The organism is Paenibacillus sinopodophylli (assembly GCF_005930355.1).
Lineage (GTDB): Bacteria > Bacillota > Bacilli > Paenibacillales > Paenibacillaceae > Pristimantibacillus > Pristimantibacillus sinopodophylli.
The window spans coordinates 2,304,311-2,361,981 of record NZ_VDBO01000001.1 but is presented as its reverse complement, the minus strand read 5'-3'; the positions used below and the strand labels follow the sequence as shown (position 1 = coordinate 2,361,981).

39 protein-coding genes (1 of these 39 cut by a window edge) are annotated in these 57,671 nt (G+C 47.7%); 30 read left to right on the top strand and 9 right to left on the bottom strand.

The features are described 5' to 3' along the window. The 6 genes from FGT79_RS10405 to FGT79_RS10380 all read left to right on the top strand — a co-directional run. A protein-coding gene (locus FGT79_RS10405) for a baseplate J/gp47 family protein (RefSeq protein WP_138752590.1) crosses the window boundary here: on the top strand, positions 1 to 2,230 show its 3' portion. 869 nt of this gene lie to the left of the window's left edge; only the last 2,230 of its 3,099 coding nucleotides appear in the window; its start codon lies off the left edge, out of view; the stop codon is at positions 2,228 to 2,230. 60 nt (positions 2,231 to 2,290) lie between these two features. Further along, positions 2,291 to 4,555 carry a putative baseplate assembly protein gene (locus tag FGT79_RS10400; protein WP_138752589.1) on the top strand — a complete coding sequence of 755 codons (2,265 nt, stop codon included), beginning with the start codon at positions 2,291 to 2,293 and terminating at the stop codon, positions 4,553 to 4,555. A gap of 33 nt (positions 4,556 to 4,588) precedes the next feature. Beyond that, a complete protein-coding gene (locus tag FGT79_RS10395) occupies positions 4,589 to 6,694 on the top strand; it encodes a phage tail protein (protein ID WP_138752588.1) in 2,106 nt (701 codons plus the stop codon). Between the two features lie 26 nt (positions 6,695 to 6,720). Further along, positions 6,721 to 8,388 (top strand): hypothetical protein, encoded by a 1,668-nt coding sequence (locus FGT79_RS10390; RefSeq protein WP_138752587.1) that lies wholly within the window; start codon positions 6,721 to 6,723, stop codon positions 8,386 to 8,388. A 96-nt stretch (positions 8,389 to 8,484) separates the two neighbouring features. Then, positions 8,485 to 9,417 carry an SGNH/GDSL hydrolase family protein gene (locus FGT79_RS10385; RefSeq protein WP_138752586.1) on the top strand — a complete coding sequence of 311 codons (933 nt, stop codon included), beginning with the start codon at positions 8,485 to 8,487 and terminating at the stop codon, positions 9,415 to 9,417. Between the two features lie 61 nt (positions 9,418 to 9,478). Continuing rightward, entirely contained in the window at positions 9,479 to 10,036 is a 558-nt protein-coding gene (locus FGT79_RS10380; RefSeq protein WP_138752585.1) for a DEAD/DEAH box helicase family protein, read from the top strand. A 58-nt stretch (positions 10,037 to 10,094) separates the two neighbouring features. Here FGT79_RS10380 and FGT79_RS10375 read toward each other — a convergent pair whose 3' ends face one another. Then, on the bottom strand, positions 10,095 to 11,924 hold the full coding sequence (locus FGT79_RS10375; RefSeq protein ID WP_138752584.1) for an MORN repeat-containing protein: 1,830 nt from the start codon (positions 11,922 to 11,924) through the stop codon (positions 10,095 to 10,097). A gap of 1 nt (position 11,925) precedes the next feature. Then, the gene (locus FGT79_RS10370; protein WP_138752583.1) at positions 11,926 to 12,312 is read right to left on the bottom strand and encodes a DUF4280 domain-containing protein; all 387 of its coding nucleotides are present in this window, start codon (positions 12,310 to 12,312) and stop codon (positions 11,926 to 11,928) included. Between the two features lie 210 nt (positions 12,313 to 12,522). Here FGT79_RS10370 and FGT79_RS10365 point away from each other — a divergent pair, with 210 nt between their 5' ends. The 6 genes from FGT79_RS10365 to FGT79_RS10340 all read left to right on the top strand — a co-directional run bounded on the left by FGT79_RS10365 (position 12,523) and on the right by FGT79_RS10340 (position 26,620). Beyond that, positions 12,523 to 15,270, top strand: coding sequence for an adenylate/guanylate cyclase domain-containing protein (locus tag FGT79_RS10365; protein ID WP_171056161.1), 2,748 nt, complete (start codon positions 12,523 to 12,525; stop codon positions 15,268 to 15,270). A gap of 27 nt (positions 15,271 to 15,297) precedes the next feature. Next, positions 15,298 to 15,795 (top strand): GNAT family N-acetyltransferase, encoded by a 498-nt coding sequence (locus tag FGT79_RS10360; RefSeq protein ID WP_138752581.1) that lies wholly within the window; start codon positions 15,298 to 15,300, stop codon positions 15,793 to 15,795. 6 nt (positions 15,796 to 15,801) lie between these two features. Further along, positions 15,802 to 18,834 (top strand): cyclic nucleotide-binding domain-containing protein, encoded by a 3,033-nt coding sequence (locus FGT79_RS10355; RefSeq protein WP_138752580.1) that lies wholly within the window; start codon positions 15,802 to 15,804, stop codon positions 18,832 to 18,834. 425 nt (positions 18,835 to 19,259) lie between these two features. After that, positions 19,260 to 20,294, top strand: coding sequence for a phenylalanine--tRNA ligase subunit alpha (gene pheS / locus FGT79_RS10350; protein WP_138752579.1), 1,035 nt, complete (start codon positions 19,260 to 19,262; stop codon positions 20,292 to 20,294). 24 nt (positions 20,295 to 20,318) lie between these two features. Continuing rightward, on the top strand, positions 20,319 to 22,760 hold the full coding sequence (gene pheT / locus FGT79_RS10345) for a phenylalanine--tRNA ligase subunit beta (RefSeq protein WP_138752578.1): 2,442 nt from the start codon (positions 20,319 to 20,321) through the stop codon (positions 22,758 to 22,760). Between the two features lie 296 nt (positions 22,761 to 23,056). Beyond that, positions 23,057 to 26,620 (top strand): cell division protein ZapA, encoded by a 3,564-nt coding sequence (locus FGT79_RS10340; protein WP_138752577.1) that lies wholly within the window; start codon positions 23,057 to 23,059, stop codon positions 26,618 to 26,620. A gap of 145 nt (positions 26,621 to 26,765) precedes the next feature. On the opposite strand, the gene FGT79_RS10335 is transcribed toward FGT79_RS10340, so the two are convergent. Continuing rightward, on the bottom strand, positions 26,766 to 27,446 hold the full coding sequence (locus tag FGT79_RS10335) for an SDR family NAD(P)-dependent oxidoreductase (protein WP_138752576.1): 681 nt from the start codon (positions 27,444 to 27,446) through the stop codon (positions 26,766 to 26,768). A gap of 213 nt (positions 27,447 to 27,659) precedes the next feature. Here FGT79_RS10335 and FGT79_RS10330 point away from each other — a divergent pair, with 213 nt between their 5' ends. Beyond that, entirely contained in the window at positions 27,660 to 32,297 is a 4,638-nt protein-coding gene (locus FGT79_RS10330; RefSeq protein WP_138752575.1) for a glycoside hydrolase family 3 C-terminal domain-containing protein, read from the top strand. An 87-nt stretch (positions 32,298 to 32,384) separates the two neighbouring features. Here FGT79_RS10330 and FGT79_RS10325 read toward each other — a convergent pair whose 3' ends face one another. Next, positions 32,385 to 33,932, bottom strand: coding sequence for a response regulator (locus FGT79_RS10325; RefSeq protein WP_138752574.1), 1,548 nt, complete (start codon positions 33,930 to 33,932; stop codon positions 32,385 to 32,387). Positions 33,933 to 33,939: 7 nt separating this feature from the next. Beyond that, complete coding sequence (locus tag FGT79_RS10320) at positions 33,940 to 35,739, bottom strand: sensor histidine kinase (protein ID WP_138752573.1); 1,800 nt, start codon at positions 35,737 to 35,739, stop codon at positions 33,940 to 33,942. A gap of 170 nt (positions 35,740 to 35,909) precedes the next feature. On the opposite strand from FGT79_RS10320, the gene FGT79_RS10315 reads away from it, so the two are divergent. The 3 genes from FGT79_RS10315 (at position 35,910) to FGT79_RS10305 (ending at position 39,075) form a co-directional block, all read left to right on the top strand. After that, positions 35,910 to 37,274, top strand: a complete 1,365-nt coding sequence (locus FGT79_RS10315) for an ABC transporter substrate-binding protein (RefSeq protein WP_138752572.1) — start codon at positions 35,910 to 35,912, stop codon at positions 37,272 to 37,274. A gap of 86 nt (positions 37,275 to 37,360) precedes the next feature. Beyond that, on the top strand, positions 37,361 to 38,242 hold the full coding sequence (locus tag FGT79_RS10310) for a carbohydrate ABC transporter permease (protein ID WP_138752571.1): 882 nt from the start codon (positions 37,361 to 37,363) through the stop codon (positions 38,240 to 38,242). Beyond that, positions 38,239 to 39,075 carry a carbohydrate ABC transporter permease gene (locus tag FGT79_RS10305; RefSeq protein ID WP_138752570.1) on the top strand — a complete coding sequence of 279 codons (837 nt, stop codon included), beginning with the start codon at positions 38,239 to 38,241 and terminating at the stop codon, positions 39,073 to 39,075. The genes FGT79_RS10310 and FGT79_RS10305 overlap by 4 nt, the downstream gene beginning before the upstream one ends. A gap of 185 nt (positions 39,076 to 39,260) precedes the next feature. Here FGT79_RS10305 and FGT79_RS10300 read toward each other — a convergent pair whose 3' ends face one another. After that, positions 39,261 to 39,644, bottom strand: coding sequence for a plastocyanin/azurin family copper-binding protein (locus FGT79_RS10300; protein ID WP_138752569.1), 384 nt, complete (start codon positions 39,642 to 39,644; stop codon positions 39,261 to 39,263). 213 nt (positions 39,645 to 39,857) lie between these two features. After that, a complete protein-coding gene (locus FGT79_RS10295) occupies positions 39,858 to 40,217 on the bottom strand; it encodes a phage holin family protein (RefSeq protein ID WP_138752568.1) in 360 nt (119 codons plus the stop codon). Positions 40,218 to 40,419: 202 nt separating this feature from the next. Here FGT79_RS10295 and FGT79_RS10290 point away from each other — a divergent pair, with 202 nt between their 5' ends. The 5 genes from FGT79_RS10290 (at position 40,420) to cysK (ending at position 46,256) form a co-directional block, all read left to right on the top strand. Then, positions 40,420 to 42,786, top strand: a complete 2,367-nt coding sequence (locus FGT79_RS10290; protein ID WP_138752567.1) for an endonuclease MutS2 — start codon at positions 40,420 to 40,422, stop codon at positions 42,784 to 42,786. 47 nt (positions 42,787 to 42,833) lie between these two features. Then, complete coding sequence (locus tag FGT79_RS10285; RefSeq protein ID WP_138752566.1) at positions 42,834 to 43,256, top strand: DUF350 domain-containing protein; 423 nt, start codon at positions 42,834 to 42,836, stop codon at positions 43,254 to 43,256. A 112-nt stretch (positions 43,257 to 43,368) separates the two neighbouring features. Then, positions 43,369 to 43,989 carry a hypothetical protein gene (locus FGT79_RS10280; RefSeq protein ID WP_138752565.1) on the top strand — a complete coding sequence of 207 codons (621 nt, stop codon included), beginning with the start codon at positions 43,369 to 43,371 and terminating at the stop codon, positions 43,987 to 43,989. 125 nt (positions 43,990 to 44,114) lie between these two features. Further along, positions 44,115 to 45,314 (top strand): MFS transporter, encoded by a 1,200-nt coding sequence (locus FGT79_RS10275; RefSeq protein ID WP_246096256.1) that lies wholly within the window; start codon positions 44,115 to 44,117, stop codon positions 45,312 to 45,314. Positions 45,315 to 45,338: 24 nt separating this feature from the next. Then, positions 45,339 to 46,256, top strand: a complete 918-nt coding sequence (gene cysK / locus FGT79_RS10270) for a cysteine synthase A (RefSeq protein ID WP_138752563.1) — start codon at positions 45,339 to 45,341, stop codon at positions 46,254 to 46,256. Between the two features lie 19 nt (positions 46,257 to 46,275). Here cysK and FGT79_RS10265 read toward each other — a convergent pair whose 3' ends face one another. Next, positions 46,276 to 47,343, bottom strand: a complete 1,068-nt coding sequence (locus FGT79_RS10265) for a CotH kinase family protein (protein WP_138752562.1) — start codon at positions 47,341 to 47,343, stop codon at positions 46,276 to 46,278. 365 nt (positions 47,344 to 47,708) lie between these two features. On the opposite strand from FGT79_RS10265, the gene FGT79_RS10260 reads away from it, so the two are divergent. The 4 genes from FGT79_RS10260 (at position 47,709) to FGT79_RS10245 (ending at position 50,084) form a co-directional block, all read left to right on the top strand. Next, positions 47,709 to 48,449: a hypothetical protein gene (locus FGT79_RS10260; protein WP_138752561.1), complete on the top strand. Its 741-nt coding sequence runs from the start codon at positions 47,709 to 47,711 to the stop codon at positions 48,447 to 48,449. Between the two features lie 82 nt (positions 48,450 to 48,531). Further along, on the top strand, positions 48,532 to 49,200 hold the full coding sequence (locus FGT79_RS10255; protein WP_138752560.1) for a DUF2642 domain-containing protein: 669 nt from the start codon (positions 48,532 to 48,534) through the stop codon (positions 49,198 to 49,200). A 228-nt stretch (positions 49,201 to 49,428) separates the two neighbouring features. After that, positions 49,429 to 49,653, top strand: a complete 225-nt coding sequence (locus tag FGT79_RS10250) for a hypothetical protein (protein WP_138752559.1) — start codon at positions 49,429 to 49,431, stop codon at positions 49,651 to 49,653. A gap of 35 nt (positions 49,654 to 49,688) precedes the next feature. After that, positions 49,689 to 50,084 carry a spore coat protein gene (locus tag FGT79_RS10245; RefSeq protein ID WP_138752558.1) on the top strand — a complete coding sequence of 132 codons (396 nt, stop codon included), beginning with the start codon at positions 49,689 to 49,691 and terminating at the stop codon, positions 50,082 to 50,084. 97 nt (positions 50,085 to 50,181) lie between these two features. Here FGT79_RS10245 and FGT79_RS10240 read toward each other — a convergent pair whose 3' ends face one another. Further along, complete coding sequence (locus tag FGT79_RS10240) at positions 50,182 to 52,869, bottom strand: S-layer homology domain-containing protein (protein ID WP_138752557.1); 2,688 nt, start codon at positions 52,867 to 52,869, stop codon at positions 50,182 to 50,184. Between the two features lie 253 nt (positions 52,870 to 53,122). Here FGT79_RS10240 and pyrF point away from each other — a divergent pair, with 253 nt between their 5' ends. From pyrF to FGT79_RS10215, 5 genes are all read left to right on the top strand, one after another. Continuing rightward, positions 53,123 to 54,043: an orotidine-5'-phosphate decarboxylase gene (pyrF, locus tag FGT79_RS10235; protein WP_171056160.1), complete on the top strand. Its 921-nt coding sequence runs from the start codon at positions 53,123 to 53,125 to the stop codon at positions 54,041 to 54,043. A gap of 135 nt (positions 54,044 to 54,178) precedes the next feature. Continuing rightward, positions 54,179 to 54,874: a VOC family protein gene (locus FGT79_RS10230; protein WP_138752555.1), complete on the top strand. Its 696-nt coding sequence runs from the start codon at positions 54,179 to 54,181 to the stop codon at positions 54,872 to 54,874. A 97-nt stretch (positions 54,875 to 54,971) separates the two neighbouring features. Continuing rightward, on the top strand, positions 54,972 to 55,304 hold the full coding sequence (locus FGT79_RS10225) for a hypothetical protein (RefSeq protein ID WP_138752554.1): 333 nt from the start codon (positions 54,972 to 54,974) through the stop codon (positions 55,302 to 55,304). Next, a complete protein-coding gene (locus FGT79_RS10220; RefSeq protein WP_171056159.1) occupies positions 55,291 to 55,887 on the top strand; it encodes a TetR/AcrR family transcriptional regulator in 597 nt (198 codons plus the stop codon). The genes FGT79_RS10225 and FGT79_RS10220 overlap by 14 nt, the downstream gene beginning before the upstream one ends. A gap of 203 nt (positions 55,888 to 56,090) precedes the next feature. Then, on the top strand, positions 56,091 to 57,671 hold a 1,581-nt coding region (locus FGT79_RS10215; protein ID WP_171056158.1), incomplete at its 3' end, for a cadherin-like beta sandwich domain-containing protein.

Here is a 57,671-nt window from a genome sequence, read left to right as displayed (position 1 = left end):
ACCTATTCTAAATAAACATTTGGAAATGGACAAAATCAGAATCCGCGCTGCTCATGATGCTTCAGGAGATGACGAAGGCATAGCGCCAGGCGCTTTGTATTTCAATGATACGGAGTTAATGAATGACGGTTTCTATCCTTTCGGTGAACATTTCGTACCCTACTCTGTCTTTTATTTATCTTGTGAGGAAGCGTTCAGCAAGCGTGAGAGTAAGATCAAGCTGACCTTCTCAGCGAAGGCTATGCCAAGCCGCTTGCGAATGGCACAGGATCCAGAAGTGAAATGGAAGATGGTCATGCGGACCTCGGACTTTGAAGAGAAGGACCCGCCGCGGATCTGCATCCGCAGCGTACAGTGGGAGTACTGGGATGGTGGGAACTGGGCTAGACTTCCTGGGAGCGAACGATATGGCAACTTGTTCGCGGAGCTGCCAGAGCAAAGCGAAAGAAGCGTTAAGATAGAGTTCAACTGTCCTGAGGATATGACTCAAGCATTCGTCAATGGAGCATCAGATTATTGGATTCGAGCTCGCGTGCTGCAGACTGATCCAATTATTGCTCCTGTTGTAGAATATATGTCGCCTTGGCTTGCGAATCCAGTCCTTTCCTATGCACATGGCTCGCAAACGTTGTTTATGCCGGAGCATGCCTATACGAGAAGCAATATCGACAATCGCGATCGAACGATTTCCGCTCAGCAGGGAGGTCAGTCCTTCAAGCTGTTTGAATCGATTGAGGCCAGTTATCCAGCTATGTATGCCTCTTTCGATCGAGCGCCGCTGAAAGGGCCGATTCGACTTCATATTGAGCTCGAGCGCCGCTTCTCGGTGCGTAATCAACCGCCATGGGTGGAATGGGAGGCGCTTTGCCTAGAAGCAGGCCGATACGTGTGGGAGCCGCTCAAGATCGTTGACAATACGGAATCCTTTACCGTCAGCGGAGAAGTGCAATGGGTAGGACCAAAGGCGATGGCTATGGCAAGACTGTTCGGCCGCGAGCGTTATTGGATTCGGGCTGTTAATCGGGATAGTGTGCTCGGAGATTCATATCCGAGTAATCCGGTTGCTACGAGTATGAATCTCAATGCCGTATCCGTTAGACAGCAGATCAGTCAGGAGAAGGAGCTCACGATTCCGTCCGACGGTATCGTGGATCTAACGCCTAGCGCGTATATTGAAGAAGAGGTCTGGGTTGATGAATTGGAGCATGTTACACCGATGGAACGCTCTGCACTGAGTGATACGGAGCCTGATCGCTACATGCTGCAGAAGGATAGCGATGGCAATGACCAGCGCTTCTGGGTGAAATGGCAGCCAGTCGTCTCGTTGGCAGAATCCGGGCCCATTGATCGGCATTATTCGCCTGACCATGCTGGAGGAACATTGCAGTTTGGCGACGGCATAAGAGGGAAAATGCCTTCCTCGGATACAGCCGAAACGGTACGCGTTCGGTTCAAGACGACGAGCGGTGCCAGCGGACATGTGGATGCTGGACAAATTACAGGTATGGTGCTTCCCTTTGCTTTCGTCAGCAGTGTCAGCAATCCGGCCCCTTCGATTGGCGGAGGGGATGCAGAACGCGTTGAGCAGGTGCTCGAGCGAGGGCCGCAGCGTCTTAAGCATCGCGGACGTGCTGTCACGGCGAAGGATGTTGAGTGGATTGCACGAGAAGCGTATCCGCAAATTGCCAAAGTTAAATGTCTCAGCAACCGTAATGGATTTCTGGAGCGTTCTCCTGGCTGCATGACCGTAGTTGCTTTCCCGTCTGGGGGCCTTGCGAACGCGGCCCAATTCCCTGAGCTCCGCAAAGCGGTAGAACGCGAGCTGACGAGAACGGCCTCCAATATGGTATCGCTAAGCGGCGCAATTCGCGTAATCGAGCCTGCTTATTTGGAGGTATCGGTCCATGCTACGGTAGCCTCAGAATCGGTAGATGAGCTGCTGCCGCTGGAGATTGCTTGCACAGCGAAGCTGAATGCATTCCTTGATTCGGTGACAGGAAATGTTGACGGCTGCGGCTGGAACATCGGTGAGGCGCTGCATGTTTCGGTGCTGCATTCTCTCTTGCATGCTGTACGTTCTCTTCTATACATTGAGCGACTATATTTGCATGTTATTAAGATTGAGAACGGCGTAAGAACAGAGTATGATCCTGCGCGAATGGAAGAGGTCATTCATGGAGTCGTAGTGAATGGGACGCATACGATAACAGCGGTACCTGCCCCTAAATAACAGCTTGAACATATGTGCAAGCGAGCTCGAAACACATGATTCAGAGGAAGGAGAGATCATATGCTGCCAAAGCTGCCTTTGGACGATCGGACCTATGCGGAGATTGTCCAGCAATCCAGACGGCTTATTCCTAAGCGAGTGCCGGAATGGACGGATGAGAATGCGCATGACCCGGGAATTACTTTTATTGAATTGTTCGCTTGGCTGACGGAAATGCAGCGGTATTTCATTGGCCGCGTACCTGATCGAAACAAACGCCGATTTCTGGACTTGCTGGGCATTAGGCCCGCAGATGCCAGCTCTGCGCGGGCAATCGTACGCTTCGCTAATGTAAGCAAGCCGGTAACGCTGCCACGAGGGACGAAGCTGATGGCAGAGGATCAAATGTTCGAGACCGATGCTTCCATATCGCTTGTGCCGCTGATGCTGGACCGCATTGTAACCAGAACGGAACGGGAAGCGAATGATGTTACAGCTACTAATGATCATGCGAACGTCGCTTTTTATGCATTCGGTAAGGATGCGAAGGCAGCCTCGAAGCTGTATCTTTCCTTCGACCGTGAGCTTGAGCCGCTGGAGCAGGTTTCGATTAACATCAAGCTGCTTGAAGCAGGCGTCGACATGCTTAAGGATGCTGAACAGGAGCGGATGATTAATCGTTCTGCCATCTCTCCGTCTGCCCGCTTATCCTGGAAAGCTTATTGCTGGGATGATGCAACTGGTGCAGCAGGGTGGATGCCCGTTGATATGATTGAGGACGAAACGCTGCATCTGACAATCGGCGGCAAAATTACATTTGCTCTGAAGTCCCGTATGCGCAGTGTTACGGTACATCCGGCTAGTGAGCAGGCTAGATATTGGATTTGCGCAACGGTGGAGGAAGCAGGCTATGAGATGCCGCCCCGCATTCGCCAGCTCATGCTGCATACAGTTGAAGCTCAGCAGAAGGATACGTTAAGCGAGATTATCGACTTAACTGCTCAGGGAGAGCCGAATGAAGAAATACATATAGACAGTTACTTGGCTGTTTTCGGGAAAATTCGTATACAAGTAAAGGATGCAGGCGGCGCTTGGCATTACTGGCAGGAAGCTGCGTCTATCGCGGATTTGCCGCCTATGGACCGTCCGCCATCGGTATATGCGCTCGTAAGACATGAGACGCTTGATAAGGTTACCGTACAGTTCAGCGATGGATTATCAGGAGTGATTCCTCCGCCTGGTCAAACGGTAAGGGTAATTGCAAGCGAGCCGAATTTCGATCTCTACAGTCAGGTTGGCAGAAGCAACGGACTTCCTGAGCAGCGTTTCGAGCTGTACAGCCTATCTTGCAAGAAACGCGATGCGCTTCGCTTGCAGGTAGGAGAGCTGGAACCGCAGGGCACTTATCGGTGGCAGGATTGGACAAGAGTCGATGAATTCGACCGTTCGAGGCCGGAGGATCGACATTTCATATACGATCCGATCAAGAGGCTTATTCTCTTTGGCAATGGAGAGAAAGGTGCTATTCCAGCGGCGAGCTTGGATACGAATATCGTACTCATTGCGTGTGAGCTGGGAGGCGGAGATCGCGGCAATGTGAAGCCGCATCTCATTTCGGAATGGGTGAATGAAGCCCAGAAGGCGCTGCACATTCATGCAGACAACCCCGGCTTTGCGTATGGCGGAGCTGAAGCGGAAACGCTGCAGGTTACACTGCAGCGTGCACAGGCAGAGCTGAAGCATACTTTCCGAGCGATTACGAACGAGGATTATGAAACGCTGGCAAGAGCGACACCAGGCGCTGCGGTTGCCAGAGTCCATGCAATCCCGCTCTTCAAGCCTGGGTTGGACGATTACCCAAGGGAAACGGCACCAGGACAAATATCGGTCGTGGTCGTTCCTTACGGATTAACCGATACGCCAAAGCCAAGCGCAGGTTTTCTACAAACCGTCAAACGTCACCTCGATACGAGAAGACTGGTAACAACTGAGGTGCATGTTATTCCACCGATCTATATTAAAGTGACGGTGAATGCTGTTGTCGTTGTTGAGCCGCAGTTCGTAGACGAAGGGCAGCGATTGGTAGACCATTTGAAGAAGCTGCTGCGTCCGCTTGACGGCGAGCATGGTGTAAAAGGCTGGACCTTCGGACGTTCGGTCTATAAAGGCGACATCTACAGTGCACTTAGCTTGGGTAGCGGCGTCGTCTACGTACAGGATTTGTGGATTGACGCGGAGGGGCCGCATGTAAGAAAGAGTGCAGGAGGCGATATTATACTGCCGCCGCATGGACTCGTATACTCGGGTGAGCATGAAATTGAACTTATAAGTCGCACGCATCTGTAACACCGTGGTAATCGGCTGCAAAGGAGGCACAGCATGAACGGACAAAACCACTTTTTCTCGGTCAGCCGCGAACAGGATTGGCAGCGCGGCACGGGATATAATCTTGAATATCATTTGGCTGGTTACGGTGTTCGGCGCGATAGCCGTTACGGCATTGCGGGAACGCTTCAGTTGAATGAGCTCACAGGTACTGCACCTGTGAAGGAGCTTGCTGTATCACAGCATGAACATATGTATTTGCTGGATGAGCGGGCTGATCTTTGGATATATGACCGTCGCAATTCGGATCATAAGCGTTTGTTCACGCAGGGACATGGCTTGTTTAGTACACATGCCAGATTAGCTGCGTCGGGTGACCTTCTACTTGCAGCCGATCGGATGAGCGAGAGAACGCTCGCCGCTTATCATACCGGAAACGGGCAAACGTTATGGTCGCGTGTTGGTGAAGAAGCTGACGGTATTCCTTTGCACCCGCTTGCTATCGCGGCGGATGAGCGTTACGTCTATGTGCTGACGCCGCTCGCGCTCGATGCGGGAGCGGATGAGCCGACAATTGCGGAGGGCGCAAAGCTTGGCATTATTCAATTTACGCTTGGCGGAGCTGTGGCTGGTGTATGGAGCGATCCTTCGTTCACCCAGCATGTACGGGCAAAGCTAAGGCATTTGAATCGTACCTATTACATGACCATCGCTTCTTCAGGTGAGCTATACATTTTCGATACCTTGTATGCGAAGCTATTCAGCTTCCAGTCCAATGGACGATTGAGCATCAAACGAGAGCTTCCTTCGCTACCATATGCCGGGCTTTGCGTTGACGGCAGCGGTAAGCTATACGTAGGCGATACCCGCCAAATGGACCAAGTCAGCGAGGATGACCGCTTCATTACACAATTGAATTCGGCTGGAGAAACCATTGGTCGCATTACAGGCTTCCGAGGCAAAGCGGACCAATTGCTGATTGATGAGAAAGACCGCATGTACATACTGAACGGCGAGGACGGAACGGTTACAATATTGAATCTGCAGCCTCAAACCTTACTTATGGAGGAGACTGGAGTTCCCGAGGGCGTCTGGCTGTCCTATGCGTTCGATAGTGCAGAGGCGGAGACCGTTTGGCACAAAATGGCGCTCGAAACATTCATTCCAGACGGTACCCAGCTGCATGTTTCTTATTTCAGTCAGAACGAAGACAGCTGCATCATTGCAGGCAGCTATCGCAAAGTGGACGACTGGCTTGCAGACCCAACCATTCCTTACCGTGAGAAGCTGAAGGGTCTTGAAGGGTTCTGGTCAAAGCCGGTTATCAATCCGAATGATGCATTATTTTTCGGTGCAAAAGGCAGATATTTATGGTTGAAGCTGGATTGGATTGCCTCTGAGCGATATACACCGTTAGTAGAATCCATGCGTATTTATTTCCCGCGAGACAGCTATCTGTCCTATTTGCCGGCAGTCTATCAAGAGGACCCGGTTAGCCGCGATTTTCTTGAACGTTATTTATCTTTATTCGGCACGTTGTTCTCCGAGATCGAGGAGGATATCGAGGACTTATCGAGGTACATTGATCCGGAACGAGCGACTGGCGAGCATCTGCGATGGCTTGCGACATGGGTCGGTCTGGAAACGGACGACTATTGGACCGATGAGCAGGTACAAGCGTTCATCCTGGCTGCCCCAGAGCTTTACCGTTACCGCGGTACTAGGCAAGGCTTGATGAAGACTATCGAGATCTATACGGGAGTAACACCGCTGATCGTCGAATATTTTCAGACGAAAGCAATGCGAGACAATGCGGAGCTGCGTCAACTAACCGATCAGCTTTATGGAGGTGATCCGTACACCTTTACGGTACTTCTCAAGCCAGAGCAAGCTCCGTCAGAGAAGCAGCGTGTCGTCATCGAGCAGCTGCTAGAGGAGCAGAAGCCGGCTTTCACAGAAGCGAAGCTTGTACTGCTTCAGCCTTGGATGTACTTGGATTTGCATACATACCTCGGCATCAATACGGTACTGACAGAGCCGTCGCTGCTCAAGCTGAACCCAGACAGGGCGATGCCTAACGATACTTTGATTGTAGATATCGGCATGGAGAAACGCTTAGATGTCCATACCCGTTTGGAAATGGATTCAGAGCTGGAATAATATAAAAACGTGAAGGAGCGGTATAAGTGAAAAAATCGAGGCTGTATCCATTTGAGAGAAACCGTTATTTTTACGGAAAGCTGCTTACGGTGCGCGACTTTGAGTCGGAGCAGAAATATTTCAATGATAAAAGAAGGCTGCTGAACCGTCTATTGTACGGCAGCGGCGTATTGTCTGGCATGCAGGTTGTAGCAGTTGACGATAAGACGATTTCCGTTGAGATGGGTGTGGCCATCGATTATATCGGACGCGAGCTGGTTATTCCTTCTCCCGTAACGTTGAAGCTGTCCATGATCGAAGGATTTACAAACAATGAATACAAGAAAAACGTTTATCTATGCGTCGCTTATGATGAGAAAGGCAAGGAGCCTGTACATTCGGTAGGCAATTCAGCTATTCGTAACGATGAAGTAAGCGAATATAACCGGGTACTGGAATCCTATCGCCTCTTTATTAATGAAGAAGCTCCGGCTCCTTCCTCGTTCGAATTCGTACGTTTACTGGAGAATGTAGTCACGATCTATGAGGATGCTAATGTAAGGATCACACAGCGTATGCCAAAGTACGTAAATGTTGGTGAAGTAGTCGAAGTTAAACTTGTCGTAGAGAAGACCTTGCAGACGCCTCGCATTGCGTTCCAATACGATTATGAGGCTAAAGGCTTCACTTCTGTAGGCCATGATGGCACACAGGTTGTATTCATCGAGCCTGGAGATGCACAAGAAACGGAATATACGGTCAGCTTTCATGTGAAGGCGCCGCAGACAGCTGGTGTGAAAGCGGAGCTTACTGTTCCGAACCAAGCAGCAAAGCTGACGATTGGCGATTCAGCTATTCCCTTAGATACGAACGCCAAGCATATTATTGACGTGTTGGACGAGCCGGTAGCGAATCGAATTCTGAAGGATTGGCATGAGCGTACGTTGGAGCAAGCCGTTGAAGGTGCAGCAGATCAAAGCATCTGCCTGGCGAAGATCAGTCTGCTCCAAATGGGCCCAACCTATATGATCGAGAAAGTAGATCGGGTGCCGTTTGACGAATATATTGAGAGCACCTCTCTACTGCAGCGTCTAGCTCAAACTTCACAATCCTCATCCCTTAACAAATTTTATGCAAGTGCTGAAACGCATGATCTCGAATACGATGCTAAGCCGTCCCTGGACGTACAGTATCATCCGGATCGGAATGAGTTTGACTTCAAGCTTGGCATTCCGCGTCCTCAGCATCTTTATGATGAAATCGCGACAGGCACCATGGAGGTTGCACTCGAATCGATTGGTAAAACCGGAGGTTTCTTCTTCTCACGTGGTAAGAAAAACTACGTATCTGATGAAATCGAGCATGGCTTAGGTGAAGGTCAAGTGTCGGTTGTTGTTGGTTTGGAAGAAGTGGATCGAACTGTGCATGCGGATCGGACAAGCACGATGAAAAAAATCTATTACGGACAAAGTGATGTATTCAAAGGGACAGAGTTCGAGCCTGATATTCCGAATGTATCATTAGGAACGATCGTATATCCTGAGAAAGGCAGCTTCCGCATCGGGATGAAGCTGCAAGGCGATACGGAGTCGTCTGCATCTGTCATCGCTGTTCGCTGGTGGGCGTTCAAAAGTTTGGGAGCTGCGCAGGGTACACCTCTCGCGGATGACCTGGCAGACGAGGGTCTCCCAGAAGCAGCAGCCGGCCAAGAATAATAGAGAATAAGCTGTCAGGAAGATCAATGGAAAAGTTGATCTTTCGGGCAGCTTTTTGCTACATATACCGTTCAATCATATTAAGGGGGAAATAGCTTGAAGTCATTGTACAGCAAGGACGCTGTTATTCCGGACGTGAAGAGAATCGTGTTTTTTGGCGATAGTATTACCGATGAAGGCACTTACATCGCATTTATGGACGCTTACTTTCTTCAGCATTGGCCTGAGCATGCTATCACGCTTATTAATCTTGGCGTAAGCAGCGAGACGGCTTCCGGTCTAAGTGAACCGGATCATCCTTTTCCAAGACCATGCGTGCACGATCGTTTGGATCGAGCATTGGCTGAAAGCAAGCCGGATTGGGTCGTATTATGTTATGGCATGAATGATGGCATTTATTATCCATTCTCGGAAGAGCGTTTTGCTGCTTATAAGCAGGGAATTGAAAGCGTTATCCAGAAAATTAAAAAAGCAGGTGCCAAAACGATTCTAATGACGCCGCCTCCATTCGATCCAGAATCGTACGCGGCTCCCACTCAGCCAGCTGGTAAGGGCAGCTACAGCTTTAATGCACCATTCGAACATTATGAGGATGTATTGAAGCAATATGCAAAGTGGATACTCTCTCTGGAAAATAAAGTCGACGCCGTTGTCTCCATTCATGAGCCGCTTCTTGAATTATGGAGCCAAAGGCGGGAACACGATGCTGGCTATAGAACGGGCGATGGCATTCATCCAAGCGCTGAAGGGCACTGGGTAATCGCGAAGGAGCTGCTGAAGACGCTATTTCATGTTACATTGGAGCAAGCGCCGCAGTATGTTTTGCAGCCTGAAGGCTCATCCTTGTTTGACTCTGTGCTGGAGAAGCATCTCTTGCTTAGCTCGGCGTGGAAGGAGCATGTGGGTCATACGAATCCGAACAAGGCAGTAGCATTACCACTAGCGGAAGCGCTGGAGCGGGCAGAGCAGATTACTGCCGAGATACGGTATAAGGCAAAGGCTTTACAGCTAAACAACGATATTTTATAGCAATAGAATTAGAGCTAGGCGGCATACAAACAGCTGAGGTTACGAGAAAGGAATGGTCGCGATGAAATTTGTATTACTATTCGGTCCTCAAGCAGTCGGTAAAATGACAATCGGGCATGCTTTAGAAAAAGTAACAGATTTGAAGCTATTTCATAATCATATGACGCTTGAGATGCTTAGCCCTTTATTCGGATTCAGCAAGGAAATGTGGCGATTATCTGACCTATTTCGTCTAGAAATATTCGAGTCTGTAGCGAAAAGCGAGCTGGAAGGTTTAATTTTCACTTATGTATGGGCATTTGACCAACAAGAGGATTGGAATTTTGTTGATAAAGTTTGTCGTATTTTCGAAACGCAGGGTGCGGATATTTATTTTGTAGAGCTTGCTGCTGCACTTGAGGAGAGGCTGGAACGCAATAAAACGCCGCATAGACTCGAGCACAAGCCTACAAAACGTAACCTCGAAAAATCCGAAGAGGATCTAGTGAGTTCTATGGACAGATACAGGTTGAACTCATTCGAGGGAGAAATTATGCGGGAAACCTATTTGAGAATAGACAATACTCATTTGGAGCCTAGTCAAGTTGCGCAACGCATAAAAGATACATTCAAGCTGTAGCATATATGCATGGAAAAAAAGGCAAGCGGGGGATCGAGTCCTCATCTTGCCTTTTTCATTAGGTTTGTGGAATTATGGTTGCCATTTCAAGTCGTACAGGCTTGTCTTTATTCATCAAGAAGGTTAGAAGCGTAGTTCCTGATTTGAATATGACCTTTACTCGTCCTGTTTCTAATGTTTCCTTCGTAGATACCGTCTTGGCTGCGAGAAGTCGGCTGTAGGTTTGCTCCATAATGACGGTATTCCAAGTCGTGAGTCGCTGAACATAAAAGGCTTCGGGATTATCCTCATCGACTTCTAGGACAAAGGATAGCTGCATCGCGCTGAAGGTTAGAGTTTGCGGTAATATGACCTCTGCTCCTAGTTCTCCTTCAATCGCCTCTCCGCTATCGGTATTTGCACTGTTCTCAGTAACCGCAGTTTTCGTCGTATCCTTAGTCGTATCTGTTGCAGTACCAGGCGTACCTGTAGATGAAGGATCAGCAGCAACTTCATCCTCGGTATTATTTGCACTAGACAAAGTTTGAACCTCATTATCCTGTGTTGGCGACGGTGAGACAACCGGACTTGTCTCTGGTGTCACGCTCGGAGCAGGTATTGGAGTCGGTTCGGCGTCCAATTCGCTATTATCATCTGTTGCAATTGGCAGTTCAATATCTGGATTGGCCGCTTCTTCAAGTGGAACGTCCTCAGAGACATCGACTAGCGCATCAGGCGCGCCTAACGTTTCCTGCAGCTTCACGAGCGAGAGACTCATAAAGCCTTCAGCATATAGGTTGCCTTGTCGGAAAAAGCCTTTATAGAGTGGAGCACCGTCCGCATCAAATAGGGTTCCGATGCCTTCGTATTTGTCATTTACGAATTTGCCGTCATAAATGACGCTGCCTGCAGCATTGAATGCTTGGCCTGCACCGTTCTGCTGACCATTCGCGAATGAGCCTGTATACACGACAGATCCGGTTTCGTTATACATGCTGCCTGCGCCATGGTAGCTGCCTAGCAGGAATGAACCGTCATACTTCACAAAACCAGAAGGAAAATATTGCTTGGCTGGGCCTGACAGCTTGCCGGCAAGAAAATTGCCTTCATACAATAAAACGCCATTGCCGTCAAATTGTTTGCCCGCACCCTCGTAAATGCCATTGTTAAACTGTCCTTCGTAGAGTAATTTATCTTTGCCGCTGTATAGCTTGCCATCCCCGCTGTATGCGCCTTTCACAAACGTACCAGCATAGACGATATTTCCGTCCGTTCCATATTCCGTTCCTGCACCTTCGTAGGCGCCTGCGAGAAACTGCCCTTCATAGCTCGGCTTCCCATCCGGGGAGAATAGCGTTCCGGCACCGCTGTATTGGTCCTCTACAAACGCACCGCGATACAATAGAATGCCTTCTTCATTATAAAGCTCGCCGCTGCCTTCCATCATTCCTTTGGCAAAGTCGCCTTGGTAACGAAGCTTTCCGTTAGGATAATAAAGTTTTCCGTTCCCGGTATATTGTCCATTCTCAAGCTGTCCCTTGAACAATAGATTTCCATCTGCATCCAGTATAGAAGCAGGTCCTGTGAATCCTTTGTCTGCTGCGGCGCTGGCTTCTAGCTGCGGCGTTCTTCCGAACCATTTGTTAATAAACGCCGGTGGGCTGATGAAGCCGAAATAGACAATGAACAGCGAGATAATCAGTATGAGCGCAATCATCTTCTTTGCAATGTAATAGCTTCCCACTCGCAAATAATTGTTAAGTGAGCGAAGTGGGCCGAATATGGCAGTTACCAGCCATCTGCGAAGGACGGCAAGCGCACGCTTAGGAAGCGTCTTGGCACGTTTAAGCGGTGCTAGAATTTTTCGTTTAATCGGTTTTATGATGGGATTTAGTATTTGCTCTATCATATCATGGCACCTGTATCGTCATTTGTCCGGGATTCACGAACTGAATGACGCCTCCCCAGTTACACAAACATTTGGAAGTTTGGTTAAGAGCAGGCATGTTCGCGACTAGCACAGTCGGCGAGCCAGGTGCCCAAGGTGCAGCTGTGACAGGAATGCAAGGCATGGGGGTGAGCGCGCCTAACGCTGCAGCTGTTGCAGCTGCGACCATGGGGTTAGCCATTGAATTGCACATGCCAAATGGCATGATATTAACTAGCGGCTTGTTATCCATAATATTTGCAATCGGCATAGCTGTCAGAACGAGATTGACAGGCAGCACATTGAACGTACCTGGAGCTGCTCCGAAGGAGCATTGCATCGTAGCTCCGCCGCATACAAGTTGTCCCATAAAATTCCTTTCCGCGAGTGAGCTTCCGAAAAGCCTGCTCCTCCTGTTTTCTACTATTTTAATAGTACTATAAGCCATTGGGACCATCAACAAAAACCTGCTAAAATAGCTAACATTCGATGAATTATAACAAGTATACTGATGCGAAATGGCTAAACTTGTAGTACTATGGAAATAGTTGAATTTTGCAAGATGAAAGCGATGGTGCGCATGCGAAGGTCCACGTTAGGAATAGCTCTGCTGTTACTTATGGCAATCGGTCTCGGTTTTTGGATTTATCCGAATGCTAGTCACTTCCAAACACCCCCTTACAAGACAGAAAAACCACTTAACTATTTATCGAAAGTAGCTGCTGGACCGGAGGGAAGCACCGTTGTTATTGGCGATTCCCGTCAAGAAATTGTAAGGATGAGCAGCGAGGGCTCTATTGAAGAGCTAATCAGACAAACTGCCGGCAACGGAAGCAGACATGATTTCACCGAACTCGCGGTTTCCGCTGATGGAACGATCTATGTCCTCGATACGATACTGGATGGCTACGGCCTCTATGTTCAAGAAGAGAGGATTGTAAGTTATGCTCCAGGTGATACGTTTGGAACGCTTCTATATACCTATAAGGGGAGCGGTACGAATAAGCGTGTCGGTCTGATTAAAGGTCTTCAGGTCGAAGGCAACAATATTTATTTCTACATAAATGAAGATACAAACGTGAAGTTGTATCAATTGTCCGCTTCGGGGGGAAACCCTGAGCAAACATTGGCATTCACGCTTCCGCCTGATCGTTATCTATCGGAGATTGTCGGCTATAAGCCTGATCAAATCTATTACTCTACGAAACGCGGCGCTATATTTAAAGTGAAAGCAGATGGTTCGAGCGAGATATCTTATCCGCTCGAAGGGATGGATCGTACGCGTAAAAACTTCCCTGAAGGGCTGCTGCTGGATGAGAACGGTCGGATCTATTTCATTGATCGTCTAGTAAATGCGGTTACGAGCATGAATGCTGCGGACTCTACTGATTTGACTACAGTCGTCGACGAAGCGGCGCTGCAAGCAGCGGCACCCGCAGCCGAAAGCCTCGAAATTATGGATTTGACGCTGGACCCTGCAGGACGGCTGGAGCTTATTCTAGGCGACAGCAAGGTTGTCATTAATGGAAGCAACAATTCGGCACAAGTAACGACGAAGCTGACCTATGATCGCAGCACGATTATAACCGGCTGGCTGACATGGCTTGGCGCAGCGGCGCTGCTGATCATATTGCTGCTGCTGGTTAGGTTGTTTTATGTACATGTGTTGAATCGCAGAATTTCATTGTTCTTCAAACAGGTATTCGCTATTGTGCCAATCCTAATTATTGCCATGATTTTATTATCTAATTTTATTTATAACAGCTTCTCCAGCAAGATGGAGGAAGAGATGCAGAAGCAGCTGTCGCTGCTTGCTCGGAACGGGCAAAATATAATAAACGGCGATCAGCTAAATCGTTTGACGTCACCGTACGATTATATGAGCGAAGATTATCAGACGATTCGCAGCAAGATGAACTTCCTGTTTGAAAGCGAGGATCCGGCTACTCGCAAAGGCTTGTATAGTTCCCTCTATAGATACGAGAATGGTGAAATCTTCATTATGATGGATGACGATGACGGCGTTAATATGTATAAGCCATTCCCGATTAACGAGCTTAACAGGCTTGTCGTCGAGAACGGTGAGGTTGTGACAGACCAGTGGGAGGATGCAACTGGAAAGTGGCTGTATGCGATCGGTCCTATCTATGATTCCTCGAACAAGATTGTAGGGGTCTATGAAACCGGCCGTGATTTCAACGTCTTATCCCAATCCAATCAAACGATTTATAAGAACATTATGCTCAATATTGGACTGATTAGCGTAGCACTAATCATACTGGTCCTTGCCGTTACGTATTATCTGTTGTCTTCTCTGCGAAAGCTTCGCAAGAGTGTCATGGAGATGGCGAACGGAAATTGGGATGTAAGGGTTAATATACGCTCGCAGGATGAGGTAGGAGATCTGGGTGAGCAATTCAACCGCATGGCGATCCATATCCGAACCTACATTAAGGATATTACTTCCTTTAGTGAGGCGTCACACCGATTCGTACCACAGCAAATATTTAAATATTTAGGCAAAAAAGGCATAACCGATATTCATCTTGGTGATCAGGTTCAGCAAAATATGACGGTAATGGTAGCGAATATTCGCTCGTTCCACCATTTATCGAAGCAGCTGTCGCCTAAGCAAAATTTCGATTTCATGAATGCGTTTCTCAAGCGTTTCAGCCCGTTCGTACGGACGGAAGAGGGACTCATTAGCAAATATTTGGGAGCGGGCTTTATGGCGTTGTTTCCTGCTCGTAACGAGGATGCGCTGCGAGCGGCCGTCTCTATTCGCAGAGAACTCGTGTCCTATAATGAAAGCTTGAAGTCCTCAGGCTTCGCACCCGTAGATCTTGGCATGGCAATCCACAAGGGACCGCTCATGCTCGGTATTGTTGGGGAAGAGCAGCGTATGGAGGGTAACGTCATCTCTGATGATGTGAATATTACGGCAACCTTGGAGCGTATGTCCGATACGATGGGGGCGTCTATTCTCGTAACGCGTACCTTCTTTGAACAGCTTAGAGCACCAGAGCGCTTCCGCTTCCGTCAGCTTGGACGAGTCCGCATTGAAGGCAAGGACGAGCCGATAGAGCTTATTGATGTGTATGAGGGCGATTCGGATATGGAGCGGAGCTTGAAGGATAGAACGAAAGTATTGTTCGAGAAGGGCATTATGCTATGCCAGGAGGGACGTTTCTTCGATGCAAGGGAAACCTTTATCGAGGTTATAAAGATCAATCGTTTCGACAAAGCGGCAAAGCTGTACTTCTATCTTTGTGATGAGTATTACCAGAAAGGCTCGACTGAGGGCTGGAACGGAACGCTGGCGGTTTAATTTCTCAACATATGGGAGGCGGGGCACATGATAGTGGGACAAATTCGGTTGAATCGTTTAGCGAAGGCAGAGGAAGCAGAGAGAATCGTCCAGTTTTTATTATCGGATCATTCCTTCGATGATACCCGCTATACGCCGGGCGAGCTGATTCATTTCCAGGAACTGCCCTTCCGTGCGCTGAAGGAAAACATATATTTCTGGTATGCAGAGGATGAAGCTGGCGAAATCATAGGCATCAACTGCGTCGCTGAGAACGAACAGAAGACAGGCGGGTATAGCTGGGATTATCTCGTTGTCCATCATGACTACCGCAAGGTAGGCGTAGCCGCGCTGCTTATGGAGCAAATGTATGTTTTTCTGGAGACCGTACGAGCTAGATATTTGGTTACTTATACATGTGATTTGCCGGAGTATGACCGTATTCGGCATGTTTTTGAAAAAAGCGGCTTTTCGCTTGTCGGCAGATGCCCGGATTATTACTACGAAGGAGAAGACCGGTTAATCTATCATCGAAAGCTGGTTTAAAAAGAAATGAACATAGAAAGATTATTGCGAGCAATCGGCGCCCGTCCTGAAGATCAGCGCAAGCTGCTAATGATGGCGCCTGTTTTTTTTATTTGCGGCATATCCGAGATGCTTAATTATAACGGCTTCATGACGTTGTTTAACCAAAGGTTCGGAAGCGAATATCTGCCATATGTTTATGCGGCGGAAGCGGTTATTTTGCCGCTCGAGGCGTGGCTGTTGTCATGGCTTGCTGCCAGATTGCCTAAGCCGAAGCTCATGCGTGTCTTGTTCGGCATCATGCTCGGCATCGTATTGGTCAACGCAATTGTACTGCTGGCGATGCAAGGCTTTGGCATAGAGGCCAGAGCTTACTACCCGGTTCTGTTTATTGCGTCCAGCTTCGTTGTCAGGCAGCAGACTCTCCTATTATGGAGTCTTGCAGTCGATTTGTGCTCAACACAGCAGGCGAAACGCTTGATGCCCGTATTTGTAGGTTCTGCGACTTTGGGCGGAGTGGCAGCAGGCTTGCTCGCTCAGCTGATCAGTTTGGCATTTGGGCCAGAGGTCGTATATGCAGCGAGCGGGCTGCTGCTGATTGCTGCATTGCCCAATTACCGGAAAGTCATCTCACGTTACTTGGTTCCGCTCTCCATTAAGATGGAAGCGAGTGCCTTGGAAGAAGAGCAAGTGTCAACAGCTGCCGTGTTCAAGCATGCACTGCGCTCCCCTTTTCTGCTTACTGTAATTTTGCTGATGACGCTTATGCCTGCCCTTTATTTCCTTATGGAATATGAGTTTTTGAATGTGACCAAAATGTCATTCCCAAGCGAGCAGGCCTTCAGCCGCTTCTTCGGGATGATTACGATGGTATTGTTCGTGCTTGCGTTTCTTCTGCAAACCGTATCCGGAAAGTTAATGGCGCGGCTTGGTGCAAGCCAGATGCTTACGGCTATATCAGGCGTGTATGTTCTATCCTTCGCTGCTGCTTTGTTTTTCGTTGGCGGAACGGCGGCACTTCCGATCATTTCTGTCGGTTATATGCTGCTGTATTTGCTTCTGTATTACTCTGCGGAGCCTTCGTATCAGCTGTTCTTCAAGACGCTGCCTCTTGCGCAGCGTGACAGCTACCGGTATGCGGCGCAAGGAATCGCGGCGTCGGCTGGTATAATGATCGGAGCCGGACTGCAGTTTCTGCATTCAGGCTTCGGCATGACATGGACAGCATTATCCTTTGTCGGCTTAGCAGGGGCTGTTCTGCTCTTCGTACTCGCATGGCTTGGCAGAAGGTTTTATATGCGTGAGCTCGTAAGCAGCGTGCAGACGATCGGCGAGCAGGACTTGGCTGAGCAATTCGATGAATTTGGCCGGAATGAGGCTGCGATTGCTGAGGTTAAGAGCATGCTCAAGCTGCCGGCTGATTCAGCGAAGGAAATCGCCCTGCAAATTCTAGCAAGGCTGCAAAACCAGAATGACCTCCCAGATCTGCTTGAGCTGATTGAGGATCCGAATCCGCGGATTAGAGTTGCTGCGGTACGGGCAATGAATTTGGAGAGTGCAGATCTCCATGCGATGGTCAAGGTTGCTGCGTTTCTCGAGGACCCGGATGACGAAATGCGTGCCGAAGGCGTGAGGCAAATTGGCAGAATGAAGCATATGGAGCATCAGGCTTTCTTCTTCCTGCGCCAGAAGCTGCTCGATAACCATCCAAGCGTTGTAGCGGAAGCGGTCAAAGCGATGTACTCTTTCAACAATGCTCCAAGTATTGAAGCTTGTGGAGAAGTCATTAATCGCATCCTCGATGAGGGCGGCGAATCGTCAGTATACATATGCCGCGTCATTGCGGAGCTGGAGCTAACGGTTTTCATTCCTAAAGTTGAACGGCTAGCCGATGAGGCACATCCTGCTGCTCGTGTAGCGGCTATCGCTTGCCTTGGTCGACTGCAGGTCGTCGCTATTATTCCAAAGCTGCTGGAGAAGCTTCCTTTGATGGATCAGGAGATGCTGAGGACGACGACGCAAAGCTTCATCCAAATGGGAGAAGGCGCTATTGCGCCGCTGCTCGCCAGCTTGCCGGACTCACCGCCCAAGCGCTGGAATTCCGCGATGTCAGCGTTATCTGTGCTGCTTCCTGACGAAGAGGTTCGTACAGTACTGACGGATGAGGCATTAATGCGTCTTAGTGAGCTCGAAGCAGCGCTTGGTTATTCCGTTTCGCTGGAGCAGCTCGGGCAGTCGGAGCTTGCAGAGCTGGCACTGCGTCGCTGGCGCGAGGTTCGCACTTTTATAATAGAAGGTGTGTGGGCTGTACTGTCTAAGCTGGCGGACGAGCAGGTCGTTGATGCCATTAGACGAGCAGCAGCTGATGAGGATGAGGAAATTCGCAGCAATGCATGGGAAGTGCTGGCGGAAGGAATGGGCGAGCGCCGGCTCTCTCAGTATTTGCTTACCGTTCTTGAGCGAGGGGAAGAAGGCGGCGCTGTTGGCACGGATGATGCAGCGCTCGCGATACTTATGAACGCAAGGCAAGGCAGTGATGATTGGTGGCGTGAAATTGCCGCAGCGGTGTTAGTAGAGGAGGGTGCAGAAGTGGGAAGCGAGCAGCAGATGATGAGCCGCTTGAATAAGGTTATCTTTCTTAGACAGGTTCCTTATTTCGCAGATTTGTCGCTGGAGGAGCTTGGCTTGATCGCCAATATTGCTGAGGAGCATATCTGCCTCGATGGCGAGAACCTGCTGGAGAGAGGCGAGCCAAATCCGGCCATGTATGTGATCGTTGACGGCAACATTGAGCTCACGAGCATCTCGGCAGCGGGCTGGGAAGGAACGATTGGCGTTCTTGGTACAGGCGATGTCTGCGGCGTGACCTCGGCTCTCGACCTTACGGCTTCAACCGTGACGGCACAATCTTTGCTCGGTGATGTGAAGGTGTTGAAATTGCTCGGCGAAGACGTATCTAGACTTATTCGCCTGTATCCAGAAATCGGTATCGGGCTGCTGCGAGCTTCATTTGCTCGCATTAGGCTGCTTGAGGAAATGATGATGCGAATTGATTCTTAGCCAGAAAGCACGGTTTCCGGTTGCAAGCCATCGTCAGATTGCATATAATATAGATTATTGTTTCATATTCGCAGTAAAGCGATGATGGAGAAGAGTAAGCAGTACTTTCGCACAGGGAGAAGGCGCCGTTGATTGAGAGCGTCTTTACGTGAATAGGCTGCTGAAGATTCACTCCGGAGCAGACGCCTGAAACGCCTACAGCGGTTAGCCGCTTGGTGCGAGTAGGGATTGTCCGGTTCCCGCCGTTATGGGGCTAAGGGATAACCATTCACAGCAGGCAGTCAGGCGATTATCGCATGCGGCTGTACGCAAGTGCGAATGTGTTGTCCGAATTAGGGTGGTACCACGGTTCTTTCGTCCCTTTAGGGAGAGAGGGCCTTTTTTTGTGTCAAGAAACAGGGATGAAGACATGGAGGCGAAGAAGAATGAAGGAACGATTGGAAGGATTGCGCGGCGAAGCGCTGCAGGAGCTTGGGCAAGTGGATACTCCTCAGCAGTTGAACGATCTGCGCGTAAAGTATTTGGGCAAAAAAGGCGCATTGACTGAAATTTTGCGTGGCATGGGTGGACTAAGCGCGGAGGAACGTCCGGTGATCGGACAGGTAGCGAACGATGTTCGTGCCGCGATTGAATCGGTTATTGACGAGAAGCAGGAGACGTTCCAGCAAGCTGAGACGAATAACCGTTTACTCGCTGAGACGCTGGACGTAACTCTTCCCGGCAAGCAGCTGCCGACAGGCTCCATACATCCGCTTAACAAAGTGGCACAGGAGATCGAGGATGTATTTATCGGTCTAGGCTACACGATTGCTGAAGGGCCAGAGGTCGAAGAGGATTATTATAATTTTGAAGCTCTGAATCTGCCTAAAAACCACCCGGCACGCGATATGCAGGATTCGTTCTACGTGACGGATGACATTCTGATGCGTACGCATACATCGCCGGTACAGGTTCGCACAATGAAAGCCATGAACGGCCAAACACCGGTTAAAGTCATATGCCCAGGCAAGGTATACCGCCGCGATGACGACGATGCGACACATTCTTTCCAGTTCAATCAAATAGAAGGTCTTGTCATTGGCAAAAACATTCGGATGAGCGACTTGAAAGGAACGCTGCTGCAATTCGTTCAGCAAATGTTCGGCACGCAAGCGCAAATCAGACTGCGTCCATCCTTCTTCCCATTCACGGAGCCAAGCGCCGAGGTTGATGTAACCTGTGTACAATGCGGCGGCAAAGGCTGCCGGATGTGCAAGCAAACCGGTTGGCTCGAAATTCTTGGCTGCGGCATGGTTCATCCGCGTGTGCTTGAGATGGGCGGCTATGATCCTGAAGAGGTCAGCGGCTTCGCCTTCGGCATGGGCGTTGAGCGTATCGCACTACTGAAATACGGCATTGACGATATTCGTCATTTCTATACGAATGATCTGCGGTTCTTAAGTCAATTCGCAAGAATGTAACAATGAGAGAAAGGATGATAACAGATGAACGTTTCCTATAAATGGTTAAATGAATATATCGACTTGTCCGGCTTCACAGGGCAGGAGCTTGCGGAGAAAATGACTCGCGGCGGCATTGAGATCGACGTTGTTGAATCCCGCAATAAAGGCGTAACTGGCGTTGTTGTCGGCTATGTGAAATCGAAGGAAAAGCATCCAGATGCGGATAAGCTTAACGTGTGCAAGGTAGATGTGGGCACGGGCGAGGAGCTTCAAATCGTATGCGGCGCTAAAAACGTCGATGCAGGCCAACTCGTTCCTGTTGCTGTTATCGGGGCGGTTCTGCCAGGCGATTTCAAGATCAAGCGCGCCAAGCTGCGCGGTGTTGAATCGCAAGGAATGATTTGCTCGGCGAAGGAGCTCGGCTTGAATGAGAAGCTTCTGCCGAAAGAGCAGCAGGAGGGTATTCTTGTACTGCCTGCAACGGCGAAGATTGGTACGCCAATCGTTGATGTTCTAGCTATAGACGATGAGGTGCTGGAGCTTGATCTGACGCCAAACCGTTCAGATTGTTTAAGCATGATCGGCGTAGCTTATGAGATTGGGGCATTGACTGGACGAGAAGTTCGTCTGCCAGCGGCAGCTATCAATCACACGACTGTGCGCACAGATAGCCTTGTTTCGGTAAACATTAGTGCTCCTGATCAGTGCTCGCATTATTCTGCTCGTTACATTAAAGGCGTGAAGATCGCAGCATCACCATTATGGCTGCAGAATAGATTGATTGCCGCTGGCGTACGTCCTATAAACAACGTCGTGGATGTTACTAATTTTGTTATGCTGGAGTACGGCCAGCCACTCCACGCTTTCGACGCGGATCGTTTGTCTGGCGGTCGCATCGACGTCCGTCTTGCCAAAGAAGGCGAAACGCTTGTTACTTTGGATGATCAAGAGCGCAAGCTCGAGCCGCATATGCTTGTTATTACCGATGGTCAGCATCCAATTGCCCTTGCAGGCGTAATGGGCGGCGCGAGCACTGAGGTGACAGGTGAAACAGTTAATATTTTGCTCGAGTCGGCGAAGTTCGATGGCGGAACTGTTCGGAAAACTTCTCGTCAGCTAGGCCTTCGTTCAGAGTCGAGTATCCGCTTCGAGAAAGAGGTTGATCCAGCACGCGTTATTCCTGCACTTGACCGCGCTGCTGCGCTTATAGCGGAGCTTGCGGAGGGGTTAGTAACTGAAGGTATCGTAGAGGTTGCAGCTGCGGCTGTAAAACCTGCTAAAGTTGCGGTATCGCTGGACAAAATTAACGGTTACCTAGGTACGGAGCTGTCCCGTCTTGAGGTTCAAACGATATTTGGACGCCTGCACTTTGAATATGAGCTGTCTGACAGCAATGTGTTCACAGTGAACGTGCCGACGCGCCGCGGAGATATTACGCGTGCGGTTGACCTAATTGAGGAAGTCGCTCGTCTGCACGGCTATGATGAGATTCCGACAACGCTGATTCACGGCGATGTCGTTCCTGGCTCTTTGACGAAACCTCAGGCTATTCGCCGGGAGCTGCGCAAGCGTCTGTCGGATGCGGGTCTTCATGAGGTTGTTAGTTACTCCTTCACAGGTCCTGAGCGGACGAAGCTGTTCCCTGCACTTGCAGGTCAGACGAATCCGGTTCGTCTTGCGATGCCAATGAGCGAGGACCGGAGCGTACTGCGCACGACGCTGATTCCGCAATTGCTTGAGACGGCTGCTTATAACCGCAATCGCAAGAACGAATCGGCTTTGCTGTTCGAGATCGGCAGCGTATTCCATACGGATGAGGAGCAGCTGACTCGTCTGCCGCAGGAGAAGCACCGTTTCGCGGCGCTGCTTACCGGCAACCGTGCAGAGCCAGCTTGGAACGCCAAAGCTTCACAAGTCGATTTCTACGATGCGAAAGGTATTCTAGAGACGATATTCGCTGTGCTTGGCCTGACGGCAAGCGTCTCGTACGAAGCGGCTCAGCCAGAGCATTTCCATCCGGGTAGAACGGCAGCGGTCCTGCTTCATACGCCAAAAGGCAACGAGGTTATCGGCTATGTAGGGCAATTGCATCCGGCCTTGCAGCTGGAGTCAGATCTAGCGGACACTTATGTGCTTGAAATCGGACTTGATCTTGTTTATGATCTAGCAGATTCCGCAATCGCTTATAAAGTACTTCCTCGTTATCCGTCTATGCAGCGCGATATTGCTGTTGTGGTGGATCAAGAGGTAGCTGCTGCCAAGCTGACAGGCGTCGCATGGGATATTGCACGTGAATTGCTGGAGTCGGTTCGTATCTTCGATGTCTTCACAGGTGAGAAGCTTGGTGCAGGCAAGAAGAGCGTAGCGCTGTCGCTTGTTTACCGTCATGGCGAGCGTACGCTGACAGATGAAGAGGTTACAGAGCTGCATGGGAAGGTCGTTTTGCAATTAGAACAATCTTTTGCAGCTGAATTGCGCAAGTAGGCAGGAAACATTCAAAGCCGCATCGAAATAGTTCCTAGTGAGCTAACGATGCGGCTTTTTTCCTTTTGAAAATAAGGCATAATGTATGATGTAGGACGACTTGTGCCCTTAATTCACCGCGAAAAGAAAGCAGCTCCTTTATGGGACGACGACAGACGTCTATGCTTGGAATATAGGAAAGGGAATCATTTCGCCAACTTTCTCTATATTACCATGCGAAACGTTAGCTTATCCGTCAGAGGACGGCTTCAGCCGTTTATGCTTGCTCTACTTGGACAATAGGAGGATTCGCCTTAATGGATGCTGAACAAACGGTAGTTACGGTTGATATATATGGAGTCCAATATAAATTAAAAGGTCATACCAATGTTGAATATATGAAACGGGTTGCAACGGCAATTGATGAAAGCATGAAGAAGCTGGCAAAAGGTTATCCGCGCCTCGATATGCCAAAGCTAGCAGTACTCTCAGCTGTACAGATAACGGAGGAGGTGTTCCGGCTTCGCCGTGATAACACGAGACTTCTTGAGGAGGAAGCGAAGCTAAACCTGTTGATCAGGGAGCTGGAACAGATGAGCGAGCAGGCTGCCTCGCTGCAGGCTGAGCTTGCCGAGACGAAGCGGATGGCTAGCGAGCAATTGCAGCAGGCGAAAGCCGCAGCGGAGGCTGAACTGGCTGAGATGCTGGCTCTAGCCGCCGAACAGACGGCAGCTGAGAAGGCTGCTGCTGACGAGCTGCTCAAGCAGCAAGAGGATGCAATTGCATCGCTGACGCAGGAGCATGCGGAGCAAATCGCAGCACTGCGGGCGAAGAAGGACGAGCAGTTGACTCAAATCCAATCGAAAAAGGATTCCGAGCTGCACGAGCTGAAGCGAACGTTGGAAGCACAGCTCTCAGAAGTGCGTAGTTCGAAGGATGCAGAGCTTGCAAGGCTGAGAAGCCATCTTCAGCTGGAGCTGACTGAGCTGCAAAGCCAGAAAGAAACGGAGTATGCGGAGCTGCAAGAGAAGAAGGATCTAGAACTAGTCGAGCTACAAGTACAGAAGGAAGCTGAGCTTGCCCAGCTGAAGCAATTACTTGAATCCGAGGTTGCCGAGCTGCGGGAATCGAAAGAAAGCTTGAAGCAGGAGCATGAACTCGAGAAGGAAATTCAGCTTTCGGAGCTTGAGAGCGTGAAGGAAACTGAGCTGCAAGAGCTGAAGCGGGAGAAGGAAGAGCAGTTGAAGACGCTGCTTGCTGAACATGAATCCGCTCTTGCCTCCGTACTGGGAGAGAAGGAGTCGCAGCTTGCGGAGCTTGCAGGAAGCTGGCAGAGCAAGTGGGATGTACGGGAGCTAAGCTGGCTTGAGCACGCAGAAAGCTCTCAGCTTGAGCTTGCCCGCCAGAGCGAGGAGCGGGAGCAGGCGTGGAAAGCTGAAGCGGCCACAAAGGAGCAAGACTTCCGTGCTGATCTGGAACGCCGCAGAAACGGATGGCTGGAGGAGCGCAGCAGACTGCAAGCGCAAATCACGGACATTCAGCAAAGCTGGACGGTAGATAAGGACACGCTTGGGCAGCGTCTAGCGGAAGCGGAGGAGCAGCTCGTTCAGGCGATGGAGCAGGAAGAGATGTCCCGCACTTCATATGCTCAGCTGGAGAACAGCTTTAGTGAGAAGGAAAGTGAATGGTTGCTTGTTCAAAGTGAGTTGGCGGAATCCGTCGCTCAACTTGGAGAGCTTAAAGAGAGCAGTGAGCTCGCTGCTGCCCAAATTCAAGAGCTGGAGCAGAAGCTTGCTCATGAACGCAATCACGTTTCTGCCGCGGATAAGCGGGCATCGGATTTGCAGCAGCGTTTGAAGGATGCGCAGGAGCGCGAGCAGCAGCAAGGATTGGGGATTCTTCAGCTTGAGGAGCGGCAAAAGGAACTAGAGGAGCAAAAGCTGCAGCTGCAGCTTGAGCTGGAGGAAAAAGAGCTTGGGGTGCAAGTGCAATTGGAGGAGCAGCAAGTTTCGCTGCGCATGCAGCTGGAGCAGCAGCGTGAACTGCTTCAGGAGGAGCATGAGCAGCAGCTTGAGGCGATGCAGGAAGAGAAGCGTGAGCTGACGAGAACGCTGCGTCAGGAGCAGGAAGAACAGCTTAGAATGGTTGAAGCAGACAACGATGAGCTGTTTAAACAGTTTACAGCAGAGAGCAATGAACGTTACGAGCAGTTGGCGGCTGAACGTGATGCCCGTTTTGCATTATTGAATGCCGAGCATGCAGAGCAACAGAAGCAGCTAGCAGAGCAATACGAAGAGCAATTGCTCGAGCAAGAAATGCAGAACGAGGAGCAGCGCAAATTGCTCGTAGTTGATTATGAAGCGAAGCTTCAGCAAAAGGATACAGACTACGCTGAGCTTGGCAGAAAGCTTGCAGAGCAGCTAGAAGAGCAATTGCTCGAGCAAGAAATGCAGAACGAGGAACAGCGCAAATTGCTCGTAGTTGATTATGAAGCTAAGCTCCAGCAAAAGGATACGGACTACGCTGAGCTTGGCAGAAGGCTGGCGGAGCAGCTAGATGAGCAATTGCTCGAGCAAGAAATGCAGAACGAGGAGCAGCGCAAATTGCTCGTAGTTGATTATGAAGCCAAGCTCGAGCAAAAGGATACAGAGTACGCTGAGCTTGGCAGAAGGCTGGCGGAGCAGCTAGAAGAGCAATTGCTCGAGCAAGAAATGCAGAACGAGGAGCAGCGGAGATCGCTCACAGTTGATTATGAGGCTAAGCTCGAGCAAAAGGATACAGACTACGCTGAGCTTGGCAGAAGGCTGGCGGAGCAGTTAGAAGAGCAGTTGCTTGTGAAGGATGCGCAGCACGAAGAACAATTGAAAAAGCTGGCTAAGCAGCAAGAAGAGCAGTTGCTTGAGAAGGATGCGCAGCATGTAGAACAATCGAAGCAGCTGGCAGAGCAGCTAGAAGAGCAATTGTTCGAGAAGGAATTACAGCACGAGGAACAATATAGGCAGCTCGCTGAGCAGTTTGATCAGAAGTCCATTGCTTATGCTGCCGATCAGGCTGCAAGGTCTGAACAGCTGATTGACCAGCACGAGGAGCGCTGCAATAGACTTGCTGCCAAGCATGAGGAAGAGCGGACGATGCTCTTGCTAGAGCAAGAGGAGCGCATTCAGCTAGCGGCTGCTGAGCATGACGAGCAGTTGAAGCAGCTTGCAGCAAATCAAGAGGAACTGCTACTGCAGCAGCAGCATGACTATGATACGAAGCTTCGCAAGCTGCAAACGCAGCTGGACCAAATCGAGCAGATTGCAGCTTCTGCGGCAGAGGGCGAGCAAGCTTATAAAACCGAGCTTGAGAACCTTCAGCTAAGGGATCTCGAGCTAACCGAGCAGCTTGAATGGACAGCAGCACGCGAGCGAATCGCAGCGCAGCAGCTTGAAGTGGCAGCAGCCCGCGAACGCGAGCTGAGCGAGCAGCTCCAGGAGCAGCAGCAATTCGCTGAGCTTGCAGTAGCCGAGGCAGATCGGCTTGCCCTTGAGCAGCAGTCGCGAGCATCTGTGGAGAGCGCAATGCGCGAGCGGCTGGAGCAAGCCATGCAGGAAGCAGCAGCAGCATCTGAGCTCAAGGAAGAGCTGAGTGAGCATACGGCGATTCTCGGAAGAGTGCGTGAGGAAGCCGCCCGCAAGGCTGAGCAGCTTGCGAATGAGCGTGATGAAGCTGCGAGCGCGCTGGAATCTCTTTCCTATGAAAGGGATGAAGCGATGCGCTCAGCAGAAAAGATTGCCGGAGATCATGCCGATTTGCTTGAGCAGCATCATAAGTTGAGAAACGAGTACTCCAAGCTCCAAACGGAATATAATGAGTGGATCGAGCTCATTGAACATAGCTAATACAATGCGATTAATAGCAAGGGAAATTTCATGCAAGCAGCCCGTTCCAGAAAACTGGAACGGGCTGCTTTTTACATTACGCCTAAAGGGTATAGACATTCTCATGATTTCGTCTTAAACGACCTGAGCCATGTGTTCTATATAACTAACCGTAAGAAACTATAGAACCCGTTGGACCGCCAGCAGGCAAGCTTGCTAATCGGATGAGATCGGGTGTTACGACTGCCGGGTCTTTGCCGGTGGCATGCATCTCCGAACGAAGCGTCCCAGGATTATAGAGATTGGCTAGAATGCCGTATTCATATTCTTCACCTGCCAGTGTGCGTGTTAAAGACTCTAATCCGGCTTTGGCTGCACTGTAAGCAGCATAACCGCCTGAACCGCTCCAAGATAAGCCGGAGGTTATATTGATGATACGACCATATTTGGCTTTGCGCATAGCGGGGAGTACAGCCTTCGTTAATAAGAAAGGACCGGTGAGATTCGTAGCAATTTGGTTTTGCCACTCTTCGGAAGTTAGTTCCAGCACGGTACCTGATTCAAATACAGCAGCATTGTTCAACAGAATATCAATACGGTCAAACTGTTTCATTACAGCGGCTACTGTATCCTGTACCTGCTGCTCCTCTGAAACATCCGTTTGCAGAATCAGCGCATCCTTCTGCGTCTTCGCTTTAACAAGTGCTGCGGTCTCTTCTAGTTTGGACAAACGTCTGCCAAGCAGCACAACATCTGCACCTGCTGCTGCAAATGAAATGGATGCAGCGCGTCCGAGCCCCGTTCCTGCTCCGCTAATAATGGCGATCCGGTTATGAAGGTTGCCCATCACCATTCCTCCATTCGCTGTTCGTTTTGAGAATATCTTATCAGAGGAGTGGGCCTAGGGAAAGAGGAACCACTGTTCCGTGGCATAGAGGAGCAAGGATCTAAAATTACTGCACCAAAAGGTAAAAACAAAGTGTACCCTCTGCAATCGTATAATGAGTTTGGGTCATTCGTGAAAGCGGTTGCATATTAACAAGAGAAAGGGTGCGAAAAAATGAACCAAACAGCCCAGCGTAAATGGGGAAAAAAAATGTTGTCCTTGGTGCTTGCAGGGGTCCTTACGACCAGTATAGCTGCCAATGCGGCTCCGCATGCATACGCAGCGGAAAGTATTGCGTTTAAAACACAAAATGGAGGCGTTTTTGACGGAATGCCATTGTTCGACGGCAATCCGGATCACTTGGATGCTTATGTGGATCGTTATTTCGAGTACACAGGCTTAGAGGGTCCTGCTGTTTATGTAACAGGCTCCCGCAATCATTATACACTTACGCAAGGCGCGAATGCCGGCAAGGTGATCCCTGGCGCATTGGCTGCGGCTGATAATGTTCAAGGGGTTTCTACTGATTTCCCTGCTTTGGTCGGAATGGGACAAACCTGGAACAAGGAGCTTCTTGCTAATATCGGTAAAGTTATGGGTAATGAGAAGATCAGCTTGCTGAAGGTGAAGCAAGGCGAATCCAATATCCATGGAGGAGCCAATGCATCCGCGACTGTTGCATTCACGGTTGTCAGCGATATGCGGATTAATCCGCTAAGCGGACGATTTGACGAAGGTTACTCCGAAGACCCTTACATGGCAGGAACGTTGATTGATGAAATGGCCTCCGGTCTTAGCGGAATTGACCAATCGGCAAGTGAAGACGGCTTCTGGATGCGCGCTGCTGTCGGTACGAAGCATTATAGCGTATACAACGCACAATGGTTCCGTGAAACCGCTAATAATAGCGCCAGCGCAAGGGCGATGTTCGAGTACCAGACGCGCAGTCCGCTCAAGGGATTTGAATCTGGCTCGATCGCAGGTGTGATGACTTCATTCGGCCGGACCAACGGTATTCCGAATATTTTGTCTCCTCTGCAGCTTCATGCGAACGATTTCTCTAAATACGGGGTATACAGCTCACCAGACTTTAACGGTGATGCCCATGTCTCTAGTTCGGGCAATCTAAGCAACGGCTATGATACGAACTACGCAGTTGACCGTACGCATGCGACTGTCCTAATGGCGCTTGCTGAGGCGAATGCCGGACGACCTTCTGGAACAACTGCTGCGGATGTCCCGGATCTTGTTGCACTTGTCAACAAGGGCGAGTACGGCATAACGGCTGAAGATTTGATTACGGCTGCAAGGCCGCATGTCAACCAGATGGTGCGCGTTGGGATCTTTAACGAAGTAGATGACAACGGGATTCCTAAATTTTATCCTTTCGCTCAGGATGCAAAGGATGTACGGACAGCAGCAGCAGCAACCTACAGCTTGCCAGAGCATCAACAGGTAGCACTGCAAGCGGCTCAAGAGAGCATCGTTTTGCTGAAAAATGATGGCGTCCTGCCGCTGGCCAAAAATAAAAATGCTGCGGTGTCTGGTGTGTATGCTGATGCGAGATTCAAAACGACTTATTCAGTAGGCACGACACCGGTGCTTCCACAATCGGGCATCTCGCCGCTGCTAGCGATTATTAATGCAAATGGCGCAAATCATGTTTCTTATGATTCTGCAGGTAAAGTCATTGCACTTACGGCAGTGAGCAACAATCAGACGGTTACGGCTAATGTATACGATCCGAATGTCATTGCTGGAGGCGCTCAGCTTGTAACGACGGAAGATCCGCTGAATCCGGCAGATTCGGCGCACTTGTTCCAAGTGTTCGATTGGGGACAAGAAGGCTCCAGCTTGCTTTCGCTTAAAAACAATCGTTGGGTGACATCACCTACAGCGAATAATGCAGTTGTAGGCAATACGGATGCCACTAGGTTGAATTTGACGGATAACGACTGGGATCTTGCGGCTATGCTTGGCAACACAAGCGCCATTCCACCGAGACTGCGGATTGAGAACAACGCAGACCAGACGATCTCTTTAGTGGCAAACGGCTATAGAAGCGGCTTCTCTGGTGATTTCACCAACTGGTATTACGCCAATGGACGCTTTATTACGACAGGTGCAGATGCAAAGCTGAAGACAGCGGCAGCCGTGCTTGGCAACGCATCGAATGCTGCGAATCGCAGTGCAGACGTGAAATTCAAAGAAACAGTTGTGAAGGAAGTTGGACAAGATTCGATTGACCGCGCAGCAATTGATGATTACGCCGTCGTATTCGTAGGCGCGGTTCCACGCCACAGTGCAGGTGAAGGCAATGACCGCTCCAGCCTATACATGGGCGACGCGGATTATGAGCTGGTAGACAACGTATCTGCTGCTTTCGCGGCAAAAGGCAAAAAGACGATTGTTGTTGTTAAAAGCAGCTTCCCGGTCGGACTGGAAGATATTCAAAACAATCCGAACGTATCGGCTATCGTCTATCAGCCTTACGGCGGACAATATGATTCCCATGCATTGGCACAGGTGCTATATGGTGATTATGCTCCTACGGGCCGCCTAACTTCGACCTGGTATGCCGACATGTCTGCATTCCCGGCCATTAATAAATATGTCGTTCCTGAAGGCAATAAGACAGCATCACTTGCAACCATTGATCCGCGCTTCACGCTGGATATGACGAACGCTGATCCAATAGAGTCAAAGCTTACTTATATGTATACGGATGCATCCGTTACGTATCCATTTGGTTTCGGTCTCTCCTATAGTTCATTCTCCTATAGTGACTTGGCGGCACCAGCTAGTGCGAGCGGGAACGAGCCATTTACCGTTTCTGTAAATGTGAAGAACGAAGGAACGATTGCTACCTCTGAAGTCGTTCAACTGTATATTAAGAACAAGCAATCCGGCTATGGCGAGTCTGCTCCTAAGCAGCAGTTGGTTGGATTCGAGAAGGTACAATTAGCTGCAGGAGAAAGTAAAACAGTTTCCCTTTCGGTTGACGCCAATGATTTTGGTATTTGGGATGTAAACAAGAACAGCTTTATCGTCGAAGAGGGTTCATACACCTTGATGGTGGGCTCTTCCTCCCAAGCTATTCATGGAGAGAAAAACATTCAGATCAATGGCGATGAGCTTGCAGCCCTGCAAGTGTTTAAGCCTTTCAACGTGTTTGATCATGCTTTTGCGACTAATGAAGTGATCTATCATGAGGTTTCAAAAGAGCGTACCGCTCAAAGTCTAAAAGCGAAAAAAGTAGTCGGAGAATATTATGCGGTTAGATCCAAACAAAATGGTTCTTATGCAGCTATTTCTAATGTGGATTTGACAGGCACGACAAGCGTGAGCGCTTCGGTTGCCTCCGATGGAGCAGGTGGTATCATCACTTTGCATGCAGACACGCCAAACAGCGCACCGATTGCAATGATTGAGGTTCCTGCTACACAGCCAGTGTCGTATACGATTGCAAATGCATCCGTTCCGGTAACGGAGCTTGGTTACGTAGACGTTACTGCAGATTTGAGCAATACAAGCTTGAAGGGCAAGCATACGCTTTATGTCGTTTTCAAAGCAGCTGACCTTCGCATTGATAGCTTGGCATTCGTGAGCAAATCGGTAGTAAGCACTTCTAGTACAATGACAGCGGGGCAAGCAAATCCTATTGTCGTAATAAATAGCGACAGTGCGCCTTTCTCGGCTGCAGCGTCCAATATCGACAATTGGAGCTTAGAGACTGCTGACAGCGGAATTACGCTAGCCTCGGTAGAGGTAGCAGAATCTGGTTTGCAAGCAACGTTAACGTTCAGTGGAACAGCAAAAGCGGCAACGGTTTCTGTCCAAGCGAAGGCGGCCTCCTTCGACGGAAATGTAGAAGACAGCAATAAACTAAGTCTTACGATTGCAGCAGCTTCCTCATCTGGCGGGGGCGGGGGAGGTACAACAGTCACTCCTGCTACGCCGGTGGTTACGGTAACAGTTGCAACGGCAGCAGATATGGCCAAAGTGAAAAACATTCAGTCTGAAGGCGTTACAGTGGCTTCAGCTCCAGTAGCGATCAAAGTCAGTCAATTAAGCGGCTCCTACGCAGCAGCGACTGTAACGATTGAGAAGGATGCCGGTCAAAAGATTACAGCGTTAGCTTTGGTTGCCGATGACGGCACATTAACGCCAGTGCCTAGCAAGATCACGACAGATGCAAGCGGTAAGACAGTCATTAAAGCGCTTGTTTCTACAAGCGGAACCTACGTTGCTGTTTCCTCTGATCGTCAGTTCACAGACGTTGCAGCGGCAGCTTGGTATGCAGGAGAAATAGCCAAAGCAAACAGCTTGCTGTTAATTAATGGTGTTACAGCATCCACGATGCAGCCAGGCTCTCCTACTACGAAAGCACAAACCCTAATGGTTGCGCTTAACGTACTTGGTATCTCTCCGGATAAGAACGCAGAAGACGCGAGATGGTATGATGCGGTCGTTAGAGCAGCAAGCAAGCATAGGCTAGTTAGCTATTCTGCATTGACAGCTGATACCCCAATGTCGCGTGAAGATATGGCTGCGGTACTTGCGAAAGCTCTACAGCATGCGGGTATTGCTATTAAGCTAAGCGATGCGGAAGTCAGCAAGCTGCTTCAAGACTTCTCGGATGCGGCAAGTATATCTCAAGAAAACCGTGCAGCAATGGCAATTGCCGTGAAATACGGTATATTCAAAGGTAATCCATCGCAGCAATTGCAGCCTGACAGCACCATTACGCGGGCGGAGCTTGCAGCTGTTGCACTCCGTACTCAAAGTGCAATCGTTAAACTTATTTCTTAAATAGAAATGACGCACAGACTGGAAACAGTTTGTGCGTCATTTTTTGCTGCGCTCATATGGATTCATAAACTAGTGAAAGTTAGAAGGTTAGCTTTTGCGGAATTCCTCTGGCGTGAGGCCCGTCATTTTTTTGAATACCCGAAAAAAATATTTCGGATTGTCAAACCCCAATTGCTTGGCTACCTTATAGACTTTGTTATCCGTGCCTTTCAGCAGCAACTTTGCTTGCTCGATGCGCAGCTGATTAATATAATCCGTGAAATTTTGTCCGATTTTCTCTTTGAACAGGAAGCTTAGATAGCTTGGATTGAGATAGAAGAGCGATGAAACTTTCTCAAGTGTCAAATCTTTGATGAAGTTTTTATCGATATACGTTTTAATATTTTCGATGACATTCTCGGAAGAGTAAGCAGAGCCTTCCTTCAAGAGGTCGGCAGTGCTTGCTAAGACCGTAAGCAGATACTCACGGATGGAATCAAGATCGAATGAGATGTTGAGCACGGATTCAAGGCTGGATGATGGTGATCCGTCCACATGCGTCTGCAAATAGACAGACAACATTTTTTTGACCTCTTGGATCATCTCTCTGCTTTGCTCCTTTAACTGGGCAAGGGAGACGGCAGGCTGGCGAATGTAGAAGGCGAAAAAATCGAGCACAAGCTCCTTGACCTTCGCGCATTTTCCTGACTCAACCAGGAATAGCAGCTCATGTGTCCTTTCCCACAGCATGACATCGGGCGAGAAACTGTCTTTATCGTAGAGGTAACAGCGCCCGAAATCAGCAATGGAACGCTGATCCAGTGCGGCAATCGTCTCAAAGTGGGCTTGGCGAAGCATACTGAAATCATAGAAGACAGAGCTGATGCCCACACAGCCCTCGCTGCCCTTCCGCAAGCTGACGTTATGAATGAGCTGCTCGGCGATACGCTTGGCATAAGCAAGCATATCAGTTTCCAACTGATCAGCAGAAAACGTAAGAAGGATGAAGGCAAGCTTATCGCTTTGCGAGTGCGGGATGTAGATATACTCCTGCTGAACTTCTTCAATCTGCTGTACGTTCGAATCAGGCGCATACAGTGTTAACAGAACGCAAGCAGGTGCAGACAGAGCCTCCTTCAACCGAGCGGATTGAAAGGCAGGCAGCTTGTCCTTATGATGAATGTTAATAATAAGGTGCAGTAAGGTCTGAATATCAGCATGATAGCTGATCTGCTCGTTCTCAGCAGTCTTAAGAACAACCTCCTGCTTTACGCTCCGGTCGTTCTCAATGGCTGCAATAGCCTGCTCTAGTGTACGGTGGATTTCATCCCGGCTGAACGGCTTCAGAAGATAGCTAACGACCTTTGCTGAGATCGCTTCCTTCATGTAGTCAAAGTCGGAGTGGCCGCTGATGACGATCATTTTTTTGTCTGGATATTGCTGATGAATGGCTTTCATGAGCGATTTCCCGTCCATTTCGGGCATTCGCATGTCGGTAAATATAATATCTGGATCAACGGCACGGATCATATTCCATGCATCTACACCGTTGTCGGCTTCTCCTGCGAAGGCAAGCGGCTGGCTGAAGGACTGTATTTTTTTGAGCAGGCCCTTCCGAATTAAGGGCTCATCATCTACGATAATGAATGAATACATCGTGTAGTCACCTCTTCTCCCAATTAGATGGAACAGCAATTATGACACTGGTGCCTTTATTTTTCTCACTTCTGAAGGTCACGCCGTCTTCCAGGCCGTAATAAACAGCTAGACGAGATTGAACGTTTTTTATGCCGATGCTTTGTTTGAACCGCTGTCCTATGGTTGAAAATTCAGCTGGCTTAGATAGCAGCTTCTTAAGCTCTGTGACTTGCTCCGGCGTCATGCCGACGCCGTCATCGTAAATTTCGAAGTAGATCATTTCGTCGCGCATGAAGCCTTTAATTGTAATGCTGCCTTTGCCACGTTTATTTTCGAGACCATGGTAGATCGCATTTTCGACAAGCGGCTGGAGGAGCAGTTTTAACATTTTGGTATGAAGGATGCTATCGTCTATTTGCTTAATGAAGGTAATTTTATCGCCATAGCGGATTTGCTGGATCGCCATGTAGTTGTCCACATGTTGAATCTCTTCAGCAGCAGAAACGAGCTCACTATCGGTTTTGATGCTGTACCGGAACATGTCGCCCAGCGCTTTCGTCATGACGACGATGCTTTCCACCTCTTCAATTTCGGCGATGCTGTTAATCGATTCAAGCGTGTTATACAGGAAATGCGAGTTGATCTGGGCTTCAAGCGCTTTCATTTGTGAGTCCATCGTCAGAATGCGATTCTGGTAGCTCTCACGAATATGCGTATCAATGTCCTTCATCATTTTGTCGAATTCATGATAGAGAATACCAATTTCGTCGACTCTTTTTTTGTCCGCCTCGATCGTGACGAATCGCTGTGACTTGTTCTTGCGCATCACCTTTGTCAGTTGAATGATCGGTTTCGTAATTAAATTGGACAAGAAGAGAGAGAGCAGAAGAAAGATTAAGGCACAAGATACCGATACATAAATAATGAGTTTTTGTGAGATGCCGTATTGCTCATAGACCTTGGCTACGGAAATGTTGGCAATGACTTTCCAATTGTTGCTTGGAATCGCTTGAATGACTGTTAAGCTTGAGGAATCGTTGAATTGCTGCTGGGACCCCTTCATCGCCAGCGCCTTATGCAGCAAATCCTCAGGTAAATACTCACCTGCAAGACCACTTGAGCCGTCGTATAGCACTTTTCCATTTTCATTCGCCAAATAAATGTTCGAAATGCTCGGAGCCGGGTTTCGGTTTAAGCCGGCAAATATATTCATGCTGCAATCGAGCATAAAGACACCAAGAAACTCATTAGAATTGGGATCGTACAGCGCTCTTGAAAATCCGATAGAGGGGCTGGCATTAATAATGTAAGGTTTCGTACTAACCTCGCCGATGAACAGGTCTCCTTTTTTGGATACAGTCTGTTTATACCAATCATCCTCAAGAGGGAGATAGTCGACCATGAGGTCCGTTCCATTGCCATAGCTGATAAACTTGCCATCAGGTGTAAATAAGTAAATACCATTAATGTAATTATAACCCAGTAAAATATTTTCGAAAATCAGCTTTAATTTCGCTCTCGTAATAAATATTTCATATTGATTATCTGTGTTTCTAAGCTTCCGCAGCTCGTCACTAACCGTACTGTAAGCGGTTGCGGTAGAAGACTGCTGCTGAACAGTAATGGAGATCCGGTCAATATTTTGCAAAATATCCTCAATGCTCTTGACTGAGTTGTTGATCGTTGTTGATGCGACAAGAGAGGTTTGCTCATTGACTAGCTTCGTATAGCTGCGATAGGAGCTGAAGCTAACGACAATAATGGGCACAATGGATACAAGAACCAGTACGAGAAACAGTTTGGTTTTAATATTAAAAAAGAGCATACACGTATCCTCCTCGTTTGTCTAACCTAAAAATAGTGCACCAAATGAGCCAAAGCAATTATACTGTTTCTCACATTATTATAAAAGTGTGCTCAAGGCAATAGCGTTTTATGAAAATGCAAGAGAGAGCAAGCAGCGTCACAAACAACGAAAACAGGGGGAAATGCACAATGAAATCAGTAAAAACGATGGGGCTTGCAATGTTAGTATTTTGCTTCGTTCTACTTAGCGCTTGTGGTACGAATAACGGTGCTTCTAATGCGACGAATGCACCAGCAAACAACGAAACTACCAATGCGGGCGGTGAGAATGCAGGAGTGGATGCTTCGGAGCCAATCACATTAACGATGATGTTGTCAGGCAACAAAGCTTCGGAGGGCGAGGATTTCGAACTCGAGACGCTGCCGCGCCTCGTGAAAGAGAAATTCCCTAATATTACGCTTGAAGTACAGAAGCTTCCTGATGATCAATACAATACTTCGGTCCGTACGAAGCTCGCAGCAGGGCAAGGACCAGATCTATTCTTGGTTTTCCCTAAAAACGCAGCTGGCGGCGTTATCGATTTCGCCAAAGCAGGCTTTACGGCTGACTTATCCGACCTGAAGTTCTGGGACAATATCGGAACTGGCGCGAAGGATGATATGTCTTATGAGGGTAAGCCTTATGCGGTAGCGAAAGGCTTGGATTACCTAGGCGTTTACTTCAATAAGGAAATGTTAGAGCAAGTAGGCATTACTGAGTTCCCACAAGACTGGGCTGCTTTCCTAGAAGCTTGTCAGAAGCTGAAAGACGCAGGCATTACACCAATCGTGCTTGGCGACAAAGATCCATGGGTCATTCAATTCGGTATGTACCCGATCGCAGCGAATGTCGTTTATCCAGATGAAATGGATTTTGACGTAAAAGTGCAAAACGGCGAAAAATCGTTAAACGATCCGAAATGGGTGAAAACGATATCGATGTACAAAGAGCTTTATGAAAAAGGTTATGTCGTTAAAAACTCGCTTGGCGTAGGCAGTGCACAAGCGTCTCAATTGTTCATAGACGGAAAAGCAGCTATGACGTTTACAGGTACATGGGATTATGCTTCGATGACGTCGAAAGGCGCAGCAGAATTTACTCGCGGCTTCGCTTCACTTCCAGGTAACGATGCAGGCAATCCAACCTACGTATCTGCAGCAACAGCTGCTGGCTATGGGATCAACGCCAAATCTAAAAACCTTGATGCTGCGAAAGAAGTTTTGAACTATTTGTTTGATGGAGAATCGGATTTGTTCAAAGCATTCGTAGCTGCCAACAGCTCGATCAGCGTGTATAAGGATGTACCTTTGACTCATGATCTGTTTAAAACCGTGAACGAAAATTACCAAACAAACGGAAAATCCGTATATTTCAGTAACCAAATGTGGCCAGCGGGCGTGTCTGATGTCATGCAAGCCAAATTCGCTGAAATCATCGGTGGTCAAAAAACGACGCCAGAAGATGTTGCGAAAGCAATGGATGAGAAATTCCAAGAGCTGTGGAAAAATAAATAAGCGATAACTAAATAGATAGCAGTAGCGAGGGGGAAGGCCATCGCCTTCCCTGTCGGTATGAGGTTAGCTGGAGAGGATGGAGCAACATGAATTCGACTGTAATGAAAAAATCAATGTACTTTTTTGCGATACCGGCACTCCTCTTTTATCTCATCTTTTGGATCTTTCCGATTCTGCGATTGTTTCAATACAGCATTACTGATTACAACGGTTTTTCGCAGGCATACAACTATATTGGATTAGACAATTATAAAGCGCTCTTTAATGGAGATACACTCGGTATTTCTGTTAAAAATACGTTGATCTACACGCTCGTAACAGTCGTGCTGGGCAATATCATCGGACTTGCGCTAGCCTTGCTCCTAAATATGAAAATGAAAGGGAAAGGGATTTATCGCTCCTTGGCTTATATTCCGACGCTATTCAGTGCAATCGTTGTCGGTTTTATTTGGAGCTATGTCTATATACCGGATTACGGCATGATCTCTACCTTCCTGGATAAATTGGGTATCAACGATGACAATTTGAATTTTCTTGGCAGCTATTCTTCTGCTTTGTATGCCATTATTTTAGTAGAAATATGGAAAAACATAGGAACAACAATGATTATTTTCCTAGCTGGTCTACAAACGGTACCTAATGACTTGCTGGAAGCAGGTAAAATGGACGGCTGCGGTCCTTGGCGACTCTTGCAGCACGTGAAGCTGCCGCTGCTCGCTACCGCGATTACGATAAACGTTACACTTAGTCTGATCAATGGACTAAAGGCCTTCGACTTCCCGTTTATTATGACGAATGGCGGCCCAGGTACATCAACGAATACGTTGATCTATTCGATCTACAAAATGGCCTTTACGGAGCAGTTGTTCGGTAAAGCATCAGCGCTAGGCGTCATTGCCTTTGCCTTAATCATCGTGCTTACAGCAGCCTTCGTTATTCGCATGAACAAACGGGAGGTGTCAGCATGACAATTGGTTCAGTGACCAAAAAAACGCTAGTTCAGCTCGCAGTTATTCTAGTGATGGCAGTCAACTTGATTCCGCTTATTATCGCGTTGTCCACTTCGCTGCGCGATCCGAATAACAAAACGAATCCACTTAACTTGTTCAGCCAAATATCGTTTGAGAGCTACCGAACCGCTTTCGAGCGCATGCATTTCCCGCAAGCGCTTATGAATAGCATCATACTAACCGGTATTTCCGTCATATTCGTCGTCTTGCTGGCGGCGATGGCGGCGTATCCGATGGCGAGGCTCAAAACGAAGTGGAGCAAATTTCTGTACTTGTTTTTCCTATCAGGGTTGGTCGTACCTTCTCAAATGGTACTTATCCCAATTGTGCAGATGATTAATTCGCTCCATATTCCGACATCGCAGTATACGCCGATTCTTATGTTCATTACATGCAGTCTTCCTTTTTCCACCTTTTTGTACACGGGCTTTATTCGGAGCGGTGTTCCCGAGGAAGTAGAAGAGGCAGCTCATATTGATGGGGCAGGACTGTTCCGCCGGTTTTGGCTAGTGGTATTCCCACTGCTTATACCCGTAACGGTGTCCGTTATCATTACGCAAGGCGTATGGATATGGAACGACTATTTCTTTAATATGATCTTTATTTCGAGGGCGGCTGATTCTCCACTGCCGCTTGCTATGCTCGGTTTCCTCGGTGATCAGCAGAATCCGACGCAGTGGAACGTTCTATTTGCAGCTTGCTTTCTCTGCGCGCTGCCGCTGCTTGTTGCTTTTCTATTCCTGCAAAAGTATTTTGTCGGCGGTATGACAGTTGGAGCTGTTAAGGGTTAATTCGAAAAAAATACAAGCAAAAAAGCCTTCGGCGTCCTTTAAGACGCTGAAGTAGCTTTGACGGTGAAATATAAGCCCTTTATAAGCAATCAATCTTATACATTCTTATATTTTAACTTATATTTTAAAAAAGGGCAGTTCAGGGTTGTAATTTTCCCCTGAACTGCCCTTTTCGTATTCGATCATTATTCTACAACTAGCGTAGCTTTCATTTCTCTATGTCCAGCACCGCAAGGCACAGTGCATATCATTTCATAGCTGCCTGGCTCGGTTATGTTGACAGCTACTGTTTTGCCATTGGCAATTTGGTAGTCTGTTTTTTGGATCTGTACGCCATGCAGGCCGCTAACGGAATCTAGTTTAAGATTAACCGTTTCGCCAGCTTTGATTTTATATTCCTGCTTGTCGAATTTCCAGTTGCTTGCTGTAACGACAAGCTCTGAAGCCGAGCCGCTGTCTGCTGCAGTTGTATTTGCTTCTTGGTTATTTTCTTTGGCTGTGTTTGCTCCGCAAGCTGCGAGTACGAATACTAGGCATAATGCGCTGGCGAATAGTAACCATTTTTTCATGAGTAGTGTTTCCCCCTTCTATTCCCAGCAATTGCTGACTCGCTGAGTTATCTCTATTGTAGCCTAAAGTTTTGTACAATCAGCCTCGGGATATGACAAACTTTTGAATAAGCTGTGAATTAATTGTTCTTACAATTGAAACAGCGTCATTGCATAAAGCAGCCCTTGATCGTCTGCTGAGGCGATCAAGGGCTTTAGTTATGAACTGATCGATTAGCTGCGGTCTCGTCTGCCTGCTTCATATGGTGTGCTCACCGGTATGAACAGGTCGATGATCCCGATGACTAGCGCCGCCAGAATCGCACCGAGGAGTGTAACTGTCACACCACCAACAATGAATTGTGCAATCCATATAACGGCTGCGCTGGCGATGAAGCCGACAATGCCGCGGCCGAAGGGCGTGACCCTTTTGCCAAATATACCTTCAATAACCCAGCCAAGCGCAGCGATAACAAGAGCGAGGAAAAAGGCGCTCCAGAAACCGCCGACGCTAAACTGTGGAACGATAAATCCTACAAGCATCAAAACAAGCGCGGCCACTATAAATCGGATGACATGCCCCAAAAAAGTCATTGCGCAAACCTCCTTTAATTGTGGGAAAAAACCTCGGTTATGCCGAAGGTTTTCGCCCTTTGAAGCGAAAGCTGTAATTTAAGAAAGCTCGTTCATTCATATTGTAGCCAATTGAGCAACCTTTATGTATGAATCGGTGCGCCAGTTCGTGCATCGGCGGCGTGGTTCAGCTATAATAAGAAGGCGAGAGGAGTGTTATTTGTTGGACACCAAAATTTTGACGACACTTGAATATCCTAAAATCATACATAGATTGACGCAGCATGCAGCGACAACGCTTGGAAAGACGATTGCGGAGGCGCTTCAGCCGGTATCTGACCTCGATGCGGTCAAGATGACGCTGCAGCTCACGGACGAGGCTTATACAGCTGATCGCTTGAAGGGCAGCGCGCCGTTCGGCGGGGTAGTTGATATTACAGCACCGCTTCATCGCGCACGCATTGGCGGCACGCTTAATCCGGAGGAGCTGCTTAACATTGCGGCAACCTCGCGGGGTGGAAGACGTGTAAAGAAGCATATCAGCTTGCTTCACGAAGACAATCCGATTCCGATGCTGCAGCAGATTGCCGAGCAGATCAGCGAGCATAAGCAGCTCGAGGATGCGATCTTCGACTGTATTGACGATCAAGCGGAGGTTATGGACAGCGCGAGTGCTGCACTTTCTTCTATTAGAAGAGAGCTAAGAAACGGCGAATCGCGCATTCGTGAGAAAATGGACCAAATGGTGCGTTCATCTTCTGTACAAAAAATGCTGCAGGACGCAATCGTTACCCTGCGGAATGACAGATATGTTATTCCTGTCAAACAGGAATATCGTTCCCATTTCGGCGGAATCGTACATGACCAGTCTGGATCAGGTGCAACGCTGTTTATCGAGCCGGAAGCGATTGTCGCGATGAATAACAAGCTGCGTGAGCTGAAGGCTGGCGAGCTGCGGGAAATTGAGAAGATATTGCAGAAGCTTACTGCGCTGGCTTCGGATTACGTAGAGGATCTGATCTTCAACCTAGACCTGCTGGGACGTATTGACTTTGCTTATGCGAAGGCACGCCTCGCTCATGGGATGAAAGCGACTCAGCCGCGTATGAATGACAGAGGTTTCCTTAAGCTGAAGCGTGGGCGCCATCCGCTTATCGCTGCAGAGCTAGTCGTACCGATCGATGTTGAGCTTGGCAATCAGTATACGGCTATTATCGTTACAGGGCCGAATACGGGAGGCAAAACTGTTTCATTGAAAACAATTGGGTTGCTCAGTCTAATGGCAATGTCAGGCTTATTCGTTCCAGCAGAGGATGGCAGCCAGCTATGCGTGTTCGATGCCATTTATGCGGATATCGGAGATGAGCAAAGCATTGAACAGAGCTTGAGTACGTTCTCCAGCCATTTGAAAAATATCATCCGAATTCTAGGCACGATGACTTCGAAGAGCTTGGTGCTGCTCGATGAGCTAGGTGCGGGTACTGACCCTGCTGAGGGCTCTGCGCTTGCGATTGCCATTCTGGAGCACGTGCATGCGATGGAAAGCCGAATTGTAGCGACCACGCATTATAGTGAGCTGAAAGCATACGCTTATAATCGCAAAGGTGTAATTAACGCGAGCATGGAGTTCGATGTGGCTACTCTCAGCCCAACCTATCGTCTGCTTGTCGGCGTGCCGGGACGCAGCAATGCATTCGCGATCGCTGAGCGGCTTGGACTTCCACGCTCCATTATTGAGCATGCCCGGGGCGAAGTAAGCGAAGAGGATCAACGGGTTGAGAATATGATCGCCTCGCTGGAAGAGAATCGTCTGGGAGCTGAAACCGAACGTCAGACCGCTGAATCGCTGCGACTTGAGATGGAGAAGCTGCGGGCAAGTCATGAAGCAGATCGCCAGCGGTTCGAGGAGCAGAAGGAGAAGCTGCTGCTGAAAGCGAAAGAGGAGGCACGCGAGGCTGTCGTGAAGGCGAAGCGTGAGGCGGAGCAAATTATATCTGATTTGCGCAAGCTGGCGCTGGAAGAAGGCGCTTCAGTCAAGGAGCATAAGCTGATTGAAGCTCGCCGCAAGCTGGATGAAGCTGCGCCGGAGGTTCAGAAATCGAAACGCGGAGGTACTCATACAGCCACCAAAGCTGCGAAAATTGAAGCAGGCGATGAAGTGACGGTATACAGCTTGAATCAAAAGGGTACAGTCGTAGAAATTCACGGCTCAGATGCCACCGTACAGCTGGGTATCATGAAGATGAAGGTTGCGCTGGATGATTTGGAGCTGCTGAAAGCAGCATCGTCTGCCAAAACACAGCAGCCTAAGCAAGCAGCTAGTCTCAAACGCTCGAAGGACGAACATTTCAAAATGGAGTTGGATCTGCGAGGTGAGAACCTTGAAGAAGCGATACTTGAGGTTGACCGTTTCCTAGATGAGGCATTCTTGTCGGGCCTAGCACAGGTAGCGATTATTCATGGTAAAGGCACTGGCGTTCTGCGTACAGGTATTCAGCAGTACTTGCGTAAGCATAGTCATGTGAAAAGCTTCAGACTAGGCAATTATGGAGAAGGCGGCGTCGGCGTGACGGTTGCAGAGCTCAAGTAACTGACGATCTGATAAGCCTAAACTCGCCTGATATGGAGGAACATGGAATGAGTAATGAAGTCGACAATCTGCTTAGCAATCCGTATGCGGCCTCACTCGTTTATGTGTCAGTGACCGTTTTGTCTCTTATTGTTTTTTTATCCTGCTTCGAGCTTGTGACCAGATACAAATGCTGGAGCGAGATCAAGAAGGGCAACGTGGCCGTTGCAATGGCAACAAGCGGCAAAATTTTTGGGATATGCAATATTTTCAGGTTTTCGATTGAGTCCAATGATTCGGTTTACCAAAGCCTGATCTGGGGAGCATTCGGGTTCGTCATCTTGATGGCCGCCTACTTTTTATTCGAATTTCTAACGCCTGTTTTCCGAATTGACGATGAAATTGCTCGTGACAACCGTGCAGTTGGGCTCATTGCGATGATCATCTCGGTATCATTATCATACGTCATCGGAGCAACGGTCATTATTTAATCCGGAGGAAGCTATTTTGAACTATTTATGGAAAATTCTAATCGTAGTCGCTATTTTGTTTTTTGCATTTGGCGTTTTTTATTTATTGAACAATTAGAGAGGAAGACCAACAATGGAAGAGCATTTGATTTGCCCATGGTGTTTAACTGAAATCGTCTGGGATGAGGAGATCGGTCCTGAAACGAGCTGTCCACACTGTGATAATGAGCTTAGCGCTTACCGGACAATAGAGCTTGGCTATGATGAGGATGAGGTTGAAGCTGACGAGCATGAGCGGGCCGTTCAAGCTTTGAAAATCAACGATGCGCACCGGGCAGCGAAGCAATACGACTCTTCTTCCAAGCAAGAGGGATGGGCTGAGGATGAGCTTGAAGAGGAACAGGAAGAAGCTTCCGCTGATCCAGACCACAAAAGCTGGTTGAATGAGGCTGATGGTTATCGCAACGCGGATACGGCAAGGTTCGCGGTTGAAGAGACGGTACAGCGTGTGCTGGATGATCAGGACGAACTGCCGGAATGTCCGGTTTGCCGTTCTTACATGATTGAAGCTGGCGAACAGCTAGTAGGAGAGCAGCAATTCGAATCAAGAATTGCCCCTTCACTTAGAGGGCCGGTGCTTACTACGCCGTTCAAGCTGATTTTGTATGTGTGCCCAGCTTGCTACCATACCTCTTCATTACTGAGTCCTAGCGATCGTGAACGGATGCTAAGTCGCTTAACGCCAGAAGAATAGTTTGCGCATAATGAATGAGCTAAGCATGGCTTGCTGCCAAAAAGGGAATCTTATCAAACGTAATTCCGATAAGCAAAGGGAGGGACATGGCTTCATGTCCTTCCCTTTTGGCAGGAGGCAACGTTTTGGCAAAAACCTTAGACAAGCAAGCTGTATTATTGCTCATCGTTCAAGCACTGTATGGCATAGCAAATGCATTATCAGGAACCTTCGTTCCTGTGTATTTATGGAAGGCCAGCCAGTCTTATACGTTAATCGGCTGGTTCTCCATGGGGCAATACGTCATGAGCGGCTTAACGTTTTGGGTAGCGGGCAAATGGGTGAAAGAGCATAATAAAATGAATAGCCTGCGTGCAGGTATTATTTTGTCAGGTCTGTTTTATTGTGCTGTTCTGCTGCTGGGAGAAAAAGCGAAGCTGTATTTCCTACCGCTAGGTGTTCTAAACGGCATGGCACTCGGTTTTTTCTGGATCGCGTTCAATGTTGTTTATTTCGAAGTGACTGATCCGGACAATCGCGACCGCTTCAATGGCTGGTCGGGATTGTTAGGCTCTGCAGCTGGAATAGCGGCGCCATGGGTGTCAGGTATGCTTATTACGTCGATGCAAGGCGAGCAAGGCTACCGACTGATATTTACTATATCCCTGATTATCTTCTCCATGAGTGTTGTGCTCAGCTTCTGGCTCAAGAAGCGGCATGTAGAAGGCAGCTATAGCTGGATGCATGGGTTGCGGCAGTTGAAGCAGAAAGGCAACCCGTGGCGGAGAATGTTTCCCGCTATTGCGGCGCAAGGTGTACGCGAAGGGGTATTTATGTTTCTTGTGGGGCTTACGGTATATGTAGCTACACAGAACGAGAGCAAGCTGGGAACCTATTCTCTGCTGACTTCTCTCGTTGCGCTTGTCAGCTTCTGGCTGGTAGGGAAACGATTGAATAAAAACAATCGAAAGCTGGCCATGCTGATCGGTGTTATAATGATCGGCATCGTTATTCTGCCTCTGTTCTGGAAGGTAACCTATAGCACATTGTTGATGTTCGGAATCGGAACGTCACTATTCATGCCGCTTTACATTATTCCGATGACCTCTAGAGTGTTCGATCTAATTGGACAATCAGAAGAGAGCGCACGGGAGCGGGAAGAATTTATTGTGCTTCGCGAAGCAGGCTTGGTGCTTGGAAGAGTCATTGGTTTATCATCATACTTAATCGTACTGCCACTTAATCATTCAACAGTCGCCATTACATGGTTATTGTTTGCAGTAGGTATTGTTCCCATCGCGGGCTGGTGGTTTATGAAGCCGTTTTTGAAGGAGCAGAGAGCTTAATATAAGTGGAGAAGAGGATCGCAAATGCCAAGAATCGTGAACGATATTACACAATTAATCGGGAATACGCCTGCTGTTAAGCTTAATCGGCTCCTTGAGGAGGGCAGCGCAGAAGTTTACGTCAAGCTGGAGCGTTTCAATCCGAGCGGCAGCGTGAAAGATCGTGCAGCGTTGTCACTCATTAATGATGCGGAGCAGCGCGGCTTAATCAAACCAGGCGATACGATTATTGAGCCGACAAGCGGCAATACTGGAATTGGATTAGCTATGAACGCGGCAGCAAGAGGTTATAAGATGATCTTGGTTATGCCTGACAATATGACTGCTGAGCGTATTAAGCTGCTGCAGGCCTATGGAGCTGAGGTCTTTCTTACTCCTGCAGCTGAAAGGATGCCAGGTGCGATTCGTAAAGCGGAAGAGCTTCAAGCGAGCAGGCCAGGAAGCTACATTCCGAACCAATTCGAGAACCATGCGAATCCCCATATTCATCGAGTAACGACGGCGATAGAAATTATCGAGCAGATGGACGGCAAGCTCGATGCTTTCGTGGCTACCGCGGGTACAGGAGGCACCATTACAGGTACAGGTGAGGCGCTTAAAAAAGCGTTGCCGAATGTATACGTAGCGGTTGTAGAGCCGCAAGGGTCCCCCGTATTATCAGGCGGTGTACCGGGGCCGCATAAGCTGGTAGGCACAAGCCCCGGCTTCGTGCCCTCCATTCTTAACACTTCAATTTATGATGAAATTATCCAAGTAACTGATGATCACGCGATTTCGACAATGCGGGAGCTTGCTACAAGAGAAGGCCTTCTGCTTGGTCCATCCTCAGGAGCTTCCGTTTGGGCTGCGATGCAGATTGCGAAGCGGCTTGGTACTGGGAAACGGGTACTGTGCATTGCGCCAGATACAGGCGAGCGTTACATGAGCATGGATATATTCTGAGCACGTTAGAGTAGCGCACTTATCCCCATTTTTGCAATGATCGTTTCAATATAGCGCGTCGTTCCTCAATATAAGTACGGAAGAAGGCAGGCTCTGATAGGAAAGTATCATAGCTTGCCTTTCGTGTGTAATCACTTCTGATCGCTGGGGACAACCGCTCGTACATACTGGATATAACGGGCTCAAGCTTTTCAATAGTAAAAGAGTGTTGCAGCAAATTTCTCACAATAGATTTGTACTTCCTGCGGCAAGCAGGCAGCGTGAACAGCTTCTCTGTTAAGGTGTTGTATCCTTGCAGCCGAACGAGATCGCTGCCGCAAGGCTTTCCATAGCAATTTCTTCCCCAGGTTCCCTCATAATCCCACGGAATAATTCTATATTTCCCGTTTGATTGAAGCTCATAGAGCGCGTAGTTTTGGTCAAATCCATCATAATTCCCCGTCAGTACTGCACCAGCCAGCCATAGCAAATATTGCGACACATCGAGTTTACTCGCGGTATGTCTGCTTAGTTTAGCTCCGGACAATCGATTTGAATTGCGTACGAATGATACGAGTCTGCTTTTCGTCCCTGTTTTACCTTGCTTGAGCTCATAACCGTCGAATATAGAAGGCTTCTTATCTTTTGTTATCGGGTCGATCAAGCTGAAATTAGCACTGTCATTCACTGCATAAAGCAGGGAACGGTTGCGAATGTTTCTTTTCTTGAAGAAGAGAGAATCAACAGCCTCAATCTCCAAATAAACACCTTGAGGATTTCCATTTATGATTAGCCAGAAATGATTAGTTCGAGGCGAGGGGACTCCGATCTCATTGAAAAAATGAAAGGAGAGCGCATTGCGAATCATAGAAGGGTCATCGTATTCGGCATTCCAATGCAGTGTTCTTCCATCCTCCAAACGAACCTCATATGACTTTTTAGAGTAATTGCGCGTGTGCCCACCCCTTAAACCAAAAGTCACTTTGTATGTGGCGTCCTCCCGTTCAAGATCAGCCGGCTTGAAGGCTTGACCCCAAGCATTCCCCTTTATTTCCTGCAAGTCTGCGTCATTGATACGAATTGTGCGCACAGGCAAGGCAGCAGCCATTCAACCATCTCCCGAGGCATAAGATACAGCCCACCGCGTAACGATAGGCTTCTGATCTATTACCGTATTCAGCTCAAGCCCAGATGGTCACAGTGCAGTTGGGAATAAGGGGCGGCTTTCATGGTCTGGACTCTACTAATCATAGAGAAGGACTGCACAAGTTTAAATAAATAGATAGTAATCTAGTACCACTACCATAGGGGATACATATAAATATATTACATATCGAGCATCATGATAGATGGAGTGAACGATGTTTGGGAGGGATGCAGAGCTAGAAAAAGCAAGGATGACAATAGTTGGTGGAATGTCGCTCTCTCAGTAAGACTTTAATCTATTAATGATATTATCGGAGGGATTTAATTATGAGTTTTTGCTGTAATCGTCAGAATGTTGCTGGTCAAATGGACACGAACGATAATCGCGGATGTCATCGTAGTAACGGTCTAAACAATGATTTTGTTAAAAGCTTGGTAGGCAAAAATGTTAAAATCAATCGCGGCGGTCCAGACTCCATTTATGGCAAACTGCTTGCCGTGAAAAGCGACTATCTTGTAGTGAGCACAAGAGAAGGCGTAGTCTATATTGCTGATAGCCATGTTAAAAGTATTACTGAAATGGCTTGCAGCAGAAGCGGTGGGAACAGAAGTGGTGGCAATAAAAGCGGCGGCAACAAAAGTTGTGGGCATAAAAGCGGACATCGTGATCCAAGCTTTATTAAAGCAAACAACTTCCAAGGTGTAATTCGTGCATTGAATCAGTCGTTCGTGCAAATAAACTGGGGAGGTCCTGAGAAAGTGGAAGGCTTCCTAGCTCAAGTGAATAATAACTCTGTGCTAGTGGTATCAGGCAGAGAAGCGATTCAAATTCAAACGGATCACATCAGAACCATTAAAGAAGTGAACTGCGGCCGTTCTGGAGGCAACTCGAATAACGCTAACAATTCAGACAAAAACAAAAATGACAGCAAAAATGACAATAAGAACGACAATAAGAACGACAACAAAAGCAACAAATCACAAGGTAACCGCAGCGGCGGAAAAAGCCGTGCAAACGCAGCTTCCGTTAAGTCAGCTTCCAAAACGACACGTCGATCGGTTAAGTAAGGCTATTGCATGGGTTGGTGTCAGGCAGAGTGCAAGCTCTCTGCCTGACTCCGTCCTAATCGGATGAGAGGAGGTTGATCGCATGAAAACCCGTCATCCGCTGCTTGACCGGCAGGTCGAATTGGAGATTTCAGGAAAAGTAGCGCCTATACGAGGTAAACTGATTGAATTTGGTCAAGATATATTAGTACTGCATAATGGAACGCAATTTCTGTATATTCCGCTCATCCATCTGCAGCAATTAAGGCTGTCGACGCGGGATAATGAAGAAAGCTATGAGGTACCAGAGACGCCTTTCGAGCCTTATAATGAGCCAGTCTCCTATCGTAAAACGTTAATGAATGCTAAAGGTATGTTCTCCGAAATTTATATTACAGGAAATCAATCCATCCATGGCTATTTGACAACAGTGATGAACGACTTTTTTGTTTTCTACTCGCCTGTCTATCATACCGTAATCGTTTCGCTGCATCATATGAAATATTTGATTCCTTATACGCCGAACGTAACGCCTTACACCTTAACGCCTGAGCAGTTTCCTCTGAAGCCCTCCCCGCTAACATTGGCAAGAACCCTCGATCAACAGCTTCGCAAACTAATTGGTGAATTTGTTGTGCTTGATTTAGGAGAGAACTCTAACAAAATTGGAGTGCTCAAAAACGTTGATCAAAATATGATCGAGCTGGCTAATGCCAGCGGAAATGCCGTATTCCTGCACTTTGATCATGTGAAGACCGTTCATATTCCTTAAAGCTGGAATGAAGATGCTCTGCTGTTATAAAGGCGGAAGCATCTTTTTTTTGCTTAGCGATAGGATATATCGATCAAAGAAGTCCCTGTCAAACTTTTTCATGAGGAAAGCTTCTTAATGGATAACGATACATAAATAAAGGTAAAACAGCTCATCCTATGTTTGGCACGAAAATAATGGATTCAGATGTGCTTCAAGCATTGCATGATGAAAGAAGGAGGATGATTTATGATTCAGCCAATGACTGGGAAAGAGCTGGAATATATTGCAGACTCGATGTCGAACGAAGATGCACAAATTAAGCAATGTGCGGCTTTGGTAGCAACAGGTACTACTCCTGCACTCAAAAACCTATGCTCCCAAATGATCCAAACGCATCAGCAGCATTACGATTCTTTGCTGCATGCGATATCGCACCATCAACAAATGGCTCCCACACAGCCTCAGCAATAATGAAGTACTACATGATGTATAGGAGGTAAGTCGATATGTATCAGCAACAGCAAAAACAATTCGTTCTCACAGAAGAAGATTTGGCTGGAGGCATCCTCTCCGACTTGAAGCGAATCGTCCGTGAATATGCAACTGCCGCAACAGAGTCGACCTGTCCGGATATTCGTCAGTTGTTCACGAAGCTGACAGACAGTACACTAGCTCTTCAAGGGCAGATGTTCCAAGCGATGCAGCAAGCCAATATGTACAATACGTCATCCCCGGTGCTTCGCCAAGAGCTTGATAAGCAAGCGAAGCAATACCAGCAAATGAAACAAAAAACAAATCAATTTTTGCAGCAGACGCTTGGTGGACAACAAAATCAAACGTTCTATACGCCGCAAATGCAGCAATCCAATCAGCAACAAGGTAATCAACCGTATTATATGTAACCCGAATAAAGCGGAACAAACGCTCCTTGAGCCAGACGGTATTGTGACTACCGTCTGTCCAAGGAGCGTTTGTGTGTCATGCTGATTAACTGATCGATTATTTACCCAATTGATTCTGTAATGTCATGATGATAGTGAGTGCCTGTGCTCGCGTTGCGCTTTGCAGCGGAGCAAAGCGATTTCCACCTACACCACCCACAAGTCCCATCTTACTGGCAGTCGCTACATACGGTACAGCCCACGCAGGAATATCACGCGCATCAGCGAAGCTAATGACAGCATTTGGGTCTGGTTGAATGCCAGCGGCTCTAACAATCATGGCAACCATTTCTGCACGATTCAAAGAGTTGGAAGGACCAAACGTTTCGTTCTCATAACCGTTAATGATACCAGCTTGCACAGCCTTAGCTACATGACTTTGCGCCCAGACTGGAATTTTGTCCATATCCTTAAAGACGGGTACATTTCCTGTTGCCTCCAAAGTCATCGCACGACCGAGAATCGTTACAAATTCTGCTCGGTTTACAACTTGATTCGGACGGAAGGTATTGTCGTTATAGCCCATTATTAATCCATCTGCAACTGCTTTCTTAATTGCAGCCTCTGCCCAATGCCCATTGGTATCAGCGAAGCTTGTTTCTGGAGCCGGATTAACCGTTTCTCCTCCACCCGTAACCGGTGTTGCAACTGGGCTTGGACTTGGCGTAACTGTTGGCGTTAGAGTCGGCGTTGCCACTGGAACAGTTACTGGCGGTGACGTTGCCGGCGGCGTTGTCACTGGCGGTTCTGTCACAGGTGGATTTGTCGCTGGCGGTGTTGTCGGTTCTGTTAACTGCTGCTTAACAATACCGAACTGATCGATAATAAACGGTTTTGCATCGTTAAGGTTCTGATCGATCTCATAGGTTACGGCCGTCAGCTTGCCGCCATCAACTGTAATGCCCACAAAGTTTTGTACTTGTCCCGTTACCCCAGCCGGCGTATTTGCGTACTTCTGCGAGTGGCTTTCCTCGGAACGCTCAAATAGATCGAAATAAGCGTCGCCAAGCTGTGGTTTTGTATTTTTCTTGTACACCTTTGCTCCAGCTGTAGCTGGAATCAAATAAATCGTTCCATCTGGTTTTACGGCATATTCAATCGATTCACCATTCAGCGTTTCTGTTACTTTTTCTACATCCTCTGCCGTTCCGTCCGATTTGATCGGCTTGGTCCGCGCGTAGATATGATCATGACCCTGAAGCACCAGATCGATTTTCAGCTCCGCGATAAGCGGTGCAATTTTTGTTCTTAGTCCAGTAGCTCCCATAATATCGCTGTCCGTTGCATGGCTTGCTGTCGTATAAGGGCCTTTGTGCATATTGAGAATAATCCACTCAGTACCTGCGGCTCTTGCCTTTGCTACATCCTGCTTCAGCCATTCTACCTGCTCTACAGACATGTTGGCATAATCAGTAGAGTTCTCGTTCGTATTAAGCACGATGAAATGCGCATTGCTGTAGTCATAGGAGTAATAGGCACCGGATACGGTAGCCGAATTCTTAGCCTGCTGCAAATTGAAATGCTCATAGAATGAGCTGCCGCTTGGCTCATGATTGCCTGCTGCCGGAACAATCGTTGTATGCATCAGACTGTTCTGGGAGTGGCCGAGCAACCAATTCCATTCCTCCTCAGCATTTCCGTTTTCGACAACATCGCCATTATGGACAACAAATTTAGCATCAGGAATGGTTGCCATCGCTTTCGCGAGCGTTTGACCTGATAAGATTGCTTCATATTCTTCCTTCGCCTGTGTATCTGACAGGTCAATGAAAGTAAATGGAACATGCTGTGCAGGAGCAGTTTCGAATACTCCTGTTTCACTCCATATATTCAAGTCCTTGTCACCAACACGGAAGAAATATTCGGTATTGGCTTTCAAAGCGCTGGCTTCGGCCTTATGAACATGCTCGGCAATCGAATTCGTTGCTACGCTAGTGCTGCCAGTAAAGGCTTGAGCATTCGTGAAATCGGCTTGCATACTTGTCTTTTCCACGATCTCTAGATCACTGTGAGTTGAGTCCAAAGGCGTATACCAGACAAATCCTTTGGAGGTTTTCGGATCACCATTAAACGTAACGACTACTTTGCTTACTTCCAGTGGAGGTGCACTAAGCATTGCGGTCAGCTCCATATCGAAGTACAAATCTGAGCTTCCGCGTGTGGATTGGTGAACCTCAACGGCGATGATGTTTTCCCCATCCTGCAGGTTCTCTTTCAGCGGCGCAGTCAAATCGATCTCATTGTAGAGCACCGGATTCGATTTATTTGATGTTGCGAAGGTTGAATAAGTAATCGTTCCCTCTGGCATACCAGCACGGTACACCTCAGTACCATTCACGTACATAACTGCTCCATCATCGATTCCGAAATTACCAAGCAGCTGGCCATAGCTGTTTATTTCATCGAGGTCGACTTGAAGCTTCGTGACAAAATAAGAAGTCGTATGTTTATTTGCACTATCTGAACCGAAGCTTATCGTTGTATTCAAGTTACCGAACTTAGTCGTTGTGGCGGAAAATCCAAGCGGAGCTTGGCCGGTTGCCCAGTTTTTATCCTCATAGCTCGTTCGCCAAGTGTTGCCTTGATCAACACCTGTATCGAGATACTTCCAATCCGCATTTTTAGGCATCCAAATAATAGGCTGTGCTTCTGCAGCTTGTGCCTGCTGTACCGGTTGGCCGACAACGCCAAGCAGTAACGCAGTAGATAATAGAACTGATAAACAAATCTTCCAATTTTTAAACATTTTGTTCTCCTTTTTTATAAATATTATTTTCGTACAGCCATGTAAGGTTATCAATAAAGTGTTATCGTTTTGTTTATAACATTTATAAGTTTTGTAAATGTGAATGATAAATTAGATTTATAATGATATATAAATAGATCTATTGGGTGTAAAACAAACGATCTATGTGAATGTAGATGATAAAAACCTATGGCACATATTGGTTGATTTACTTATAATGGATAATGATAGAGATATAGGGAGGGTATTTGATGTGCGGAATTTTGCTGATGTATTGATTGATGAGGGAGTTAAGAAAAATAGTGTTTTAGTCGTTGGCTTAGATCCGGATATTCAATATTTTCCTGATATAATGCTTGAGCATGTAGATTCCTCATCGAACGAGAGTATAGCTGCTGCAATCTATGCATTTAATCGAATGGTGATTGATGCAGTCGCCGATCATGTAATAGCGATTAAACCTCAGCTCGCATATTACGAGGTGTATGGAAGCTACGGCATCAAGGCTTTGGAGGATACGATAAGCTATGCGCGATCGAAGGAACTAATCGTCATTAACGATGCCAAACGCGGTGATATTGGTTCGACATCAGCAGCTTATGCTCGTGCTTTTTTAGGTGAGGGGACGCTTGCAGGTGAGATGGTTACCGTTAATCCGTTCTTAGGCAGTGATGGATATATGCCGTTTATTGAAGCAGCGGAGCAATATAATAAGGGGCTCTTTATACTTCTGAAGACATCTAACCCTTCATCCTCTGAAATACAAGATTTGCAATTGGAGGACGGAAACTTGCTCTACTTCAAGTTGGCGGAGAAGCTTGAGACATTAGCAAGCGAGACAGTTGGAGCTAATCATTATTCATTCATTGGTGCGGTTGTCGGGGCTACTTATCCAGAAGAAGCAAGGAAAATACGCGAGACGTTACCTCATTCGATTTTTCTAGTTCCCGGGTTTGGGATGCAAGGAGGGAAGGCTGAGGATTTAGGTGTGTTTTTTGATGAGCATGGTATTGGTGCAGTTATATCGTCTTCTAGGGGTATTATCTACTCCTATATGAACCAAAAGGGGGATTGGAGAAAAACAACGAAGGCTGACATCTCCAGATACATTACAGAAGCAGCGACAAATGCGAAGGAACAAATTAATGAGGTTAGATTCCATAAAGATAGGTAGTGGGATGCCATTAAAAAATATTGGAATTTATCCGCACATTCCCGGCCGGGCCAGCACGTTACTGCTGGATTGTATTGCAACTTTAGTTGGGTGTACCTTGGAATCGTTAAGTAATATTCAAAGGAGTGACTATCCTTGCGGATACATAGCATTAAATTACTCACCAAACAATTAAAACAGCTTCATAGATTTTATACAGATGTGTTTGGACTGACTTTGAAAGAGAACTCTAGTGAAACATTTGCTGTAAAAGTCGGACATTCAGACTTGATCTTCGAATTGGCAGATCATGCCGAGGAAAATCCTTTTTATCATTTCGCCTTTGACATCCCGGAGAACAAGATTGATGAAGCAATAGTATGGCTTGATTCAGTCGGGGTTACGTTAAATATATTGCCCGACAATACATTCAAGGCTTACTCCAAAACATGGCATGCAACATCCATCTATTTCTATGATCCGGCAGGAAATATAGTAGAGTTTATCGCTAGACATAATCATGACAACGCAATACTTGCTCCATTTACAGGCAAAGAACTATTAAGGATTAGTGAAATCGGTCTTGTCGTGAATGATGTAACAAGTATGAAAGACTCTATGCGAACAAATTATATCATAAACGGATATAAGGATAGCTACGAAACATTCGCTGCGATTGGTGATGAAGAAGGATTATTTATTTTGTCTGCAAATCATAGAGCCTGGCTTGGTTCAGATAAAAAAGCGAGTATTTTCAAAACAGAAATTACAATTGAAGGAACGCCTGAAGGTGTATTTGTCCTTGGACAATACCCATACAGTCTAAGTGTAATAGGGACTCCGCTTACATGATATAAGAGTGATGATATGTTCACTGTATTTTCCTGTAAATGAGCCAGATGGTGAAACGGTTATTGGTGTCTTTCATATTGGAGGAGGGGAATGAAAGGTGATATACACTGGCATAATTTTGGCTTCGGTGATTATTCAAAATATAATTCTGCTCATGACACAACCAGATAAATATAAAACCTGGGTATCCGTTTTTAATTTATCTTTAGGTATTATATTGACAATGTTGGCTGTGTATTTTTATTTTGATGCTTATAAACCTAAAACAGGACCAGTAGGAAATGGCCGTGATGACGATTTGATTATGACTAATTTTATTGTCATGACAGTTGCCGGAGGAAGCTTTATAATTATCGGTATTATCGGTATTTACGTTAAAAGAAAGTTAAAGCACAAAACAAATGGAGGTGGCTTTGTTGACAAAAAATAAATTTCAGATAAAAAGAGAAGCTACCTATCAATTGCTCCTTGAAGCTGGTATGAGCTGTTTCTCGGAAAAAGGATATGCGGCTACGACTCTAGGAGATATTGTTGCGCGAACAGGGCATACGAAGGGGGCGTTTTACGGCCATTTCACAAGCAAAGAGCAGTTATTCATGCATGTGCTTGATTATCAGATTCAGTTAACGAATGGTTGGACAGATATCCCGAAACAATACAATACTGCAGATACAACACTTGAAGAAGTGCTTTTGATTACACTTTCACAGCTTGGGCAAATGGTAAAAGGTATCGATAAGTGGATTGTGGTGCTGATTGATTTCTACCAGCAAACCAAGCACGATTCTGAGATGCACGGCATGCTCAAGGAGAAATATCGCAATTGGATTGCAGGGATCGAAGCTTTAGTGATCACCTTGCAGGAGAAAGGATGGATTCCTCCGGAAAAAGATGCTCATATCATAGCGATACAAGTAATTGCTTTTAACGAAGGCTATGCGGTTTTTTCACTTCTATTTGATGGCACCAACCCGGGGGCGCATATCAACGGACTAGTTAAGCTGATGTCTTGAAGCATTAATGCTGTAATTGCATCTGCATTCCAGTTTTAGAACAATTTTCTTGACGAATGGTTTATGTGGCAAATATTATATACTATATGGAATGTATTTAAATAGAGCGGGATACGTTTTCGGGAGTCAGTCTGATAGTCTACTCATCGTTCAAACGGTTACGAACAAAATTTCAAGAGAATATGATTAGAGGAGAGAGATTTTTGGACATCATTCGAAGCTCGACCGGCATGCGGAAAAAGGTAAGGCCTTTTCTAGCAATCGTATTATTTATAGCAATAATGGTACAGTTATTGTCCAGTTTTAGTCAAACAGCATTTGCAGCTTCTAGTTGGAGGATGGGCGCCGGGGCCGGTCATCCATCAGCTCTTGGCTTTGAACCGTTCGGGATGGATGTCGATCCCGTCAACGGTTATTTGTTCGTAACAGATGAGAGCACTTTTACAGTCAAAATATATGACTTGGACGGGAATACGACAGGGATGACGTTAACAGCTTCCCCGGGCAACTTCGCTGAGCCCCTAGCTGTTAAATTCGATGGAGCAGGACATGTATATGTAACGGATAAGTGGTACGTTTACCGATTTGATGTTTCCTTTTCGAGCGGAAGCTATACGTTTAATAATATGATCAAATGGGACGGAAATAGCACAGTTCCTTCGGTAGGGAGACTTAGTTACCCTCAAGGAATCGCCGTGTACGGCAATGATTTGTACATCGCGGACACGAATGCCGACCGTGTTCTCAAATTTGATGTGTCAACATTCAGTTCAACGAGCAACCCGGTGGTATGGTCAGGCGATCTAGACCCTGATCCAGCCATAGACGCGACAATCGATACACCTTTCGGTATTGCCGCGGACAGCTCCGGCGTCTTCATAGGCAATAATGTAGGTTCAACCGGAAAAATAATTAAATGGAAGACGGATGGGAGCACATTGATCAAAGCAATCAGTCGGCCTAAAGGATTACGATTGCATTCTGACGGTTATTTGTATGTGGCGCTCAACGGCAGCAATGGCAGTCTTGTGACCCGCTTTGATTCGAGTTTAAACGAAGACTCGGTATATTTCACGGGTAACGCGAGCGCAATTGCCCCTGCAAATATTGGGTTTGATTATACGGGAGCGCTTTATTTGAGCACTTATGCCCAAAGTCCGCCCTACGATCCTGAATACGATACGATTTGGAAGCAGTCGTTAGGGTCACCAGATAACCGATTGTCCACAGTGACAGCAAGCGGAATATCGCTTAGTCCTGCGCCATTCTCGCCCAATACGCTAGAATACACGGCAAGCGTGGCGAGCAGCGTCACTTCAACGATGATTACTCCGGTGCTGAGTGACAGTTCGGCTAGCGTTACTGTCAACGGTACAAGTGTACCTGGCGGCATCGCATCTTCTCCCATCGTGTTAAGTAAAGGTGATAATACGGTTCCAGTCGTCGTGACTGCGATTAACGGTGCAACGCGGAACTACACCATTAAGGTAACCCGTGCTCCTTATACCGATTCGGCTTTAAGTGGGCTTGCGGTTAGCCCAGGATTGTTAAATGAGACGTTTGCTGCAGGCACGCTTACATATACGGCAAGCGTCGCAAATAGCGTCACCTCATTTGACGTTACACCAACCGTCAATAACAGTCGAGCAATGCTGAAAGTAAATAACACAGCCGCAACGAGCGGCAGCGCGTCTACCGTGTCTTCGCTTACTGTTGGACCGAACACGATTACCGTCAACGCAACGGCCGAAGATGGCACCACAGTGAGCGAATACACGATTATT

Coding starts and splice junctions, on each gene's coding strand:
- pheS (WP_138752579.1), top strand. CDS start 19,260: ATGAAGGAACGATTGGAAGGATTGCGCGGCGAAGCGCTGCAGGAGCTT.
- FGT79_RS10245 (WP_138752558.1), top strand. CDS start 49,689: ATGTATCAGCAACAGCAAAAACAATTCGTTCTCACAGAAGAAGATTTG.
- cysK (WP_138752563.1), top strand. CDS start 45,339: ATGCCAAGAATCGTGAACGATATTACACAATTAATCGGGAATACGCCT.
- FGT79_RS10255 (WP_138752560.1), top strand. CDS start 48,532: ATGAAAACCCGTCATCCGCTGCTTGACCGGCAGGTCGAATTGGAGATT.
- FGT79_RS10285 (WP_138752566.1), top strand. CDS start 42,834: ATGAGTAATGAAGTCGACAATCTGCTTAGCAATCCGTATGCGGCCTCA.
- FGT79_RS10330 (WP_138752575.1), top strand. CDS start 27,660: ATGAACCAAACAGCCCAGCGTAAATGGGGAAAAAAAATGTTGTCCTTG.
- FGT79_RS10305 (WP_138752570.1), top strand. CDS start 38,239: ATGACAATTGGTTCAGTGACCAAAAAAACGCTAGTTCAGCTCGCAGTT.
- FGT79_RS10260 (WP_138752561.1), top strand. CDS start 47,709: ATGAGTTTTTGCTGTAATCGTCAGAATGTTGCTGGTCAAATGGACACG.
- FGT79_RS10370 (WP_138752583.1), bottom strand. CDS start 12,312: ATGGGACAACTTGTATGCGGCGGAGCTACGATGCAATGCTCCTTCGGA.
- FGT79_RS10380 (WP_138752585.1), top strand. CDS start 9,479: ATGAAATTTGTATTACTATTCGGTCCTCAAGCAGTCGGTAAAATGACA.
- FGT79_RS10375 (WP_138752584.1), bottom strand. CDS start 11,924: ATGATAGAGCAAATACTAAATCCCATCATAAAACCGATTAAACGAAAA.
- FGT79_RS10240 (WP_138752557.1), bottom strand. CDS start 52,869: ATGTTTAAAAATTGGAAGATTTGTTTATCAGTTCTATTATCTACTGCG.
- FGT79_RS10315 (WP_138752572.1), top strand. CDS start 35,910: ATGAAATCAGTAAAAACGATGGGGCTTGCAATGTTAGTATTTTGCTTC.
- FGT79_RS10300 (WP_138752569.1), bottom strand. CDS start 39,644: ATGAAAAAATGGTTACTATTCGCCAGCGCATTATGCCTAGTATTCGTA.
- FGT79_RS10360 (WP_138752581.1), top strand. CDS start 15,298: ATGATAGTGGGACAAATTCGGTTGAATCGTTTAGCGAAGGCAGAGGAA.
- FGT79_RS10250 (WP_138752559.1), top strand. CDS start 49,429: ATGATTCAGCCAATGACTGGGAAAGAGCTGGAATATATTGCAGACTCG.
- FGT79_RS10355 (WP_138752580.1), top strand. CDS start 15,802: ATGAACATAGAAAGATTATTGCGAGCAATCGGCGCCCGTCCTGAAGAT.
- FGT79_RS10320 (WP_138752573.1), bottom strand. CDS start 35,739: ATGCTCTTTTTTAATATTAAAACCAAACTGTTTCTCGTACTGGTTCTT.
- pheT (WP_138752578.1), top strand. CDS start 20,319: ATGAACGTTTCCTATAAATGGTTAAATGAATATATCGACTTGTCCGGC.
- FGT79_RS10395 (WP_138752588.1), top strand. CDS start 4,589: ATGAACGGACAAAACCACTTTTTCTCGGTCAGCCGCGAACAGGATTGG.
- FGT79_RS10280 (WP_138752565.1), top strand. CDS start 43,369: ATGGAAGAGCATTTGATTTGCCCATGGTGTTTAACTGAAATCGTCTGG.
- FGT79_RS10335 (WP_138752576.1), bottom strand. CDS start 27,446: ATGGGCAACCTTCATAACCGGATCGCCATTATTAGCGGAGCAGGAACG.
- FGT79_RS10295 (WP_138752568.1), bottom strand. CDS start 40,217: ATGACTTTTTTGGGGCATGTCATCCGATTTATAGTGGCCGCGCTTGTT.
- FGT79_RS10400 (WP_138752589.1), top strand. CDS start 2,291: ATGCTGCCAAAGCTGCCTTTGGACGATCGGACCTATGCGGAGATTGTC.
- FGT79_RS10325 (WP_138752574.1), bottom strand. CDS start 33,932: ATGTATTCATTCATTATCGTAGATGATGAGCCCTTAATTCGGAAGGGC.
- FGT79_RS10265 (WP_138752562.1), bottom strand. CDS start 47,343: ATGGCTGCTGCCTTGCCTGTGCGCACAATTCGTATCAATGACGCAGAC.
- FGT79_RS10310 (WP_138752571.1), top strand. CDS start 37,361: ATGAATTCGACTGTAATGAAAAAATCAATGTACTTTTTTGCGATACCG.
- FGT79_RS10340 (WP_138752577.1), top strand. CDS start 23,057: ATGGATGCTGAACAAACGGTAGTTACGGTTGATATATATGGAGTCCAA.
- FGT79_RS10365 (WP_171056161.1), top strand. CDS start 12,523: ATGCGAAGGTCCACGTTAGGAATAGCTCTGCTGTTACTTATGGCAATC.